This is a genomic window from Citrobacter sp. XT1-2-2, from assembly GCF_023516235.1.
Classification (GTDB): domain Bacteria; phylum Pseudomonadota; class Gammaproteobacteria; order Enterobacterales; family Enterobacteriaceae; genus Citrobacter; species Citrobacter werkmanii.
This window is the reverse complement of the sequence record NZ_CP097324.1, coordinates 3273946-3330167: the sequence shown is the minus strand read 5'-3', so window position 1 is coordinate 3330167 and position 56222 is coordinate 3273946. Positions and strand designations below refer to the sequence as shown.

Here is a 56222-nt window from a genome sequence, read left to right as displayed (position 1 = left end):
TTCCAGTTCGGGACTAACTGGTCTTACTATTCCCACTATGTAGGGGATATTTTCGGTGCGCCGCTGGCTATCGAAGGTTTGATGGCCTTCTTCCTCGAATCCACCTTTGTAGGTCTGTTCTTCTTCGGTTGGGACCGTTTGGGTAAAGTCCAGCATATGTGCGTCACCTGGCTGGTGGCACTGGGTTCTAACCTGTCCGCATTGTGGATTCTGGTAGCGAACGGCTGGATGCAAAACCCAATCGCCGCGGATTTCAACTTCGAAACCATGCGTATGGAGATGCTGAGCTTCTCCGAACTGGTGCTCAACCCGGTTGCCCAGGTGAAATTTGTTCACACGGTGGCATCAGGGTATGTCACTGGCGCGATGTTCATTCTTGGCATCAGTGCTTATTACATGCTGAAAGGCCGTGACTTTGCGTTCGCAAAACGCTCCTTCGCGATTGCTGCCAGCTTTGGTATGGCGGCTGTGCTGTCTGTTATCGTGCTGGGTGATGAATCCGGTTACGAAATGGGCGACGTACAGAAAACTAAACTCGCCGCTATTGAAGCTGAGTGGGAAACTCAACCTGCTCCTGCTGCGTTTACCTTGTTCGGTATTCCCGACCAGGATAAACAAGAAAACAAATTTGCGATTCAAATTCCTTATGCGCTGGGCATCATTGCCACCCGCTCTGTTGATACACCGGTCATTGGTCTGAAAGACCTCATGGCGCAGCATGAAGAGCGTATCCGTAACGGGATGAAGGCGTATCAGCTGCTGGAAGAATTGCGTGCGGGGTCAACCGATCAGGCTGTTCGTGACCAGTTCAACAGCATGAAGAAAGATTTGGGTTATGGTCTGCTGCTGAAACGCTATACGGACAACGTCACCGACGCAACCGAAGCGCAAATTCAACAGGCAACGAAAGATTCTATCCCTCGCGTTGCGCCGCTGTATTTCGCTTTCCGTATCATGGTGGCGTGTGGCTTCTTGCTGCTGGCCATTATTGCGCTTTCCTTCTGGAGCGTCATTCGTAACCGCATCGGTGAGAAAAAATGGCTGCTGCGTGCCGCGCTGTACGGTATTCCACTGCCGTGGATTGCTGTAGAAGCAGGTTGGTTTGTCGCCGAATATGGCCGACAACCATGGGCAATCGGCGAAGTATTACCAACGGCGGTGGCAAACTCATCGTTGACAGTAGGCGATCTGCTGTTCTCCATGATCCTGATTTGTGGCCTGTATACCCTGTTCCTGGTGGCAGAATTGTTCTTAATGTTCAAGTTTGCACGCCTCGGCCCAAGCAGCCTGAAAACCGGTCGCTATCACTTTGAGCAGTCCAATGTGACTTCTCAGCCGGCACGCTAAGACAGGAGTCGTCAAATGATCGATTATGAAGTATTGCGTTTTGTCTGGTGGCTGTTGGTCGGCATTCTGCTGATTGGTTTTGCGGTCACTGATGGCTTCGACATGGGGGTGGGCATGCTCACCCGTTTCCTCGGTCGTAATGATACCGAGCGTCGAATTATGATTAACTCCATCGCCCCGCACTGGGACGGTAACCAGGTTTGGCTCATCACCGCGGGTGGCGCTCTGTTCGCTGCCTGGCCGATGGTGTATGCCGCTGCGTTCTCTGGTTTCTATGTGGCGATGGTTCTGGTACTGGCGTCTTTATTCTTCCGTCCGGTCGGTTTTGATTACCGTTCCAAGATTGAAGACACTCGTTGGCGTAACATGTGGGACTGGGGCATTTTCATTGGTAGCTTTGTTCCGCCGCTGGTCATTGGCGTGGCGTTCGGTAACCTGTTGCAGGGTGTACCGTTCCATATCGATGAGTACCTGCGTCTGTACTACACCGGTAACTTCTTCCAGTTGCTGAATCCGTTTGGTCTGCTGGCAGGTATCGTGAGCGTTGGTATGATCATCACCCAGGGCGCGACCTACCTGCAGATGCGTACGGTTGGTGAACTGCACCTGCGTACGCGTACCACCGCGCAGGTAGCGGCGCTGGTGACTCTGGTCTGCTTCGCGCTGGCCGGCGTGTGGGTGATTTACGGTATTGACGGTTATGTTGTGACCTCTGCAGTGGATCATCATGCCGCCTCTAACCCGCTGACCAAAGAAGTGGCGCGTGTTGCTGGCGCATGGATGGTGAACTTTAATAATGCACCTGTCCTGTGGCTGGTTCCTGCACTGGGCGTGGTTCTGCCGCTGTTGACCATCCTGACTTCTCGTATGGAGAAAGGGGCATGGGCGTTCGTCTTCTCCTCACTGACGTTAGCCTGCATCATCCTGACTGCTGGTATCGCAATGTTCCCGTTTGTGATGCCATCCAGCACCATGATGAACGCGAGTCTGACCATGTGGGATGCGACTTCCAGTCAGCTGACTCTGAACGTGATGACTTATGTGGCACTGGTGTTTGTACCGATCATTCTCATCTACACCACCTGGTGTTACTGGAAAATGTTTGGTCGCATCACCAAAGAAGATATTGAACGTAACACCCATTCTCTGTACTAAGTAAGGAGCTAAATATGTGGTATTTCGCATGGATTCTGGGAACGCTTCTTGCCTGTGCATTTGGGATAATCACAGCCCTGGCGCTTGAGCACGTTGAATCAGGCAAAGCCGGACAAGAAGAAAGCTGATGATCAACCTTATCGCGATGGTTTATGCGGTAATGGACAAGCGCCCCTTGCGGGCGCTTTCCTTTGTGCTGGCAATCGTGTTGGCTGGCTGCATATTCTGGGACCCGTCACGTTTCGCGGCCAAAACCAGTGAGCTTGAAATCTGGCATGGTTTTCTGCTGATGTGGGCTGTCTGCGCTGGCATCATTCACGGCGTTGGCTTTCGTCCTCGCGCGGTGCACTGGCAGGGCATCTTCTGCCCGCTGATCGCGGATATCGTCCTCGTTGTTGGTCTGATTTTCTTCTTCTTTTGAATAAGAAACATCCTTAAATATTTATGGGCTTGCATAAGCCCATAATTTTTTACTCTCCGTTTACTTTCCCCCATTCCAAAGCACCATTCCCGCGCGTATAGTAGCGAAGTTTGAAAGCACTAACCTTTTGTTGCATTACCGGGATGTACAGTGAAGACAGCGCGATATACAACGACATTCTTGAAGCATCGCGGCGGCAAAAACGCGAGTCACCAGGCGCTTACCAGGGTAAGCAACGGGTGTGAGTGGACGAAGCCAACAAAGAGGCAGTAAGAATGAATAAGTATATGTTTCGATGGCCGGTTCGTGTCTACTATGAAGACACTGATGCCGGTGGGGTGGTTTACCACGCCAGCTACGTCGCTTTTTATGAAAGAGCACGCACAGAGATGCTGCGTCATCATCACTTCAGTCAGCAGGTGCTGCTGGCAGAGCGCGTAGCCTTTGTGGTGCGCAAGATGACTCTTGAGTATTTTGCGCCTGCGCGGCTCGACGATATGCTCGAAGTCCAAACCGAAATTACGTCAATGCGTGGCACCTCATTGGTTTTCACGCAACGCATTGTCAACGCAGAGAACACCGTGCTGAATGAAGCCGAAGTTCTGATTGTTTGCGTTGATCCACTCAAAATGAAGCCTCGTGCGCTTCCCAAGTCTATTGTCGCGGAGTTTAAGCAGTGACTGACATGAATATCCTTGATTTGTTCCTGAAGGCAAGCCTTCTGGTTAAACTTATCATGTTGATTTTGATTGGTTTCTCAATCGCATCCTGGGCCATTATTATCCAGCGGACCCGTATTCTGAATGCCGCTTCACGTGAAGCAGAAGCATTTGAAGACAAGTTCTGGTCTGGTATTGAGTTGTCACGCCTGTATCAGGAAAGTCAGGGGCGTCGTGATAATTTGGCGGGATCGGAACAAATTTTTTATAGCGGATTCAAAGAATTTGCGCGTTTGCACAGGGCCAATAGCCATGCGCCGGAAGCGGTCGTTGAGGGGGCATCCCGTGCGATGCGAATCTCGATGAACCGTGAACTGGAAACGCTGGAAACGCATATTCCATTCCTCGGCACCGTCGGCTCCATCAGTCCGTATATCGGTCTGTTCGGTACCGTTTGGGGGATCATGCACGCGTTTATCGCGCTGGGCGCGGTAAAACAGGCAACGCTGCAAATGGTCGCACCGGGTATCGCGGAAGCGTTGATTGCGACGGCTATCGGTCTGTTTGCGGCAATCCCGGCGGTTATGGCTTACAACCGACTGAATCAGCGCGTGAACAAGCTGGAACTGAATTACGACAACTTTATGGAAGAGTTTACCGCGATTCTGCACCGCCAGGCGTTTACCGTTAGCGAGAGCAACAAGGGGTAAGCCATGGCCAGAACGCGTGGACGAGGTCGTCGCGAACTTAAGTCCGAAATCAATATTGTACCGCTACTCGACGTACTGTTGGTGCTGCTGCTGATCTTTATGGCAACCGCGCCGATCATTACCCAGAGTGTGGAAGTCGATCTGCCGGATGCGACCGAATCGCAAGCCGTCAGCAGTAACGACGAACCTCCGGTCATTATTGAAGTTTCCGGTATTGGGCAATACAGCGTGGTGGTTGAAAAAGATCGTATGGATCAACTGCCGCCGGAGCAGGTTATTGCGGAAGCGAAAAGCCGCCTGCAGACCAATCCGAAAACGGTCTTTTTAATCGGTGGTGCGAAAGACGTGCCTTATGATGAAATAATTAAAGCGCTGAACTTGTTACACAGTGCAGGCGTGAAATCGGTTGGCTTGATGACGCAGCCAATCTGATGTCTGCGTATTGCTGGCTTGAAAGATAGCGCGTAACAGGCGAACAGTTTTTTGGGAACCGAGAGTGTCAAAGGCAACCGAACAAAACGACAAGCTCAAAAGGGCGATAATTATTTCAGCGGTGCTGCATGTCATTTTATTTGCAGCGCTGATCTGGAGTTCGTTCGATGAGCACATTGATGCTTCAGCCGGCGGCGGTGGCGGTTCGTCCATCGACGCCGTTATGGTTGATCCTGGCGCCGTTGTGCAACAGTACGACAGGCAGCAGCAACAGCAGGCAAGTGCGAAACGTGCAGAAGAGCAGCGTGAAAAACAGGCGCAGCAGCAGGCTGAAGAACTTCGCGAGAAACAGGCCGCTGAGCAAGAGCGCCTGAAGCAGCTGGAAAAAGAACGTTTAGCCGCGCAGGAAAAAGTGCGCGAACAAGCGGAACAGCAGAAACAGGCTGAAGCTGCCGCCGCGAAAGCGCAAGAGCAGCAGAAACAGGCTGAAGAAGCTGCGGCGAAGGCTGCTGCAGACGCGAAGGCCAAGGCGGATGCACAGGCGAAACAAGCGGCAGATGCCGCGAAGAAAGCCGCTGCGGACGCACAGAAAAAAGCTGAGGCTGAAGCCGCTAAAGCCGCCGCTGATGCGAAGAAAGTTGCCGAAGCACAAGCCGCTAAGGCTGCCGCAGACGCCGCGAAGAAAGCCCAGGCTGAAGCTGCTAAGCAAGCTGCAGCAGAAAAAGCTGCCGCCGAAAAAGCAGAAAAAGCCGCTGCCGCAAAAGCAGCAGCTGCTGAAAAAGCGGCGGCTGAAAAGAAAGCTGCTGCGGAAAAAGCCGCTGCAGACAAGAAAGCTGCCGCTGACAAAGCTGCTGCTGACAAGAAAGCTGCGGCAGATAAAGCCGCTGCTGCGAAAAAAGCGGCTGCTGAGAAGGCCGCTGCGGCCTCGGGCGTTGACGACCTGTTGGGTGACTTAAGCTCCGGTAAGAATGCGCCGAAATCAGGTGGTGGAGCGAAAGGAAACGGTCAGCCGGCGAAAGATAGTGGTACAAGTGGTGCAAATGGCGGCGCATCTGGCGCTGATATCAGTGCTTACGCCTCTCAAATTCGTAATGCGATCCAGAGCCGTCTGTATGGTGCTGATTTGTATGCGGGCAAATCTTGCGTACTACATATCAAGTTAGCACCCGATGGTCTGTTACTGGATGTGACCGAAGAGGGCGGCGATCCGGCATTGTGCCAGGCTGCGCTGACGGCTGCGAAAACAGCCAGAATTCCTAAACCGCCTAGCCAGGCTGTTTATGAAAAAGTAAAAGATGCCAAACTGGACTTTAAACTGTAATAACAACCCCTGAGAAATCGGGGGAAACAGTCTAAGGTTGAGACAGAGTTCTGGTAGTTTTGTGTATTTGAGTTTGTTAACATTCTGCTAAATTATCGTGGGCGTTCCGTCCAGATAAGGGAGATATGATGAAGCAGGCATTACGAGTAGCATTTGGTTTTCTGATGCTGTGGGCAGCAGTGCTGCATGCAGAAGTACGTATCGAGATCACCCAGGGGGTGGACTCGGCACGCCCGATTGGCGTTGTCCCATTCCAGTGGGCAGGGCCGGGTGCTGCACCTGAAGATATCGGTGGTATCGTAGGCGCTGACCTGCGTAACAGCGGTAAATTTAACCCATTAGACCGTTCTCGTCTGCCGCAGCAGCCGGGCACCGCGGCGGAAGTTCAACCTGCTGCATGGTCTGCGCTGGGTATTGATGCCGTCGTGGTCGGGCAGGTAACGCCGAATCCGGATGGCTCCTACAGCGTGGCTTATCAACTGGTTGATACCGGCGGCGCGCCGGGTACCGTACTGGCGCAGAACACCTATAAAGTGAACAAGCAATGGCTGCGTTACGCGGGCCATACAGCCAGTGACGAAGTATTTGAAAAACTGACCGGCATTAAGGGCGCATTCCGTACCCGTATCGCGTATGTTGTCCAGACCAACGGCGGTCAGTTCCCGTACGAATTACGCGTGTCCGACTACGATGGTTACAACCAGTTCGTGGTTCACCGTTCTCCGCAGCCGCTGATGTCTCCGGCGTGGTCTCCGGACGGTTCAAAACTGGCTTACGTGACCTTCGAAAGCGGTCGTTCTGCGCTGGTTATTCAGACGTTGTCTAATGGCGCTGTTCGTCAGGTCGCTTCTTTCCCGCGTCACAACGGCGCACCTGCGTTTTCTCCGGATGGCAGCAAACTGGCGTTTGCCCTGTCTAAAACCGGTAGCCTGAACCTGTATGTCATGGACATTGGTTCTGGTCAAATCCGTCAGGTGACGGATGGTCGCAGCAACAACACTGAACCTACCTGGTTCCCGGACAGCCAGAATCTGGCCTTTACTTCTGACCAGGCCGGTCGTCCGCAGGTATACAAAGTTAACGTCAACGGCGGTGCTCCGCAGCGTATTACCTGGGAAGGTTCGCAAAACCAGGATGCGGATGTGAGCAGCGACGGTAAATTTATGGTAATGGTAAGCTCGGCTAACGGTCAGCAACACATTGCCAAACAAGATCTGGTAGCGGGTGGCGTACAAGTTCTGTCGTCAACGTTCCTGGATGAAACGCCAAGTCTGGCACCTAACGGCACTATGGTAATCTACAGCTCTTCTCAGGGGATGGGATCCGTGCTGAATTTGGTTTCTACAGATGGGCGTTTCAAAGCGCGTCTTCCGGCAACTGATGGTCAGGTTAAATTCCCTGCCTGGTCGCCGTATCTGTGATAATAAATAATTGATTAATAAAGGAATCATTGAAATGCAACTGAACAAAGTGCTGAAAGGGCTGATGATTGCTCTGCCTGTTATGGCTATTGCGGCATGTTCTTCTAACAAGAACGCCAGCAATGACGGCAGCGAAGGCATGCTGGGTGCCGGCACTGGTATGGATGCAAACGGCAGCGGCAACATGTCTTCTGAAGAGCAAGCGCGTCTTCAGATGCAGCAGCTGCAGCAGAACAACATCGTTTACTTCGATCTGGACAAGTACGATATCCGTTCTGACTTCGCTGCAATGCTGGATGCGCACGCTAACTTCCTGCGTAGCAACCCGTCTTACAAAGTCACCGTAGAAGGTCATGCGGACGAACGTGGTACTCCTGAGTACAACATTTCCCTGGGTGAGCGTCGTGCAAACGCCGTTAAGATGTACCTGCAGGGTAAAGGCGTTTCTGCTGACCAGATCTCCATCGTTTCTTACGGTAAAGAAAAACCTGCAGTACTGGGTCATGACGAAGCGGCTTACTCCAAAAACCGTCGTGCCGTACTGGTTTACTAAGAGAATTGCATGAGCAGTAACTTCAGACATCATCTGTTGAGTCTGTCGTTACTGGTTGGCATAGCGGCCCCCTGGGCCGCTTTTGCACAGGCGCCAATCAGTAGTGTCGGCTCAGGCTCGGTCGAAGACCGTGTCACTCAACTCGAGCGCATTTCTAACGCTCACAGTCAGCTTTTAACCCAACTCCAGCAACAACTCTCCGATAATCAGTCCGATATTGACTCTCTGCGTGGTCAAATTCAGGAAAATCAGTATCAACTGAATCAGGTTGTTGAACGTCAGAAACAGATATTGCTGCAGATGAATAATCTTGGCAGCGGTAGCGCGCCTGCGGCGCAGTCTGCGGGTGGGGATCAGAGCGGGGCGGCGGCCTCTGCGCCTGATGCGGGGGCTGCGGCAACGTCAGGGGCTCCGGCACAAACTGGCGATGCGAATACCGATTACAATGCAGCAATCGCCCTGGTACAGGATAAATCCCGTCAGGATGACGCGATTGAAGCATTTCAGAACTTCATCAAAAAGTACCCGGACTCTACTTACCTGCCAAATGCCAATTATTGGCTGGGTCAGTTGAATTACAACAAGGGTAAAAAAGATGATGCCGCGTTCTATTTCGCTTCGGTAGTTAAAAACTTCCCAAAATCACCTAAGGCTGCAGACGCGATGTATAAAGTCGGCGTCATCATGCAGGACAAGGGCGACACAGCAAAAGCTAAAGCGGTTTATCAGCAGGTTATCACTAAATATCCTGGCACTGATGGCGCGAAACAAGCGCAAAAACGCCTTAACGCGATGTAATGACCACCATGCGACCAGAAATCGTGTTATTTCTGGTCGCGTCGTGTGATTCCTAAGCAGTTGAGTTATTTACCTCGAAATTTTTGTTGCGCTAAAATCTGAAATCAGTAATATATGCCGCCGTTGCCAAGGGATATCAAACAGCCTGAAAGCGGCGAAAAAAGTGGGTCGTTAGCTCAGTTGGTAGAGCAGTTGACTTTTAATCAATTGGTCGCAGGTTCGAATCCTGCACGACCCACCAATCGTTCTGGTGGAACGCGATAGTAAAACGTTAAGGATAACGTTGCGTAAGCAACGGCCCGTAGGGCGAGACGAAGTCGAGTCATCCTGCACGACCCACCACTAACTCAGTTAGTAAGTAGTATCCAGCGTAGTATCGGGTGATTAGCTCAGCTGGGAGAGCACCTCCCTTACAAGGAGGGGGTCGGCGGTTCGATCCCGTCATCACCCACCACTCGGGGCGTTAGCTCAGTTGGTAGAGCAGTTGACTTTTAATCAATTGGTCGCAGGTTCGAATCCTGCACGCCCCACCAACTTTAACATCGTACTCAGATGTTAAACGTGAAGGATAACGTTGCTTTAGCAACGGCCCGCCAGGGCGAGACGAAGTCGAGTCATCCTGCACGCCCCACCAATTCCTGGTGGTTCCGAGTAAAATTTTTTCAGGTGACATCCGAGCGGGTCGTTAGCTCAGTTGGTAGAGCAGTTGACTTTTAATCAATTGGTCGCAGGTTCGAATCCTGCACGACCCACCAATGTTTCTGGTGAAAGCGATAGTAAGCCGTGAAGGATAACGTTGCGTAAGCGACGGCCCGTAGGGCGAGGCGAAGCCGAGTCATCCTGCACGACCCACCATCCTGAAAGTATAAAGAAGTAAACCCTATAAGGGGGCGTTAGCTCAGTTGGTAGAGCAGTTGACTTTTAATCAATTGGTCGCAGGTTCGAATCCTGCACGCCCCACCAGTGTAAAAAGGCGCCCTAAAGGCGCCTTTTTGCTATCTGCAATATGAAAGATTCGAACCTGCAGCAGGTTCGGGTCGAACGTAGTGAGACAACGGAGCCGTTTACGGCGACGACCCGAAGGGCGAGCGAAGCGAGTCATCCTGCACGCCCCACCAGTGTAAAAAGGGCGCTGGCGGCGCCTTTTTGCTATCTGCAATATGAAAGATTCGAACCTGCTTGCCTGATGCGCTTCGCTTATCAGGCTTACGGGTGCCAAATGTAGGCCGGATAAGACGCCAGTCGCCATCCGGTACTCATCACACGCAATTATTGTGACTTTTCTGCACTAATCCGCTATCTTGTTTAGCATATAAAACAAACTAAACCGAATATGGCGTGTGTCACGCTTTTAATCGGTTATTTCGTTAAGCCAGTAAAACGAGAAAGCAAGATGAGCGTGATGTTTGATCCTGAAGCTGCAATTTATCCATTTCCGCCGAAGCCAGCACCGCTGAGTGCGGACGAAAAACAATTTTACCGTGAAAAAATCAAGCGCCTGCTGAAAGAGCGTGATGCCGTTATGGTCGCGCACTATTACACCGATCCTGAAATCCAACAGTTGGCCGAAGAGACCGGCGGCTGTATTTCTGATTCTCTGGAGATGGCGCGGTTCGGCTCAAAACATCCCGCTTCTACGCTGTTGGTTGCGGGCGTGAGATTTATGGGAGAAACCGCCAAAATTCTCAGCCCGGAAAAGACCATCCTGATGCCAACCCTGCAGGCAGAATGTTCATTAGATCTGGGTTGTCCGATTGATGCGTTCAGCGCGTTTTGCGACGCGCATCCGGATCGCACCGTAGTGGTTTACGCCAATACCTCAGCAGCAGTTAAAGCACGTGCCGACTGGGTCGTGACCTCCAGTATTGCGGTTGAACTTATTGAGCATCTTGATAGTTTGGGTGAAAAAATCATCTGGGCCCCGGACAGACATCTGGGCAACTACGTGCAAAAACAGACCGGTGCAGACGTTCTTTGTTGGCAGGGGGCGTGTATCGTCCACGACGAGTTTAAAACTCAGGCTTTAACACGCATGAAAGCGCTTTACCCCAATGCCGCCGTGCTGGTGCATCCTGAGTCCCCTCAGTCCATCGTTGATATGGCCGATGCGGTCGGGTCAACCAGCCAGTTAATCAACGCAGCAAAATCGTTACCGCACCAGCAACTGATAGTGGCGACAGACCGGGGTATTTTTTACAAAATGCAGCAAGCTGTTCCCGATAAAGAGTTGCTTGAAGCGCCAACGGCAGGCGAAGGGGCAACCTGTCGCAGTTGCGCACATTGTCCGTGGATGGCGATGAACGGCCTCAAGGCGATTGCTGAGGGTCTGGAGCAAGGGGGGACTGCTCACGAGATACATGTAGATGCAGCGCTGCGAGAAGGTGCATTGCTGCCGTTAAACCGCATGTTGGAATTTGCGGCTACACTTCGGGCTTAATTAATTTATTTGCTCTGGGGGAAAAGATGGACTTTTTTAGCACGCAGAACATTCTGGTACATATTCCGATCGGTGCGGGCGGTTACGATCTGTCGTGGATCGAAGCCGTGGGGACGATCGCCGGGTTATTGTGTATTGGCCTGGCGAGCCTTGAGAAAATCAGTAATTACGTCTTCGGACTGATAAACGTCACGCTGTTTGCGATTATCTTCTTTCAGATCCAGCTCTATGCCAGCCTGTTGCTGCAGGTTTTCTTTTTTGCCGCGAATATCTACGGCTGGTATGCCTGGTCCCGGCAAACCAACCAGCATGAGGCAGAGTTGAAAATACGCTGGTTGCCTTTACCGAAAGCGATCGGTTGGCTGGCTGCTTGCGTGGTGGCGATTGGCCTGATGTCGGTCTATATCGATCCGGTGTTTGCATTTTTGACACGTATTGCCGTGAACATTATGCAGGGGCTGGGATTACAGGTAGCGGCTCCAGAGTTGCAACCCGATGCATTCCCGTTCTGGGATTCCTGCATGATGGTGCTGTCGATTGTGGCGATGATCCTGATGACGCGCAAATACGTTGAAAACTGGCTGTTGTGGGTGATCATTAACGTCATTAGCGTAGTGATCTTTGCTCTGCAAGGCGTATATGCCATGTCACTGGAATATATGATCCTGACGGTTATCGCCCTGAACGGAAGCAGGTTGTGGATTAACAGCGCGCGTGAGCGGGGTTCCCACGCGCTGTCCCATTAATGGTGATGATGTGCATGGCCGGACACGCCCTGATACAGGTGGCAGTCCGGCCCATTGCACGGCTGATATTCCATCTGGATCGTGGCGTGTTCAATCTGGTAGTGATGAATCAGGAAATGTTGAATACGCTCCAGCAGCGCGTCGTGATCGTGCGGCGGGACCACCTGCACATGCAGCGTCATGACCGGTTTTTCACCTACCATCCAGACGTGTACATGATGCACATTGCGAACTTCGGGGATATCCCGGCTGAGATGGCGCTGCAAGGCGGCAATATCCAATGTAAGCGGAGCGCCTTCCAGTAATTCATTTACGCTATCTTTCAATAACCGCCAGGCGCTACGCAGTACCAGCACGGAAACCAGAATCGAGAGAATTGGGTCCGCTGGCGTCCAGCCCGTCCAGATAATAATCAGCGCAGCGATGATTGCTCCAACCGAGCCGAGCAAATCGCCCATTACGTGTAGCGCTGCGGCGCGGACGTTAAGGTTTTTCTCTTCACTGCCGCGATGTAAAACCCAAAAAGCGAGCACGTTCGCCAGTAAACCCGCGACAGCAATGATCATCATCATGCCGCCCGCTACGGGACGTGGCGTATGGAAGCGCTCAATCGCCTCCCAGACGATTAAAATGGTGATCACAACCAATGCGATGGCGTTAACAAACGCGGCTAATGTTGTGAGTCTCAACCAGCCGAAAGTGTGCCTTATAGTGGGCGGGCGTCTGGAGAACTGGACCGCCAGCAGGGCAAATAGAAGCGCGGCGGCATCTGTGAGCATATGTCCGGCATCAGCCAGTAACGCCAGCGAGCCTGAAATAATTCCACCCACCACTTCAACCAGCATAAATCCGGCTGTAATGCAGAATGCGAAAAGCAATCTGCGGGCATTATTGTCCTTAGTTTGCTCAGGGGAAGTATGAGTATGTGAGTGCGCCATTATGCCATCCCTTTGTTATTCTCACCTTTACTGTATGTCATGATACCGTTTTTGGGATGATAAAATTAAAAAGGAGAGCTATTGCTCTCCCGTTATTAGCTTTATTTTCAGCGTTACTGGGTAGTACCGTCAGTTTTGGTGTCGGCATCATTATTGATGCCGTTTCCGGTCTCAACTTTTTTATTCACATCCGGGCAGCGTCCGTCCTTACACATGGTGTTTTTATGCACCTCGTCTTTGGTCATTCCTTCATGGTTCATTGATGAACCGTCCGGATGCAGCATTGTGCCACCCGAATTCACGTTGTTGTTATCGACATTATTTGGCGCAACGTTTTCGCGCGCGTCTGGCGCGACTTGACCGGCATCTGCCGCGGAATTTGCCTGGCCGTTATTCGACTGCGTGTTGGTGTCAGCTGCGAGCGCCGCGCCGCTGGCGAGGCTGAGTGTGGCCGTCAAAAAGAGTGAAGTCAGCTTTGTCATATGCATATTATGCTCCTGTTATGATTGAGATGTCGGATAACGTCTTCCAACAGTGCATGTGCCAGTAAATCAGCAGGACATGGTTAATAGTTTTGCTATGCAAATTAAAACCAGCATAGAATCTTGAAATTTATGAGAATTTAAGCTGTTGCAGTTATAAATTGTAGTCTGGATCTCTTTTTTCGCTACTTTATTGCGTTTTTTGGGCCTATTCCAGGATTAATCCGTCCAAAGTGTAAAACCCCGTTTACACTTTATGACTGAAGATATAGATTGGAGGGATTGCATTCATTTATATAAGTATGGCAACGCTGGAATAATCATGAATTATCAGAACGACGATTTACGCATTAAAGAGATCAACGAATTATTACCCCCGGTCGCACTGCTGGAAAAATTCCCCGCTACTGAAAATGCCGCCAATACGGTGGCGCATGCCCGTAAGGCGATTCATAAAATTCTCAAAGGCAGTGACGATCGTCTGCTGGTGGTGATTGGGCCGTGTTCTATTCATGATCCGGCAGCGGCTAAAGAGTATGCCGCTCGCTTGCTGGCGCTACGTGAAGAGTTAAAAGGCGAACTTGAAATCGTCATGCGCGTCTATTTTGAAAAACCGCGTACAACCGTAGGCTGGAAAGGACTTATCAACGATCCGCACATGGATAACAGCTTCCAGATCAACGACGGTCTGCGCATTGCCCGTAAACTGCTGCTGGATATCAACGACAGTGGTTTGCCGGCCGCAGGCGAGTTCCTGGATATGATCACCCCACAATATCTTGCCGATCTTATGAGCTGGGGCGCGATTGGCGCACGTACTACAGAATCTCAGGTACACCGTGAATTGGCGTCAGGTTTGTCCTGCCCGGTTGGTTTTAAAAACGGTACTGATGGCACCATCAAAGTCGCCATTGATGCAATCAATGCTGCCGGGGCGCCGCATTGCTTCCTGTCTGTAACCAAATGGGGCCATTCGGCGATTGTGAATACCAGCGGTAATGGCGATTGCCATATCATTCTGCGCGGCGGCAAAGAGCCGAACTACAGCGCTCAGCACGTTGCCGACGTGAAAGAAGGTTTGGTCAAAGCGGGGCTTTCTCCGCAGGTGATGATCGACTTTAGCCATGCCAACTCCAGCAAGCAGTTCAAAAAGCAGATGGATGTTGCGAAAGACGTTTGCGGGCAGGTTGCCGGTGGCGAGAAAGCAATTATTGGCGTGATGATTGAAAGCCATCTGGTTGAAGGTAATCAGAACCCGGATAGCGGTGAACCCCTGACCTACGGCAAGAGCATCACCGATGCCTGCATTGGCTGGGAAGATACCGATGCGGTGTTACGCCAGTTGGCGGAAGCGGTAAAAGCGCGCCGCGGGTAAAAAACTCATCCGGGTTAGCCTCGGTAGGCCGGATAAGGCAACGCCGCCATCCGGCAATAAAAAAAGCGTGGAGCATTCCACGCTTTTTTATTGGGAGCGAAAAAATTACTTCGCTTTACCCTGGTTAGCAACGGCTGCGGCTTTTGCCGCGATCTCGTCAGCGTTACCCAGATAGTAGTGTTTAATCGGCTTAAAGTTTTCGTCAAACTCATACACCAGCGGTACGCCGGTCGGGATGTTCAGTTCGAGGATTTCATCTTCGCTCATGTTATCCAGGTACTTCACCAGCGCGCGCAGGGAGTTACCGTGAGCAGCGATAATTACGCGCTCACCGCTTTTCATACGCGGCAGAATGGTTTCGTTCCAGTAAGGAATCACGCGATCGATGGTCAGCGCCAGGCTTTCGGTGAGCGGTAGTTCTTTGTCAGTCAGTTTGGCATAACGCGGGTCGTGACCCGGATAACGCTCGTCATCTTTGGTCAGTTCCGGCGGGGTGACCGCAAAGCCGCGACGCCATTGCTTAACCTGCTCGTCACCGTATTTTTCAGCGGTTTCTGCTTTGTTCAGACCCTGTAGCGCGCCGTAATGACGCTCGTTCAGTTTCCAGGATTTCTCAACCGGCAGCCAGGCCTGATCCAGTTCGTCCAGTACGTTCCATAGGGTATGGATGGCACGTTTCAGCACAGAGGTATAGGCAAAATCGAAGCTATAGCCTTCCTCTTTCAACAGTTTACCGGCCGCTTTTGCTTCACCTACGCCTTTCTCGGACAGATCAACGTCATACCAACCGGTAAAACGGTTTTCGTTGTTCCACTGACTTTCACCGTGTCGTACCAGAACCAGCTTAGTTACAGCCATACACTCACTCCTATCAATCATATTTAATGATAATAATTCTCATTATATTGCCGTAATGAGTCAGCGGCAATGCTTACGCATAACCATAGCGAAAATAGCGCCACAGTGTAAGGTTCTTGTGAACTCAAGGTTGCGATTTTGTCTTTGGATGGTGGGGGGGGGAGCGGGTTTGCTGCGGAAAACAAACAACAGGCCCGATAAATTTATGCTATCGGGCCTGTCAGGATGAACTGTCAGGCAGGAATAAACTGATATTCCGTCACGCTGGCATACTCTTCACCCGGATGCAGGAAGCAGTCCGGCTGTGGCCATTCCGGATGGTTCGGGCTGTCTGGCAGAAACTCACTTTCCAGCGCCAGACCTTGCCAGTCTTCATAGGCCTCCGGCCCACGTGAAGGCGTACCGCCAAGGAAGTTTCCTGAGTAAAACTGCAATGCCGGGGCTGAGGTGTAAACCACCATCTGCAGTTTTTCATCCTGAGACCAAACCTGAGCCGCCGGAGTACGCGCATTGCCTTGTGCCTGGAGCAGGAAGGCGTGATCGTAACCTTTTACCTTGCGCTGATCGTCATCGGCCAGAAATTCGCTGGCGATGATTTTCGGGGAACGGAAATCAAAAGTGCTTCCGGCGACGGATTTCAGCCCGTCATGCGGGATGCCCATTTCGTCTACGGGTAAATACTCATCCGCCAGAATTTGCAGCTTGTGCTGGCGCACATCCGTTTTGTCACCGTCGAGATTAAAATAGACATGATTCGTCAGATTTACCGGGCAGGGCTTATCAACCGTGGCACGGTAGGTTATCGAAATCCGATTATCGTCAGTCAGGCGATACTGCGCGGTGGCGCAAAGATTCCCAGGGAAACCCTGGTCGCCATCGTCAGACGTTAAGGCAAACAGCACCTGACGGTCATTCTGATTCACTATCTGCCAGCGACGTTTGTCGAAACCGTTCGGTCCGCCGTGCAGTTGGTTATCACCCTGGCTTGGCAGCAATTCAATGGTTTCGCCGTCAAAGGTATAGCGGCTGTTGGCGATACGGTTAGCGTAGCGGCCAATGGAAGCCCCCAGAAACGCGGCCTGTTCCGGGTATTGCTCCGGACTGGCGCAACCGAGCAGGGCTTCGCGCACGCTACCATCGCTAAGTGGAATACGCGCAGAGAGCAGCGTTGCGCCCCAGTCCATGAGCGTGACCACCATCCCTGCGTCGTTACGCAGGGTAAGCAGGCGGAACGGCTGACCGTCGGGCGCCATTACGGGAATTTCGTTTAACATTGTCCGGCTCCTTGTGAAGGTTTACAGACGTAAAATGTTTCTTTAATACCGGTTTTAGCTTCGTACTGTTCGGCGACGGCCTGCTGCACGGCAGGCACCAGATCTTGCGGGATCAGCGCCACAATACAGCCCCCGAAGCCGCCGCCTGTCATACGAACACCACCTTTATCGCCGATGGTTGCTTTGACAATCTCAACCAGCGTATCAATTTGCGGCACGGTAATTTCAAAGTCATCGCGCATTGAAGCGTGAGATTCCGCCATCAGCTGACCCATGCGTAACAGGTCGCCTTTTTCCAGCGCATTCGCAGCTTCCACGGTACGCGCGTTTTCCGTGATCACGTGACGAACGCGTTTGGCGACAATCGGATCCAGTTCGTGAGCAACTGCGCTAAAGGTTTCAAAGCTGACATCACGCAGGGCAGGTTGCTGGAAGAAACGCGCCCCGGTTTCACACTGTTCGCGACGGGTGTTGTACTCGCTACCCACCAACGTACGTTTAAAATTGCTGTTGATGATTACCACCGCCACGCCTTCAGGCATGGAAACGGCTTTGGTGCCCAGCGTACGGCAGTCGATCAGCAGCGCATGATCTTTCTTGCCAAGCGCGGAGATCAACTGATCCATAATGCCGCAGTTGCAGCCGACAAACTGGTTTTCAGCTTCCTGGCCGTTCAGAGCAATCTGCGCCCCGTCGAGCGGCAGATGATAAAGCTGCTGGAACACGGTACCTACCGCCACTTCCAGCGAAGCCGAAGAGCTTAAGCCTGCGCCCTGAGGCACATTACCGCTGATCACCAGATCCGCGCCGCCAAAGGCGTTATTACGCTTTTGCAGATGCTTCACCACGCCACGCACGTAGTTTGACCACTGCTGGCTGTCATGAGCGATAATTGGCGCGTCCAGAGAGAACTCGTCCATTTGATTATCGTAGTCAGCCGCGATAACGCGAACTTTTCTGTCATCGCGTGTCGCACAGCTAATCACGGTTTGATAGTCGATAGCGCAGGGCAGAACGAATCCGTCGTTATAATCGGTATGTTCGCCAATCAGGTTTACACGGCCCGGTGCCTGAATAGTATGGGTGGCAGGGTAGCCAAATGTTTCAGCAAACAGAGATTGTGTTTTTTCTTTCAGACTCATTATTTAAACTCCGGATTCGCGAAAATGGATGTCGCTGACCGCACGCAGTCGTTCAGCCGCTTGTTCTGCTGTCAGGTCGCGCTGGGTTTCCGCCAGCATTTCGTAACCGACCATAAATTTGCGCACGGTTGCCGAACGCAGCAGCGGCGGATAAAAGTGTGCGTGCAACTGCCAGTGTTGGTTTTCTTCACCGTTAAACGGTGCGCCGTGCCAGCCCATGGAGTAGGGGAATGAGCACTGGAACAGGTTGTCGTAACGACTGGTCAGTTTTTTCAACGCCAGCGCCAGATCAGCGCGCTGTTCGTCGGTCAAATCGGTGATACGCAGGACATGCGCTTTTGGCAGCAGCAGCGTTTCGAACGGCCATGCCGCCCAATAGGGCACGACTGCCAGCCAGTGTTCTGTTTCAACGACCGTACGGCTACCATCAGCCAGTTCACGCTGGACGTAATCAAGGAGCATCGGCGCGCCCTGTTCGGCGAAGTACGCTTTTTGCAGGCGATCTTCACGTTCAGCTTCGTTGGGCAGAAAGCTATTGGCCCAAATCTGTCCGTGGGGATGGGGGTTCGAACACCCCATTGCCGCGCCTTTATTCTCAAAGACCTGCACCCAGGGATAGGTTTTACCTAAATCTGCCGTCTGTTCCTGCCACGTTTTCACGATTTCTGTTAGCGCAGGCACGCTGAGTTCCGGCAGCGTTTTGCTGTGATCGGGCGAAAAGCAAATCACGCGGCTGGTACCGCGCGCGCTCTGACAGCGCATTAACGGATCGTGGCTGTCCGGCGCGTCCGGGGTATCGGACATCAGCGCGGCAAAGTCGTTAGTAAAAACATAGGTCCCGGTGTAATCCGGGTTTTTATCGCCGGTAACACGTGTATTGCCTGCACACAGGAAGCAGTCCGGGTCATGTGCGGGTAGAACCTGCTTAGATGGTGTTTCCTGCGCCCCTTGCCAGGGGCGTTTTGCACGATGCGGTGAGACGAGGATCCACTGCCCGGTGAGCGGGTTAAAACGGCGGTGTGGATGATCGACAGGATTGAATTGCGTCATGATTGATCCTTAATCCGTATATCCCTGCGGATGGCGTGATTGCCAGTGCCAGGTGTCTTGCGCCATTTCATCCAGGGTGCGAGTTACGCGCCAGTTGAGCTCGCGATCGGCTTTACTGGCATCTGCCCAGTAGGCCGGAAGATCGCCATCACGACGCGGGGCAAAATGGTAATTCACCGGTTTACCGCAGGCTTTACTGAAGGCGTTGACCACATCCAGCACGCTGCTGCCGATGCCCGCCCCGAGGTTGTAAATATGCACGCCCTGTTTGCCCGCCAGTTTTTCCATCGCGGCGACGTGGCCATCTGCGAGATCCATGACGTGGATATAGTCGCGAACGCCGGTGCCATCTTCGGTAGGGTAGTCGTTGCCAAATATGGCAAGGGACTCGCGGCGGCCAACGGCAACCTGTGCTATGTAAGGCATCAGGTTGTTTGGAATACCTTGCGGGTCTTCACCCATATCGCCTGACGGATGCGCGCCAACCGGGTTGAAGTAGCGCAGTAAGGCGATACTCCAGTCGGGCTGTGCTTTTTGCAGATCGGTCAGGATCTGTTCAACCATCAGCTTACTTTTGCCATACGGGCTTTGTGGTGTGCCGGTGGGGAAACTTTCAACGTAAGGAATTTGCGGTTGATCGCCATAGACGGTCGCGGAGGAGCTGAAAATGAAGTTTTTCACGTTGGCGGCGCGCATGGCATTTACCAGACGCAGCGTCCCGTTGACGTTGTTGTCATAGTATTCCAGCGGCTTGGCAACGGACTCGCCAACGGCTTTTAAACCGGCAAAATGGATGACCGTGTCAATGGCATGATCGTGCAGAATTTCGGTTATCAGCGCTTCGTTACGAATATCCCCTTCCACGAAAGTCGGGTGCTTGCCGCCTAAGCGCTCGATGACGGGCAGAACGCTGCGCTTGCTGTTGCAGAGGTTATCCAGGATCACCACCTCGTGACCGTTTTTAAGCAACTGCACGCAAGTGTGGCTTCCTATGTAACCGCTACCACCTGTAACCAATACTCTCATAATTCGCTCCGTTAAGCCTATGGTATGCAATAAACATAGCATACCAAAGATGCGAAAAGTGTGACATGGAATAAATTAGTGGAATCGTTTACACGGTGATGTTTTCACTCGTTTGCATTGGTTATTTTATTTTAAATCATCAGGTTAAGTTGTTATCTCGGAGTTTATCTGAAAAAAATGCAGAAAAAAGGGCGTGTTAAACGCCCTCAAATGAAAATTAACGCAGAGAGGTTTGTTGATAGGCGTAGACATCGCCCTCGGGCACAAACTCCAGTCGATGGGTAATGCAGGCCGGGGCGTCTTCTGCATGGTGGGAGACAAACAGCAGTTGGGTTTCGCCTTCACCGATCAGTACATCCACAAACCGACGAATCAGTTGGCGATTGAGCGGGTCCAGGCCTTGCAAAGGCTCGTCGAGGATTAACAAAGTCGGGTGTTTAACCAGCGCACGCACAATCAACGCCAGCCGTTGCTGTCCCCAGGAAAGACTGTGGAACGGCGCATCCGCGGTACGTTTATCCATGCCCAGAATATCCAGCCACTGCTGGACCAGTTTGTGCTGTCTGTCAGAGACGGCCTGATAGATGCCGATTGAGTCAAAGTAGCCGGAGAGAATCACGTTGCGTACCGTCGTACTGACCCGGTAATCGAGATGCAGGCTACTGCTGACGTAGCCGATGTGTTTTTTAATATCCCAGATAGTTTCACCACTACCCCGACGGCGGCCAAACAGCGTTAAATCGTTGCTGTAACCCTGGGGGTGATCGCCGGTGATTAAACTCAGTAGGGTTGATTTTCCCGCCCCGTTGGGGCCGACGATCTGCCAGTGTTCCCCCGGATTTACCTGCCAGCTCAGATGATGCAGGATAGGGCGATCGTTATACGAGACAGTGCCATCGTTAAGCACAATACGCGGCTCGTTATCGGACAGCGTGCGACGGACCGAAGGCTCGTCCGGCTCGGGTAATTGGATGCCTTCCAGGCGTTCACTATGGGCAAGTTGAGCGATTAATGCCTGTTGCAGAAGGTCTGCTTTTGCGCCGGTTTCAGTCAACGTGCAATCGGCAAGTACGCCGGCAAATTGCACGAACTCGGGAATCTCATCAAAGCGGTTAAGCACCAGTACCAGCGTAAAACCGGTCTGGTGCAGTTCAGCGAGCAGTTCTGCTAACTGGCGACGGGACGCCACGTCCAGCCCGTCAAAAGGCTCATCAAGGATCAGTAAATCCGGTGCGGACATTAACGCCTGACAGAGCAGGGTTTTGCGTGTTTCACCGGTGGAAAGGTATTTGAAACGCCTGTTGAGCAGGGAAGAAATACCAAACTGCTGCGCCAGCGCAGCGCAGCGAGTGGGGTCGTTGACCTCATCCTGAATGATTTCTGCGGTGGTACGCCCGGTGTCATCTTCACCGGGGCTGAGAAGATCGGTGTTGTTTCGCTGCCACTCGTCGCTGACCAGCTTTTGTAGCTGCTCGAAGGAGAGTCGGGTAATACGTGTAAACTGACAGTGACGCTCACCTTTCAGTAGCGGCAATTCTCCTGCCAGCGCACGGGCCAGCGCGGATTTCCCGCTGCCGTTAGAGCCCACAAACGCCCAGCTATCACCCGCGTGTAATGTCAACGCATCTAACTGGAGCGTTTTTGTGTCGCTAAGACGAAACGTGCCTTGCGAAATTTGCAATGATGACATTTTGTATCCCATTATTTGCAGCAATTAATGACAGGGATACGTGTTCTTCAGGCTAATGTCAATTAACTCAGCACAGCGTCGCAATAATCACTTTGTCAGCATTAAAATATGCTGTTGCGTTAGCACCTTCCGCTAAAGCGTGAGTCTGCTCCACTGGCAGCGTCGCACACAGCGTCTGGCCGTCTGGCAACGTCATTAACACCTCACATTGTTCTGCGCCGCGTTCGATATGACTAATCGTTCCATGCAACTGATTATCAGCGGCCTGAGCGATAGCCTCGTCCTGGGTAATGCCTACCCACGGTGCTTTCAACAGAATTAATACTTCTTTGCCTTCCTCAAGACCCAAACGCTCACCGCTTTGCGCAGTAATCGCGACTTTCAGACGCGTTTCGCCATCGGCCAACAGGACATCGACATGCTGCTGAACCTGGTCGTGGTCGCGAGCGGTAATCGTGCCAAACCATTGGTTACGGGCGCTGGTTTGCAGTGAAAAGCGGGAAATGGCTGCCAGCAGGCTATTGAGCGGCAGCGCATCGTCATCGCTCAACACATCAAACGCTTTTTGTTGAATTTGTGCGAGCAAATCATACAGTTGGATCAGACGCTGGCCGTAACGCGTCAACACCGCGCCGCCGCCGCCTTTACCGCCGGTGGCCCGCTCAACCAGCGTTTGCTCACTGAGCTGGTTCATTTCGTTAATCGCGTCCCAGGCGCTTTTATAACTGATACCCGCATCCTTCGCGCCCTGACTGATGGAGCCGGAAAGCGCAATGTGCTTAAGCAGAGAAATGCGACGGGGATCGGCAAACAGTTTTTGCTGAAGTTTCAGCGTAAGAAGGATTTCGGCCTGCATCACAAGCTCCTGGCAAAAAAGGGTATTGTGACGGAAAACCGCGTGCGCGCAAAGCCAACCGCACAAAAGGGGAGTGCTTTTCTGCGTGATGTGGTTAGAATACAACTAAGGACTATATCTGGAGTTGACCATGTTAGAGTTATTGAAAAGTCTGGTATTCGCCGTAATCATGGTACCTGTGGTGATGGCCATCATTCTGGGTCTGATTTACGGACTGGGTGAAGTGTTCAACATTTTTTCCGGTATCGGTCAGAAAGACCAGTCCAAACAGAATCATTGATTCCCCAAACGCCCGCTCAGTCGGGCGTTTATATTTTTGCCTTTCAGCCCGTTTTCTCTGGCAACAGTTTCTCAAGATCCTGCTTCTCGTGCCGATATTTTCATGGCGTAACCTCTAATTGGTATCAATAACCGCTGGGAAAATTCTGGCTTAACCGTTATATTTGCGCGTACATAACGAAACTCAAAGGAGCTACAGATGGCACGCACATGGTTACGCTTGTTTGCAGGGGCGACGCTTTCTCTTTCTGTCGCAGGACATGCATTGGCGGATGAAGGGAAAATCACGGTATTCGCAGCGGCTTCGCTCACCAACGCGATGCAGGATATTGCGACGCAATACAAAAAAGAGAAGAACGTTGACGTCGTCTCCTCTTTTGCCTCTTCTTCTACGCTGGCGCGTCAGATAGAAGCAGGCGCGCCTGCTGACCTGTTTATTTCTGCCGATCAGAAATGGATGGATTATGCGGTCGATAAAAAATCGATGGATACCGCCACGCGTGCAACGCTGTTAGGCAACAGTCTGGTGGTGGTGGCGCCGAAAGCCAGCGCCCAGCAAGACTTTACTATCGACAGTAAAACCAACTGGACCCGTCTGCTGAATGGTGGACGCCTGGCTGTCGGCGATCCGGAACATGTTCCGGCAGGCATTTATGCCAAGGAAGCACTGCAAAAATTGGGCGCATGGGATACTCTGGCGCCGAAACTGGCACCTGCGGAAGACGTTCGCGGTGCGCTGGCGCTGGTAGAACGTAACGAAGCGCCGCTGGGGATCGTCTATGGTTCCGATGCTGTCGCCAGCAAAGGCGTCAAGGTTGTCGCGACCTTCCCGGAAGATTCACACAAAAAAGTGGAATACCCTATCGCGATTGTTGATGGGCACAAAAACGCAACGGTCAGCGCGTTCTATGATTACCTGAAAGGACCGCAGGCTGCTGAAATTTTTAAACGTTATGGATTTACGACCAAGTAATGATACTGACCGATCCTGAATGGCAGGCCGTCATACTGAGCCTGAAAGTTTCTTCCCTGGCCGTGTTGTTTAGTCTGCCGTTTGGGATCTTCTTTGCCTGGCTGCTTGTGCGATGCACCTTCCCGGGTAAAGCGCTGCTCGACAGCGTTCTGCATTTGCCGTTGGTGCTGCCGCCGGTGGTGGTGGGGTATCTGCTGTTAGTCGCCATGGGGCGGCGCGGATTTATCGGTGAGCGGCTGTATGACTGGTTTGGCATCACCTTTGCCTTTAGCTGGCGCGGTGCGGTGCTGGCTGCGGCGGTGATGTCTTTCCCTCTTATGGTACGGGCAATTCGTCTGGCACTGGAAGGCGTCGACGTCAAGCTGGAGCAGGCGGCCCGAACGCTCGGGGCCGGACGCTGGCGCGTATTCATGACCATTACCTTACCGCTGATGTTGCCCGGCATTATTGTCGGGACGGTGCTGGCTTTCGCGCGTTCCCTCGGGGAATTCGGCGCAACGATTACCTTTGTCTCCAATATTCCTGGCGAAACCCGCACTATCCCCTCGGCGATGTATACCCTGATCCAAACGCCTGGCGGCGAAAGCGCAGCGGCAAGGTTATGCATTATTTCTATTGTGTTGGCGCTGATTTCACTGCTGATTTCTGAATGGTTGGCGCGTATTAGCCGTGAGCGGACGGGGCGATAATCATGCTGGAACTTAACTTCTCCCAGACGCTGGGAACCCATTGCCTGACGCTCAACGAAACGCTGCCTGCCAGTGGGATTACCGCTATTTTTGGTGTCTCCGGCGCGGGAAAAACGTCGCTGATTAACGCTATCAGCGGTCTGACGCAGCCGCAGTCCGGACGTATTGTGCTTAACGGTCGGGTGTTAAACGATGTTGAAAACGGAATCTGCTTAACGCCTGAAAAGCGTCGGGTGGGCTATGTATTCCAGGATGCGCGTCTGTTTCCCCATTATAAGGTGCGCGGTAACCTGCGTTACGGTATGGCGAAAAGCATGGCCGGGCAGTTTGATAAGCTGGTGGCGCTGCTGGGCATTGAACCGCTGCTCGATCGCCTACCGGGAAGTCTTTCCGGCGGCGAAAAACAGCGCGTTGCTATTGGTCGGGCGCTGCTTACCGCGCCAGAGTTATTGCTGCTTGATGAACCGTTAGCCTCACTGGATATTCCGCGCAAACGCGAACTGCTACCTTATCTGCAACGTCTGGCGCGTGAAATTAATATTCCGATGCTGTATGTCAGCCACTCGCTTGATGAAATTTTGCACCTGGCAGACAAAGTGATGGTGCTGGAAAACGGGCAGGTCAAAGCATTTGGTTCGCTGGAGGACGTCTGGGGGAGTAGCGTAATGCATCCCTGGCTGCCGAAAGAACAGCAGAGCAGCATTCTGAAAGTCAGCGTGCTGGAGCATCATCCTCACTATGCGATGACCGCGCTGGCGCTGGGCGATCAGCATCTGTGGGTCAACAAGCTTGAGCAGCCGCTGCAATCCGTGCTGCGCATTCGCATTCAGGCGTCTGATGTTTCGCTGGTACTCCAGCCGCCGCAGCAGACCAGTATTCGTAACATACTGCGTGCGAAGGTCGCCCAGTGCTATGACGATAACGGTCAGGTGGAAGTGCAGCTTGAGGTGGGCGGGAAAACGCTGTGGGCGAGGATCAGCCCATGGGCCAGGGATGAGCTTGGCATCAAACCTGGCCTGTGGCTGTACGCGCAAATTAAGAGCGTGTCGATCACCGCCTGATTACAGCAGGTGGGTGTAGATAAACTTCGCAATGCTGTCGGTGGTATTGTCACCAATCACGATGTTGGCGCGGGCTTTGACCGCGTCATCAGCGTTACCCATCGCCACGCCGGTGCCTGCGGCTTCCAGCATGCTGATATCGTTAAAGTTGTCGCCAAAGGCGATCACATTTTCCATTGACCCACCCTGCGCTTCGATCCACTGAGTAAGACGTCGCCCTTTGCTGTTACCTTTACGGGCAATGTCGACTTGATCATGCCAGGACCATTCACACTCCAGCCCCAGTTGTTGTTCAACGTCTTTACCAAACTGCTGCAGTTTTGGAATATCTTCGTCGGTCAGGGCAAATTTCCACACGGCGTTGACATCATGCGCGGCCTGCGCCAGCGAAGGAACCTGGGTGAAGGTTGGGCGCTGTTCCGGCGGTAGCGTTTGCGCCCAGTTAGCGGTACGCACCACATGCCCGGTCGGACGCTCATACAGCATGGCCTCGTCAACATACATCAGTCCATGAATTTGATGTTCATCCAGCATTTCGATCAGCAGCAATGCCTGGTCAACCGGGAGAGGATCGGATTCCAGTACCTTTTTTGCATGATAATCATACAAGTAAGTGCCGTTGCAGCAAATTGCAGGTGTATCCAGCGCCAGTGCCTGATAAAAAGGATGAATAGCAACGTGATGGCGACCTGTGACAATGATAAGTTGGTAGCCTGCTTCTCTGGCGCGTGAGAGCGCTTCAAGAGAGGATGGCAACAAGGTCTTTTTCGGGGTCAGTAAGGTACCGTCTAAATCCAGGGCAATCACGCGTGCGGTCATAGGTTTTTCCAGATTAAGGTTGAGAATTGTGTCTGCTGGAATGGTACACCGAGACGGGAGCCGGACAAAATTCTGAGTCTTGATTAAGCATTCACCGTTAAAAGCGTCTACCTTAGGCGTGTGTCGGGCAATTGCAGCCACCTGCCAACAAGCAAAGGAGTATTCATGAAACAAACCGTTTATACCGCCAGTCCTGAGAGTCAGCAAATTCATGTCTGGAGCCTGAATCACGATGGGTCTTTGACGCTGACCCAGGTGGTTGATGTACCGGGTCAGGTACAGCCGATGGTCGTCAGCCCGGATAAGCGCTATCTCTATGTCGGTGTGCGTCCGGAGTTTCGTGTTCTGGCATATCGTATTGCGCCTGATGATGGTGCGCTGACCTTTGTTGCGGAGTCTGCGCTGCCGGGTAGTCCGACGCATATTTCTACCGATCATCAGGGGCGCTTCGTGTTTGTCGGTTCCTATAATGCGGGCAGCGTCAGCGTCACGCGTCTGGAAAATGGTCTGCCGGTGGAGCTCCTGGATGTGGTTGACGGTCTGGATGGTTGCCACTCGGCCAACATCTCTCCGGATAACCGTACTCTGTGGGTTCCGGCATTGAAACAGGATCGTATCTGTCTGTTTGACGTCAGTGATGATGGTCATCTGGTCGCGCAGGAGCCGGCAGAAGTGACCACCGTGGAAGGCGCGGGTCCGCGTCATATGGTGTTCCATCCGAATAAGCAATACGCCTATTGCGTGAATGAGCTGAACAGCTCTGTTGACGTCTGGGAACTGAAAGATCCGCACGGCAAAATTGAATGCGTACAGACGCTGGATATGATGCCTGCTGATTTCTCCGATACCCGATGGGCGGCAGATATTCATATTACGCCGGATGGTCGTCATTTGTATGCCTGCGATCGTACCGCCAGTCTGATTACGGTGTTTAGCGTCTCAGAAGACGGAAGCGTGCTGACTAAAGAAGGCTTCCAGCCGACCGAAACGCAACCACGCGGTTTTAATATCGACCACAGCGGTAAATACCTGATTGCCGCCGGGCAAAAATCTCATCACATCGCGGTATACGAGATTGCTGGCGAACAAGGGTTGCTGACGGAGAAAGGTCGTTACGCGGTAGGACAAGGCCCGATGTGGGTGGTGGTTAACGCGTACTAATATTGCGTCTAATGCCGGATGAGTATCCGGCACATTGCCCGGCAGAGCATGAGTCTGCCGGGTTTACATCAGAAAATGGCAATTACTGCTTAGGCTCTGCAACCACTTTGCTACCAATACCGCGGTTGTTGTATTCCCACATGCGGTTGAAGTTAGTGTCGTTCAGGTTACGCTGGATTTCGCCTTTATCATCTTCCGCGCCGGTATTACCGGTAAAGGGATGTTTTGAGATAACGCTGTCAGCCCACGGTTTCGCCATGTTAAAGCCTTCGTTAATCACGCTGTCGCGAATAACCACCTGTCCATTGGTGTTAGAATCAACATCCAGCGAGCGGCCCAACTGCGCCACGCCATCACCACTTGCCGTGAAGCGGCTATTGATAGCCAGGAAACCGTAGTAGATGTTTGACAGGGTAGCCGGTGCAAACACGTACGCTTCCTGCTGGGTTCGGGAGTTCACAACGCGGAAATCGGTGTTATCGAATACCACCGCGCCACGACCAGACACGATATCCACATCGCCTTCAATGTAGCTGTTCGTCACCAGCGTACGCGGCTGACGATCGTTTTCCAGACGGTTTTGTACGCCGCTATTGGTCACGAAGAAGGTGTTCTGGCGACCCAGAATGTTGACGTTGTTGATCTGTACTTTATCGCCATCGGTACGCAGTGCGACTGCCGGATGGTTCCCTGCATCAACGCTATCACCGAGGTTGTTTTCAATGGTCAGGTTCTGCAATTGCAGACCGTTATTTTGCGACCAAACGACCGCAGAACACATCACGCCAATATTGGTGCCGCGCTTGCTCTGGCAATTATCAAACATATACCACGCTGGTTTGCCCGGCATATATTTACCGCCCGGGTTCACCGTACGACGCCAGTCAGTGGTGCTCATATCACCGTCAATGGCCTGGCCAATTTTCACATCCAGCGGTTTTTCGCCAGTACCGTAAAGCGTCAGGCTACCTGTCGCTGCCGGGATATAGACCGTGCCCTGATATTCGCCCGGCATGATCGCGATGTACTGACGTTTGTTGGTACGTTTGATGATTGCCGCATCAACCGCGGCCTGAATGCTGGTATGCGTCACGCCCTGGGTACCTGCCGGGCCAACGACAAAGTCAGGCTGCGCGGGCAAAGTAATAGCAGAAGGGCTCCACGGCGCGGTGTTTGGCGTCAGCGCGGAAAAATAGTGCGCGGCGACGAAGTTTTTCGCTTCATTGGCCGACAGAATCGGGCGCGAAGCGGTGCCAGGCGCGGTCTGATCGGAAGGAATTTGATCGGGCGGTGTAGAGCTACAGGCGGTCAGCGTCACGCCAAAAGCCATTGCCAGCGCCAGACGGGAAACTGATGATATGTTCACAGGTTGCTCCGGGCTTTGAAAGTTATCCATTGAAGCCTGCTTTTTTATACTAAGTTGAGCGAAACGGGAAGGTTAAAAGGTAAAAAGTTCTTTTTTATCGCCGTAATGCCCGGCGCGGAGAGACCTTATATCACAAATAGATAACAATTATGCTCATCCAGGTTGACAACATCCGCTGAATCAAAAATAAATGTCTATACAACCTATGACAAGTGGTGAGTCAAATGCAGCAATTCTTCCCTGATGATGTTATCTGGCGCAATGTTCGCCTGGCGACCATGGATCCTGAACGTGATAACCCGTATGGGCTGGTGGATGGACATGCGTTGATCGTCCGCCAGGGTAAGATTCGCGCTATTGTGCCGGAGTCTTCGTTATACCTCACACATGACAATACCTTTGATTTGCAGGGCCGGCTGGTGACGCCTGGCCTGATCGACTGCCATACGCACCTGGTTTTTGGCGGAAATCGCGCAGGTGAATGGGAGCAGCGGCTTAACGGTGTTTCCTACCAGCAGATAAGCGCCCAGGGGGGCGGTATTAATGCCACCGTGTCGGCGACCCGTAGCGCCACTGATGAACAACTTCTTCATATAGCGCATCAGAGAATGGAGAGGTTAATCAAAGAAGGCGTTACGCTACTGGAAATAAAGTCTGGTTATGGTCTGGATTTGCAGACAGAAGAGAAAATATTACGTGTGGTGGCAGCGCTGGCGGCGGAAGATGTGATTGAAATAAGCCCGACGCTGTTGGCTGCCCATGCTACCCCGGCGGAATACCGGGGCGATCCTGACGGCTATATTACGCTGGTATGCGAGACTATTTTGCCGCAGTTGTGGGAGCAAGGGCTGTTCGAGACCGTCGATCTGTTCTGCGAAAGCGTCGGTTTTACGCTGGCGCAGAGTGAGCGGGTGTTCCAGGCAGCACAGGCGCTGGGCGTCCCGATCAAAGCGCATGTTGAACAACTGTCACTGCTCGGCGGCGCCCAACTGGTGAGCCGCTACCACGGTTTATCCGCTGACCATATTGAATATCTTGATGAAGCGGGCGTGGCGGCGATGAGCCAAAGCGGTACGGTTGGGGTGTTGTTGCCCGGCGCTTTCTATTTCCTCAAAGAGCAACAGCGTCCGCCGGTAGAGCTGTTACGGCAATATCAGGTGCCGATGGCGGTGGCGACCGACTTCAACCCTGGCACCAGTCCGTTTATCAGTCTGCACTGGGCGATGAATATGGCTTGCGTCCAGTTTGGCCTAACGCCGGAAGAAGCGTGGGCAGGCGTCACCCGTCATGCGGCCCGGGCGCTGGGACGTCATGCCTCTCACGGTCAATTGAAGGCCGGGTTTGTGGCTGATTTTGTGGTGTGGGATGCCGAACTCCCGGTCGAGATCCTCTATGAGCCTGGGCGTAACCCGCTCTACCAACGTGTATTCAAAGGACAACCTGCATGATTAACTGGCAACCTGCTTCTCCTGCGCTATGGCAGGGGCGAGATGACCGCGTCGAGTCGCCGACTGCGCTGCGCCTGTTTCAGACGATTACGCTGAGTCCGGCGTTTTCACCGGAAATGTACTCTGAGCAGATAGCGCTACTTGGTTTTGCCTGTGATGAAGGCGTTAAACGTAATCAGGGGCGTACAGGAGCCGCCGGAGCGCCAGATGCGCTACGTAAAGCGCTGGCGAATTTAGCCAGTCACGACGGGCATCAGCGGCTGGTGGATCTGGGGAATATTGTGGCGCAGGCCCCCGATCTTGAGGGCGCGCAGCAAGCGCTACGCAAGGCGGTACAGCGCTGTCAGCAGGCGAAAATGCGTACCCTGGTGCTGGGGGGAGGACACGAAACCGCGTTTGCCCATGGCGCTGGCGTGCTGGATGCGTTCCCACAGGCAAAAGTGGGCATCATCAATCTCGACGCGCATCTCGATTTGCGTCATGCCGAACAGGCCACATCTGGTACGCCGTTTCGCCAGCTGGCGCACCTTTGCGATGAACAGCAACGCGGATTTCACTATGCCTGTATCGGCGTCAGTCGGGCGGCAAATACCCAGGCGCTGTGGGATGAAGCGCAGCGGCTTGGTGTCACCGTGGTGGAAGATTTGCACTGTGATTCGGCACAGGCCCAACTGGCGCAGTTTGCCTCTGGCGTGGATGTCATCTATCTGACTATCGACCTTGACGTACTGCCGGTTTGGGAAATGCCCGCGGTGTCAGCGCCCGCCGCGCTGGGTGTACCGTTGGCGACGCTGTTGGGGCTGATTGACCCCCTTTGTCGTAGCGGTAAACTGCAGGCGGTGGATATGGTTGAATTTAATCCACGCTTTGACGATGATGGCAGAGCGGCACGCGTTGCGGCGCGATTAGGCTGGCAAATCGCGCACTGGTGGCGCTGACATGCCTGAGGGCGTTACGCTTATCAGGTTCGGGTAATGTCTGTAAACTATACCCATTCACATTTCAGCTTAAGGAAGGCACACGCATGCTCCCATCCCGTTCTGCTCCAGCTCCTTTTTACGAAAAGGTAAAACAGGAGATCAGCGAAAAGATTGCCAGCGGTATCTGGCAAGCTCACGATCGTATCCCGTCTGAAGCAGAGCTGGTGGCACAGTATGGTTTTAGCCGAATGACCATCAATCGGGCGCTGCGTGAGTTAACGGATGAGGGGTTGCTGGTGCGTTTGCAGGGGGTGGGGACGTTTGTCGCCGAGCCAAAAGGCCAGTCTGCGCTGTTTGAAATTCGCAGTATTGCGGATGAAATCAACGCGCGTCAGCATCAGCACCGCTGTGAGGTTCTGACGCTGGAAAGAACCCAGGCAAATGCTCAGCAGGCTTTAGTGTTAAACGTTAAAGAAGGCACCCCCATTTTTCACTCCATCATGGTGCACTACGAGAACGATTTGCCGGTACAAATTGAAGATCGCTGTGTGAATGCGGAGATTGTGCCGGAGTATCTGGCGCAGGATTACAGCCAGACCACGCCTCACGCTTACCTGTCGCTGATCGCCCCCTTAACGGAAGGTGAGCACATTGTCGAAGCGGTACGCGCCAGTGCGGAAGAGTGCGCGTTGCTGAAAATCAAAGAACATGATCCCTGCTTGCTGATCCGCCGCAAAACCTGGTCCGCATCATCCATTGTCTCTCATGCCCGTTTGCTGTTTCCGGGTTCCCGCTATCGCCTGCAAGGACGGTTTATGTCCTGATGTCGGGATACCAAAACCGTGATTGCTGACGCAATATAATAAAAATGTATCTTAATTGTTAAAATCACCCTTGCGGCAACTTGTATAGACAAGTATATGTTACTTATCTATCCGACGTTCGCGAGGAGTTTTCTGTCATGTCCCATAGCAAATATCGTCAGCAGGATATTCGTGCCCCGCGTGGCACTACCTTAACGGCCAAAAGCTGGCTGACCGAAGCGCCGCTGCGCATGTTAATGAACAACCTGGATCCCGACGTGGCGGAAAATCCGCATGAGCTGGTGGTATACGGCGGGATTGGTCGCGCCGCGCGTGACTGGGCGTGTTACGACGCCATCGTTAATGCGCTGACACAACTGGAGAGCGATGAGACCCTGCTGGTCCAGTCGGGTAAACCGGTCGGTGTGTTCAAAACCCATGACAATGCCCCGCGCGTACTGATTGCTAACTCCAACCTGGTTCCGCACTGGGCAACCTGGGAACACTTTAACGAGCTGGATGCCAAAGGGCTGGCGATGTACGGTCAGATGACCGCCGGGAGTTGGATCTACATCGGCAGCCAGGGCATCGTGCAGGGGACGTATGAAACCTTCGTTGAGGCCGGACGTCAGCATTATCAGGGTAACCTGAGTGGACGCTGGGTGTTAACCGCCGGGCTGGGCGGCATGGGCGGGGCGCAGCCGTTAGCCGCGACGCTGGCGGGCGCATGCTCGCTGAATATTGAATGTCAGCAAAGCCGCATTGATTTCCGTCTGCGTACCCGTTACGTGGACGAGCAGGCGACATCGCTGGACGATGCGCTGGCGCGTATCGATAAGTACACCCGCGAAGGGAAAGCGGTTTCCATTGCGCTGTGCGCGAACGCCGCCGACGTTGTGCCGGAGCTGGTGAAGCGTGGTGTGCGCCCGGATATGGTGACCGACCAGACCAGCGCCCACGATCCGCTGCATGGTTATCTGCCGTCCGGCTGGAGCTGGGAAGAGTATCAGGCGAAAGCGGTGTCCGATCCGCAGGGTACGGTGCAGGCGGCGAAACGCTCAATGGCAACGCATGTCGAAGCGATGCTGGCGTTTAGCAAAATGGGCGTACCGACGTTTGATTACGGCAATAACATTCGCCAGATGGCCAAAGAGATGGGCGTGGAAAACGCCTTTGATTTCCCCGGTTTTGTGCCAGCGTATATTCGACCGCTGTTCTGTCGTGGCATTGGCCCGTTCCGCTGGGTGGCGCTTTCCGGCGATCCGCAGGATATTTATAAAACCGATGCCAAAGTGAAAGAGATCGTGGCTGACGATAAACACCTGCATCACTGGCTGGATATGGCGCGTGAGCGGATTAACTTCCAGGGATTACCGGCGCGTATCTGCTGGGTCGGCCTGGAATGGCGACAGAAGCTGGGGCTGGCGTTTAATGAAATGGTGCGCAGCGGCGAAGTGTCCGCGCCAATTGTTATTGGCCGTGACCATCTGGACTCCGGCTCCGTTGCCAGTCCGAACCGCGAAACCGAAGCCATGCGCGACGGGTCTGACGCCGTATCTGACTGGCCGCTGCTGAATGCGCTGCTTAACACCGCCAGCGGCGCGACGTGGGTGTCACTGCATCACGGTGGCGGAGTGGGAATGGGTTTCTCCCAGCATGCCGGGATGGTCATTGTTTGTGATGGCACCGATGAAGCCGCTGCGCGTATTGCCCGGGTATTGCATAACGATCCGGCTACCGGGGTGATGCGCCACGCTGATGCCGGATATGATATTGCGATGGAATGCGCCGTCGAAGAAGGGCTGAATTTGCCGATGGTCGCTGCGACGCAGGGGAAACGCTGAGATGAATACCATGACATTAACGCCGGGCCAACTGACTTTTGCACAACTTCGTGACATCTGGCAGCAGCCGGTCCAACTAAGCCTTGATGCCAGCGCAATTGACGCCATTAATGCAAGCGTCGCCTGCGTCAATAACATTGTCGCTGAAGGCCGTACGGCATACGGCATTAATACCGGTTTTGGCCTGCTGGCGCAGACCCGTATCGCCACAGAAGATTTGCAGAATTTACAGCGCTCGTTGGTGCTTTCTCATGCGGCTGGCGTCGGCGAGGCGCTGGACGACGCGATGGTGCGCCTGATTATGGTGCTGAAAATCAACAGCCTGGCGCGCGGTTTTTCCGGTATTCGCCTGAGCGTGATTGAAGCGCTGATTGCGCTGGTGAATACAGAGGTGTATCCGCTGATCCCGGCGAAAGGCTCAGTGGGGGCATCGGGTGACCTGGCGCCGTTGGCGCATATGTCTCTGACATTGCTGGGTGAAGGGAAGGCGCGCTGGCAGGGGGAATGGCTCCCGGCGACCGAAGCACTGAAAAAGGCCGGGCTGGAGCCGATAACGCTGGAGGCGAAAGAAGGGCTGGCGCTGCTTAACGGGACTCAGGCTTCGACGGCTTTTGCGCTGCGTGGGCTAATTGAAGCTCAGGAACTGTTTGCGTCCGCGACGGTGTGCGGGGCGCTGACCACCGAAGCTGTTTTGGGCTCCCGTCGTCCGTTTGACGCGCGGATTCATGCCGCGCGAGGACAACGCGGGCAGATTGACGCCGCGGCGCTGTACCGCCATGTGTTGACGGATTCCAGCGCGCTTTCGCAGTCGCATCATAACTGTGAAAAAGTACAGGATCCATATTCTCTGCGCTGTCAGCCGCAGGTGATGGGGGCATGTCTGACGCAAATGCGCCAGGTGATGGATGTTCTGCTGGTGGAAGCCAACGCGGTTTCCGACAACCCGCTGGTGTTTGCCGAAGAAGGCGATGTGATTTCAGGCGGCAACTTCCATGCTGAACCCGTGGCGATGGCGGCGGATAACCTGGCGCTGGCGATTGCGGAAATCGGGGCCTTATCGGAGCGTCGCATTGCGTTAATGATGGATAAACACATGTCGCAACTGCCGCCTTTCCTGGTGAAAAATGGTGGAGTTAACTCCGGCTTTATGATTGCGCAAGTCACGGCTGCCGCGCTGGCGAGCGAGAACAAAGCGCTGGCGCATCCGCACAGCGTAGACAGCTTACCGACCTCCGCCAACCAGGAGGATCATGTGTCTATGGCGCCGGCGGCGGGTCGCAGGCTGTGGGAGATGGCGGCGAATACGCGCGGCGTGATTGCCGTCGAGTGGCTGGCGGCGTGTCAGGGAATCGATCTACGTGAAGGGTTAACCTCAAGTCCATTGCTGGAGCAGGCGCGCCAGGCGCTACGCGAGCAGGTTGCCCACTATACGCAGGATCGCTTTTTCGCCCCGGATATTGAGTCCGCGACCGAACTGTTAGCGCAAGGAACGTTGCTGAAATTGCTGCCCGAATTTCTGTAGAAAATTGCCTGATGGCGACGCTGAGGCGTCTTATCAGGCCTACGATCTGCTTTGTAGGCCGGATGAGGCGAAGCCGACATCCGGCCCAACAGAGATTAACTAAACATCGCCGTAATCGAGGCGCTGGCGAGCGAGTGGAAGTGAACATTAAATCCAACCATCGCGCCGCTGGCGTCCTCATCGACATCAATACGCTCTACATCCAGCGCGTGAACCGTAAAGATATAGCGATGAGTTTCCCCCTTCGGCGGCGCTGCGCCACCATAACCGGCTTTACCAAAATCCGTACGGGTCTGAATCACCCCGTCCGGCAGTGCAACCAGACCGGAACCGAAGCCTTGCGTGAGAACGCGGGTATCGGCGGGCAGATTTACAACTACCCAGTGCCACCAGCCGGAGCCGGTGGGCGCATCAGGATCGTAACAGGTCACGACAAAGCTCTTAGTCCCGGCGGGCACATCATCCCATGCCAGATGCGGGGAAATATTATCCCCGTCATATCCCATGCCGTTAAAGACGTGACGATGCCCAAGCTTCTCCCCATCGCGCAGATCGTTACTGATTAGTTTCATACTGACTCCTCTCGTTAGCCAAAAAGTGTAGCCAGAAACCGTATAGCTTACCGCTGTTTAATCGCTAAAAAATGTTGCATGGCGCACAGCCTCATTGACGGCTTGCGTAAGGCGGCGCAACTGCTCGGGCTGGATAATGTACGGCGGCATCAGATAGATCAGCTTACCAAACGGTCGTACCCACACGCCCTGTTCGACAAAGAACTTCTGTAGTGCCGCCATATTTACCGGCTGGGTGGTTTCTATCACGCCGATGGCGCCGAGCACGCGCACGTCGGCGACCCGGCTGGAGTCTGCTGCCGGGGCGAGTTCTGTACGCAACTGCGCTTCAATGGCCGCGACCTGCGAGCGCCACTCGCCGGTGTTGAGTAGCGACAGGCTGGCGGAGGCGACGGCACAAGCCAGCGGATTGCCCATAAAGGTCGGACCGTGCATGAAGCAGCCCGCTTCGCCGTTGCTGATGGTTTCTGCGACCAGACGGGTGGTCAGGGTCGCGGAAAGGGTCATCGTTCCGCCGGTTAATGCTTTGCCGAGGCACAAAATATCCGGCGTAATATCGGCGTGTTCACAGGCAAACAGCCTGCCGGTGCGGCCAAATCCGGTGGCGATCTCATCGGCAATCAGCAGGATGCCTTCCCGGTCGCACATCTTACGGATACGCTTTAACCACTCAGGATGGTATATGCGCATACCGCCAGCGCCCTGCACAATTGGCTCGAGGATCACCGCCGCAATCTCGTGACGATGCGCGGCCATCAGGCGGGCAAAAGGCACCATGTCCAGTTCGTCCCACTCGCCGCCCATGCGGCTTTGCGGCGCAGGCGCGAACAGGTTTTCCGGCAGATACCCTTTCCACAGACTGTGCATTGAGTTGTCGGGATCGCAGACCGACATCGCGCCGAAGGTATCGCCGTGATAGCCGTTACGAAATGTCAGGAAACGCTGACGAGATTCCCCTTTGGCCTGCCAGTATTGCAGCGCCATTTTCATCGCCACTTCCACCGCGACCGAACCTGAATCCGCGAGAAAAACGCACTCCAGCGCTTCTGGCGTCATGTCCACCAGTTGGCGACACAGCGCGATGGCCGGGGCATGGGTAATGCCGCCAAACATCACGTGCGACATGGCGTCAATCTGCGTTTTCATTGCGGTGTTCAACTGCGGATGATTGTAACCGTGGATCGCCGCCCACCAGGATGACATACCGTCAATGAGCCGCTCACCGCTGGCTAAAATTAGTTCACAACCTTCGGCCCGCGCCACCGGATACACCGGCAATGGGGAGGTCATGGAAGTGTAAGGGTGCCAGATATGGCGTTGGTCAAACGCAAGATCATCCGTTGTCATAATCGACTTGTAAACCAAATTAAAAAGATTTAGGTTTACGAGTCTACACCAAACTGACAACGAAACGTATACCAATATGGCTCATTCTTCTCGCTGGACAATGTCGCAAGTCACCGAATTATTTGAAAAACCACTGCTTGATCTCCTGTTTGAAGCGCAACAGATTCATCGTCAGCACTTCGATCCGCGGCAGGTACAGGTCAGTACGCTGTTGTCGATTAAGACTGGCGCCTGCCCGGAAGACTGCAAATACTGCCCGCAAAGTTCTCGCTATAAAACGGGTCTGGAAACTGAACGCTTGATGGAAGTGGAACAGGTACTGGACTCGGCGCGTAAGGCGAAGCAGGCCGGTTCAACGCGGTTTTGCATGGGGGCGGCGTGGAAGAACCCGCACGAGCGCGATATGCCTTACCTGGAACAGATGGTTCAGGGCGTGAAAGCGTTGGGGCTGGAAGCTTGCATGACGCTGGGAACGCTCAACGAAACCCAGGCTCAGCGCCTGGCCAACGCGGGACTGGATTACTACAACCATAACCTCGACACCTCGCCGGAGTTTTACGGCAATATCATTACTACCCGGTCTTATCAGGAACGTCTGGATACGCTGGATAAAGTGCGTGAAGCCGGGATTAAAGTCTGCTCAGGCGGTATTGTCGGATTAGGCGAAACGGTCACCGATCGCGCCGGTCTGCTGCTGCAATTAGCCAATCTGCCGACGCCGCCGGAAAGCGTGCCGATCAACATGCTGGTGAAGGTGAAGGGCACGCCGCTTGCCGATAACGACGACGTCGACGCGTTTGATTTCATCCGAACCATCGCCGTGGCGCGCATCATGATGCCAACCTCTTACGTGCGTCTTTCCGCCGGGCGCGAGCAGATGAACGAGCAAACCCAGGCGATGTGCTTTATGGCCGGCGCTAACTCGATTTTCTACGGCTGCAAACTGCTGACTACGCCGAATCCGAACGAAGATAAAGATTTGCTGTTATTCCGCAAGCTGGGTCTCAACCCGCAGCAAACGGCGGTGCTGGCGGGGGATAACGAACAGCAACAACGTCTCGAGCAGGCGCTGCGTACCCCGGATACCGATGATTACTACAACGCGGCAACCGTATGACCTGGCAGCAAAAAATTGGCGATGCGCTCACGGCGCGTCGTTGCGCTGATGCGTGGCGGCAGCGCTATGCGGTGACCCAGGGCGCCGGTCGCTGGCTGCAGGCCGACGGCCGCCAGTATCTGAATTTCTCCAGCAATGATTACCTTGGCCTGAGCCACCATCCGCAGATTATCTGCGCCTGGCAGCAGGGAGCTGAACGTTTTGGCGTCGGCAGCGGCGGCTCGGGTCATGTCAGCGGGTATTCCGTGGCTCACCAGGCGCTGGAAGAAGAGCTGGCGCAGTGGCTGGGCTATTCGCGGGCGCTGTTATTTATCTCCGGTTTTGCCGCTAATCAGGCGGTGATAGCCGCATTGATGGAAAAAGACGATCGTATTGTCGCCGACAGGCTTAGCCATGCCTCGCTGTTGGAGGCCGCCAGCCTTAGCCCGGCTGTTCTACGTCGCTTTACCCATAACGATCCGCATCATCTGGAGCGTCTGCTGACTGCCCCCTGTCCGGGGCAGCAGCTCGTGGTCACTGAAGGCGTATTCAGCATGGATGGCGACAGCGCGCCGCTCGCTGAAATCCACGCGGTGGCGGAACGACACGGTGCGTGGCTACTGGTGGATGATGCGCACGGCGTTGGCGTAACCGGTGCAGAAGGACGCGGCTCCTGCTGGCGACAGCAGGTCAAACCCGAACTGTTAGTGGTGACGTTTGGCAAAGGATTTGGCGTCAGCGGCGCGGCAATCCTGTGTTCTGACAGCGTGGCCGACTATCTGTTGCAGTTTGCCCGTCATCTGATCTACAGCACCAGTATGCCTCCGGCGCAGGCTCAGGCCCTGCGCGCCGCGCTGGCGGTGATCCGCAGCCGTGAAGGTGATGAACGCCGGGAAAAGTTAGCGATGCTGATCCAGCGTTTTCGCGCTGGGGTGAATACGCCGGGTTTAACGCTGGCGAATTCAACCAGTGCTATTCAGCCGCTGATTGTTGGCGATAACCATAAAGCTTTGCAACTGGCGGACACACTACGGCAACAGGGATGTTGGGTGACGGCAATTCGCCCGCCGACGGTGCCCGCCGGTACGGCCAGATTACGGCTGACGCTGACCCAGGCGCATGAGGTGCAGGATATCGATCGTCTACTGGAGGTGTTGCATGGCGCAGGTCAATAAACGGGCGATTGCCGCCGCGTTTGGCCGCGCGGCCACCCACTATGAGCAACACGCAGAGCTACAGCGTCAAAGTGCCGATGCGTTACTGGCGTTACTGGATGGCGGCACGTTCTCGCAGGTATTGGATGCGGGCTGTGGGCCTGGACGTATGAGTCGCTACTGGCGTGAGCAGGGGAGTGAGGTCTGCGCGCTGGATCTGTCGTCGCAAATGCTGGCTGAAGCGCAGCGTCACGATGTCGCCCACCACTATCTGCTGGCGGATATCGAAGCCATCCCGCAGGCAACCGCGAGCTTTGACCTGGCCTGGAGTAATCTGGCCGTACAGTGGTGTGGCGACCTGCGCGGCGCGTTAAGCGAGCTTTACCGGGTGGTGCGTCCTGGCGGGACGGTGGCGTTTAGTACCCTGGCGCAGGGGTCGATGCCGGAACTTCGTCAGGCCTGGCAGGCGGTTGACGATCGGGAGCACGCCAACCGTTTTTTGCCCGTGGCGCAACTGGAAAACGCCCTGTATGGCTGGGATGTTGAATACCAGTTTCATGCCGTCACGCTGTGGTTTGATGATGCGCTGAGCGCCATGCGTTCGCTAAAAGGCATTGGCGCGACGCATTTGCATGATGGGCGCGAGCAACGTGTGCTGACGCGCGCTCAGCTGCGCCAGCTACAGTTAGCCTGGCCCTGTCAGCAGGGGAAATATCCGCTGACCTACCATCTTTTTTTAGGAGTAATTCAACGTGGCTAAAACGTATTTTGTCACCGGGACAGATACCGAAGTCGGTAAAACTGTCGCCAGCTGCGCGCTGCTCCAGGCGGCGGGACAACTGGGGTTGCGCGCCGTTGGCTATAAGCCGGTGGCGTCAGGCAGTGAAATGACGGCTGATGGCCTGCGAAACAGCGATGCGTTGGAATTACAGCGCAATAGCGCTGTGACGGCGGACTATGCGGCGATTAATCCCTACTGCTTCGCTGAACCTACCTCGCCGCATATCATCAGCGCCGACGAAGGTCGCCCCATTTTGGCCTCCGTGATGTCATCGGGTTTACGCACGCTTGAAGCGCAGGCTGACTGGGTACTGGTGGAGGGGGCTGGTGGATGGTTTACGCCGCTTTCGCCAACGCTGAGTTTTTCCGACTGGGTCAAAACAGAACAGTTGCCAGTGATTCTGGTGGTTGGCGTTAAGCTCGGCTGCATCAATCACGCCATTCTGACCGCCCAGGCGGTGCAGCAGGCCGGACTGACGCTTGCCGGATGGGTAGCCAATGATGTGACGCCGCCCGGCAAACGTCATGCTGAATACATGGCGACGCTAAAGCGCGTGATCCCGGCACCTTTGCTGGGGGAAATTCCCTGGCTGGCAGAAGATCCTGAGCAGGCATCGACCGGACGTTATCTCGATCTCAGCATTTTGTCTTTGACGGCATCAGCAGGTTGAATCGAGAGGGGAAATAACACTGGTCGCTATTGCAGTACGCGGACAAGAAAATGGTGAAAATGCGAGCAAGATCTCGGCTCTCCCTGGCCGCCTCGTTAGCTGATAAATATCAAAAAATAGCGATAATTTTTTTTTAGCCCAGCGGAAAAGAGAGTCAGGGTGTTTTTGCCAGGCTACAGTCCACACGGGCTGGAAGCAGTTATCCACTATTCCTGTGGATAACCTTGTGTATTAGGGTTAGAAAACACAATGTAAGCGAGAGAAGACGCGGCCTGCGACTAAATTGATGCGAAAGACGGCTTGAGAAAATAATCTTTAAATTACAGATAGTTAGATAAAAGCAATGGCTGTCGCAGAAGTGTCATGTGTTGCCATAAAACTTTCATCGGCTGGCTTGACAAATGTTAAAAAAGGCATTGGTTTGGGGATAACACATTTTTGCTGGTGTTTTATCTTGTCTGGGGGCAAATTTTGGCCTGCAGTCACGGCTATTTTGCGGGTGTAACAGAAATATTCTGGCGCGTTACTGTTTTTTCATCCAGTATATTTTACTGGCAAAATATACGACTGCGAGTAAAATTACACACCTGCCCGCCCATTGCTTCAGGTAGCTGCTCATGAGTAAACCGTTCAAACTAAATTCCGCTTTTAAACCCTCTGGCGATCAGCCTGAGGCGATACGTCGCCTGGAAGAAGGTCTGGAGGACGGTCTGGCGCATCAGACGCTGCTGGGGGTGACGGGATCGGGGAAAACATTCACCATCGCGAATGTGATTGCGGACCTACAGCGTCCTACCATGGTGCTGGCGCCTAACAAGACGCTTGCCGCGCAGCTATATGGCGAGATGAAAGAGTTCTTTCCGGAAAACGCGGTGGAATATTTTGTCTCCTACTACGACTATTATCAGCCGGAAGCTTACGTACCGAGTTCTGATACCTTCATCGAGAAGGATGCCTCGGTCAACGAACACATTGAGCAGATGCGTCTGTCGGCGACCAAAGCGCTGCTCGAACGTCGGGATGTCGTTGTGGTGGCGTCGGTTTCCGCCATTTATGGTTTGGGCGACCCGGACCTGTATCTGAAAATGATGCTGCATCTGACGGTGGGGATGATCATTGACCAGCGCGCGATCCTGCGTCGTCTGGCGGAGCTGCAATATACCCGTAACGATCAGGCATTCCAGCGCGGGACCTTCCGCGTGCGCGGTGAAGTTATCGACATTTTCCCGGCTGAATCCGACGACATTGCGTTGCGCGTGGAACTGTTCGATGAGGAAGTCGAGCGTTTGTCGCTGTTTGACCCGCTTACCGGGCAGGTTGAATCGACCATTTCCCGCTATACCATCTACCCGAAAACGCACTACGTCACGCCGCGCGAACGTATCGTGCAGGCGATGGAAGAAATTAAAGTCGAGCTGGCAGACCGCCGTAAAAACATGCTGGCGAATAACAAGTTGCTGGAAGAGCAGCGCTTAAGCCAGCGTACACAGTTCGATCTGGAAATGATGAACGAGCTGGGTTATTGCTCGGGGATTGAAAACTATTCCCGCTATCTGTCCGGACGCGGTCCAGGCGAGCCGCCGCCGACGTTGTTTGATTACCTGCCGGCTGATGGTCTGCTGGTAGTGGATGAATCCCACGTCACTATCCCGCAAATTGGCGGTATGTACCGTGGCGACCGGGCGCGTAAAGAGACCCTGGTCGAATACGGATTCCGTTTGCCCTCGGCGCTGGATAACCGTCCGCTTAAATTTGAAGAGTTCGAGGCACTGGCTCCGCAGACCATCTACGTCTCGGCGACGCCGGGGAACTATGAGCTGGAGAAATCCGGTGATGACGTGGTTGATCAGGTAGTACGACCGACCGGCCTGCTGGATCCGGTGATAGAAGTGCGTCCGGTGGCGACGCAGGTTGACGATCTGCTGTCGGAGATCCGCACGCGTGCGGCGATTAACGAACGTGTGCTGGTCACCACGCTTACCAAACGCATGGCGGAAGACCTCACCGAATACCTCGAAGAGCACGGCGAGCGGGTGCGTTATCTGCACTCAGACATCGATACCGTGGAACGTATGGAAATCATTCGTGACCTGCGCCTGGGCGAGTTTGACGTGCTGGTGGGTATCAACCTGTTACGTGAGGGGCTGGACATGCCTGAGGTCTCGCTGGTGGCGATTCTGGACGCAGACAAAGAAGGGTTCCTGCGCTCTGAACGCTCACTTATCCAGACCATCGGTCGCGCGGCGCGTAACATCAACGGCAAGGCTATACTCTACGGCGATAAAATTACCGCCTCGATGGCCAGGGCGATTGGTGAAACTGAACGTCGTCGCGAGAAGCAGCAGCGCTATAACGAAGAGCACGGTATTACGCCGCAGGGGCTGAACAAGAAAGTGGTCGATATTCTGGCGCTGGGTCAGAATATTGCGAAGACCAAGGCGAAGGGCAAAGGGAAGTCACGTGCGGGTGCGAAGTCTGACGTTGTTGAACTGGATATGACGCCAAAAGCCCTGCAGCAAAAGATTCACGAGTTGGAAGGGCAGATGATGCAGCATGCGCAGAATCTCGAATTTGAAGAGGCTGCGACGATCCGCGATCAGTTGCATCAGCTGCGTGAGTTATTTATTGCGGCATCGTAATCCTGTGCCGGATGCGGGGTAACCCCCTTATCCGGCTTACGGGGTGCTTGCGTTTGTCGGCCTGACAAGCGCAGCGCATCAGGCAAATCCACTCAGCCTAATGCCTGTACCGCTTTCTCCAGCGCGCTGTGCAGCAACTGACGGTCATGACGGTACGGAATATCGCTGGCTTCCAGCACTTCCTGAATCACAATGCGGTCGGTAACGGCCGAAACATCTACTTTCGGGCCGACAACCACCGCGTCAATCACTTTTTTGCCAACGTACTGTTCGATGATTGCCAGCTTATCGTTAAGCGTCAGGCTGGCTGCTGGCAGGCTTAATTCGCGACCCAGATTGCCAATGTAGACCATCCTGGCGGGTGTACGCCGTAATGCCTGCGCCAGTTCGTCGAGCAGCAGGATCGGCATCAGGCTGGTATAAAAACTGCCTGGTCCTATCAGAATCAAATCTGCTTCGGCGATTGCCTCAACCGCTTCTCGCGTGGTAGGGACTTTTGGCGACAGCATCAGTTCCTGAGGTGGGATAGTGAGCTGATCGATATTCACTTCGCCATAGACTTCATGCCCCTGATCATCAATAGCCATCAGATCCACCGGCAGCTCTGACATCGGAATTAAATGCGCATCCACCTTCAGCAGGTTGCGAATTAAATTTATGGCTTCCAGAGGCCGCACGCTGAGGTGATCGAGCGCCTTTAACATTAAATTTCCGAGGTTATGTCCGGAAAGCTCGCCATTACCGCCAAAACGGTATTCAAACATAGCGGATGCAACGCTGGGTTGGGTAATTAACTGGTTCAGACAGTTACGCATGTCACCCCAGGCGATGCCGCCTTCAGAACGACGAATACGCCCCGTGGAGCCGCCATTATCGGTGGTGGTGACGATACCCGTCAGTCGTGAACCTAAAGGGGAAAGTGAGGAGAGAACGCGTCCTAATCCATGCCCTCCGCCGAGAGCGACAACGCGATCTAAATCTGCCAGCGTGCGAGTGCGCATAGAGTTTCCTGATATCAATTGATCGGCGCTACAGTACCGTAAATAGCGTGTTTTCAGCAATTATCCAGTTGGCATTTGCCGAAATTAATTTTCGGCGATCTACCCCTTTCTGACGACATGCACCTGACAGCAAGATGATGTATATCAATGCAAAACTGTGGTTTTTGCTTATTCTGTAGCGAAATTGCACGATCATGTCGCTATATACGTATTTATACAGCGTAAGTGTGCTTGGCATTATCGCCATTTACACGCTAGTATCGGCATAACCACTACGTACTCAAAGTATGATGAGTATAAACACTCTAGCCTCTGCACCTGGGTCAAATGATACGGTGCTTTGGCCGTGGCAATGCTCGAACGAGATTGTCACCAGGGCGCAGGAAGAAATGACTGCGTCTCCCGTATTTGGAAAGGTGTACATGGGCTCTCAACTTACCGATGCTTTCGCGCGTAAGTTTTACTACTTACGTTTGTCGATTACCGATGTGTGTAACTTTCGTTGCACCTACTGCCTGCCGGATGGCTATAAGCCCGGCGGGGTCACCAATAACGGCTTTTTGACCGTTGATGAAATTCGCCGCGTCACCCGTGCGTTCGCCAGTCTGGGGACGGAAAAAGTGCGCCTGACAGGGGGCGAACCCTCATTACGTCGCGATTTTACCGACATTATTGCCGCTGTGCGTGAAAACGACGCCATCCGTCAGATTGCGGTAACGACCAATGGTTATCGTCTGGCGCGCGATGCTGCGGCCTGGCGCGATGCCGGATTGACGGCACTCAACGTCAGCGTCGACAGTCTCGATGCCCGTCAGTTTCACGCCATTACCGGGCAGGACAAATTTCAGCAGGTGATGGCGGGCATTGACGCCGCCTTTGCAGCCGGTTTTGAAAAAGTCAAAGTCAACACTGTGTTGATGCGCGATGTAAACCATCATCAACTGGACACCTTCCTGGCGTGGATCCAACCTCGTCCTATTCAACTGCGTTTTATTGAACTGATGGAAACGGGGGAGGGCAGTGCACTTTTCCGTAAGCATCATATCTCAGGGCAAGTACTGCGCGATGAGCTTCTGCGTCGCGGCTGGATCCACCAGCTTCGCCTGCGCAGCGACGGTCCGGCTCAGGTTTTCTGCCATCCTGATTATGCTGGCGAAATTGGTCTGATCATGCCTTATGAGAAAGACTTTTGCGCCACCTGTAATCGTCTGCGCGTTTCCTCTGTCGGCAAGCTTCATCTGTGTTTATTTGGTGAAGGCGGCGTAAGCCTGCGTGACTTGCTGGAAGATGACGCTCAGCAATCCGCGCTGGAAGAACGCATTTCAACCGCGCTGCTGGAGAAAAAGCAGACCCATTTCCTGCATCAGAACAATACCGGTATTACGCAAAACTTATCTTACATTGGCGGCTGATCGCTAAAAGGAGTTTTCATGAGTCAGGTAAGCGCTGAATTTATCCCGACACGCATTGCTATTCTTACTGTTTCCAACCGTCGCGGCGAAGAGGACGACACCTCTGGTCACTACCTGCGTGACTCGGCGCAGGAAGCGGGCCATCAGATTGTTGACAAGGCGATTGTCAAAGAGAACCGTTATGCCATCCGCGCCCAGGTTTCCGCCTGGATTGCCAGTGACGATGTGCAGGTTGTGCTCATTACCGGCGGCACCGGACTGACCGAAGGTGACCAGGCGCCGGAAGCGTTGCAACCGCTGTTCGACAGAGAAGTTGAAGGTTTTGGCGAAGTATTCCGTATGCTCTCGTTTGAAGAGATCGGTACCGCGACGCTGCAATCCCGGGCAATTGCCGGGGTTGCGAATAAAACGCTGATTTTCGCCATGCCGGGGTCGACCAAAGCGTGCCGTACCGCCTGGGAAAATATCATTGCGCCGCAGCTTGATGCCCGTACGCGTCCGTGTAATTTCCACCCACATTTGAAGAAATAAGTATGTCGCAACTGACTCATATTAACGCCGCTGGCGAAGCCCACATGGTGGATGTCTCTGGCAAAGCAGAAACGGTACGCGAGGCGCGTGCTGAAGCCTTCGTGACGATGCGCAGCGAAACGCTGGCGATGATTATCGATGGTAGCCACCATAAAGGCGACGTTTTCGCCACGGCGCGCATTGCCGGTATTCAGGCGGCCAAACGAACCTGGGATCTTATCCCGCTGTGTCATCCGCTGATGCTGAGCAAGGTCGAAGTCAACCTGCATGCCGAACCGGAACACGATCGTGTACGCATTGAGACGCTGTGTCGCCTGAGCGGGAAAACCGGTGTGGAAATGGAAGCGTTAACGGCGGCCTCCGTGGCGGCGTTGACCATCTACGACATGTGCAAAGCGGTGCAAAAGGACATGGTGATTGGTCCGGTGCGCCTGCTGGCAAAAAGCGGCGGCAAGTCGGGAGATTTTAAGGTGGATGCGCATGATTAAGGTTCTTTTCTTTGCCCAGGTCCGTGAACTGGTCAATACGGACGCTTTAGAGGTCACCGCTGAATTTCCAACGGTCGAAGCGCTGCGCCAGCATCTGGCGGCGCAAGGCGATCGTTGGGCGCTGGCGCTGGAAGACGGCAAGCTGCTGGCGGCGGTGAACCAGACGCTGGTCAGTTTTGACCATCCCCTTAATGCAGGTGATGAAGTGGCTTTCTTCCCACCGGTAACCGGAGGTTAAGATGGCTGAGACGCGAATTGTTGTTGGGCATGCGCCGTTCAGCGTAGGGGAAGAGTATCCCTGGCTTGCCGAGCGTGATGAAGACGGCGCCGTAGTGACCTTCACCGGTAAAGTGCGTAACCACAACCTCGGCGACAGTGTGCAGGCATTAACGCTGGAACACTATCCCGGCATGACCGAAAAAGCGCTGGCGGAGATTGTCGACGAGGCGCGTACGCGCTGGCCGCTGGGACGGGTGACGGTGATCCATCGCATTGGCGCGCTGTGGCCCGGCGATGAAATCGTTTTTGTTGGCGTGACCAGCGCGCATCGTAGTAGCGCGTTTGATGCCGGGCAGTTCATTATGGATTATCTGAAAACCCGCGCACCGTTCTGGAAGCGCGAGGCCACGCCGGAAGGTGAACGTTGGGTGGATGCTCGTGACAGCGATAAGCTAGCAGCAAAACGCTGGTAGAGTACAATTGTTGTAGGCTCATACTGATTCAGGAGATTGTCATGGACCGATTCCCACGATCCGATTCTATTGTGCAGGCGCGTTCCGGCCTGCAAACGTATATGGCGCAGGTTTATGGCTGGATGACCTGCGGGTTGTTGCTGACGGCGTTTATCGCCTGGTATGCGGCAAATACGCCCGCGGTGATGATGTTTGTCTTCTCCAGTAAAATCACCTTCTTTGGCCTGATTATCGCCCAACTGGCGCTGGTGTTCGTTTTGTCCGGCATGGTGCAAAAGCTGAGCGCCGGTGTGGCAACCACGCTGTTTATGCTCTATTCGGCGTTAACCGGGTTAACGCTGTCGAGCATCTTCATCGTCTATACCTACTCGTCTATCGCCAGTACCTTTGTGGTCACCGGCGGGATGTTTGGCATCATGAGCTTGTACGGTTATACCACTAAGCGCGATCTCAGCGGTTTCGGCAATATGCTGTTTATGGCGCTAATCGGTATTGTGCTGGCTTCACTGGTTAACTTCTGGCTGAAGAGCGAAGCGTTGATGTGGGCGGTAACCTACATTGGGGTGATTGTGTTTGTCGGTCTGACCGCCTATGACACGCAGAAGCTGAAAAACATCGGTGAGCAGATCGATCTGCGTGACAGTTCTAATCTGCGCAAATACGCGATTCTTGGCGCACTAACGCTGTATCTGGACTTTATCAACTTGTTCCTGATGCTGCTGCGTATCTTCGGCAATCGTCGTTAATTCTCTGTTGCCGGATAAGGCATTACGCCGCATCCGGCAAATCATTTCGCCATTGCCTTCTCGTTTTTCGCCCGCAGCTTTTTCGCCCGACTTTCCAGCAACAGGTAGCAAATAAGCGCCAGCAGCAGCGGAATAAAATAATAGAGGACGCGATACGCAAGCAGGGCGGCGATAATCTTGCCTTGAGAAGTATCTTCTCCCGCCAGCAACGCCATAAAAACCGCCTCCAGCACGCCGATCCCCGCCGGAATATGTACGATAACCCCGGCAATACTGCTCACCAGTAGCACGCCCAGCACGAAGAAATAGTTGATATCCTGACCCAGCAACAGCCAGATAATGGCTCCCATCACCATCCAGTTGGTACTGGATATCACCATTTGCGCGATGGCAAATTTCCAGGAAGGCAGCACCAGCTTTTGGCCCCTGATGGTGATGTGGCGATGTTTCGCGAAGGCGCAAAACCACAGATAAACGACAATAATCAGTAGCAGCGCAATGCCTAAAATGCGCAGCGTACCTTCATCGATATACCAATGCGCGGGCAGCTCGACCACGCCAAAGGTAAAAATAAAGCCGCCCAGCAGAATATAGCCCAACCAGTTGGTGGTAATACTCAGTGAAAAAATCCGCGTAATAGTGCTCCCCGGCAACCCGAGGCGCGAGTAGAGCCGATAACGCATCCCAATACCGCCCACCCAGGTGCTTAACGTCAGGTTGAAGGCGTAACAGATAAACGACACCAGCATGACCTGACGTTTTGCCAGCTTGTGCCCACAGTAATGTCGGCCGAGCAGGTCATAGCAGCCGTAGAGTAAATAACTGACGATTACCAACCCCACGGCGCTGAGCAGGGCAGTCCGATTGTAATCCCGGATTACCGTCCAGACCTCTTCCCAATTGACCTTGCTGGCATAAATGACCAGCAACACGATGACGGCAATGAAAAATAGCCACGTGAGTATTTTTTTCGCTAACCGCCAGCGCGGATGTGCTTTGGCCATCAGGATTTTCCTCCGACATCCTCAGTTTGAATGCGATCCTGCGTTTCCATGGCAGGCTGTGCGGGCGGTTCTACCTCGGTCAGATGTGGTGTATGTGCGGGAAGCCAGCCGACCAGCGCCGGGAAATGGCGTAAAAAGTGGAACGCCAGCACGCTTTTGGTCAGGTTCCACCAGGTGCGTTTGGGCAGCATGGATTCATCAACCCGCTTGCAGTCCTGCGCAATAATCGGGTTCAGGTTATCGCGCAGAGTCTGGTTAAACGCACGGTCATGAATAATGAGATTCGCTTCCAGATTCAGCGACAGGCTGAGCGGGTCAAGATTGCTGGAGCCTACCGTCGCCCAATGATCGTCCATCAGCGCTACCTTGCCATGCAGAGGTTTACGGCGATATTCATAGACATGGACGCCGCCTTTTACCAGATAGTTGTACAAGAGGCGGGCGCCCACTTTCACAATCGGCATATCCGGTTCACCCTGCACAATGAGTTTTACCCGAACGCCGCGTCGGGCCGCTTTACGCAGGGCATGCAGAAAGCGATAGCCGGGAAAGAAGTAGGCATTGGCAATGATCACTTCCCGTCTGGCCTGGGTAAGCATTTTCAAATAATGACGTTCAATATCATCGCGATGCTCTTCGTTGTCGCGCCAGACAAACAGCACCTGCGCTTCGCCAGGCCGATGATTTTCGACTGCGCGATGATGACGTCGCCACCAGCGGCGTACGGCGCTCTGACCCGGCAAGTTTTCTAGCACGAATGTCAGGATGTCGGCCACGATGGGACCTTCAACGCGCACGGCGTAATCCTGCTTGGCCTCAGGGCCGTAATCAGACATATGTTCAGCGGAATAATTGATGCCGCCGACGAAAGCAACGCGGTCATCAATGACCACAATTTTGCGATGCATACGGCGAAAGAGATTGGTGCGCATGCCGAACAGACGCGGGCGCGGATCGTAATAGCGGAAAACAATGCCGGCTGCGGTTAGCTCATTAACGAAACTGTCGCTGAGGTCCGGCGAACCATAGCCATCCAGCAGCACTTCCGCTTTAACACCGCGACGTGCTGCACTCAGCAGCGCGGCATGCAGCTGTTTTCCGACCGCATCTTCAAACCAGATGAAGGTCTCGAGGATAATTTTTTGTTGTGCCTGTTCAATGGCGTCAAACACGGCGGGGTAGTACTGATCGCCGTTTTCCAGCAGTTGAATTTGATTGCCTTCACGCCAGCCAAATTTCATAAATGAATCTCCGCACTCAGAGGGGCATGATCGGACAAATGTCGCCAGTGACGCAGCGCCAGCGTCGTTGGGGTACTGGCATTCGCGTTTTTCACATAGATCCTGTCGAGACGCAGCAGGGGAAACTGCACCGGAAACGTCCGCGCCGGGCGACCGTGGGCGCGGGTAAAGATCTCGTCAAGATCGGCATTGGCTTTCAACGGATGATTAGCTTTTTGTCGCCAATCGTTGAAATCACCGGCGACCACGACGGGCTCACCCTCAGGTAAGGCATTCACCCACTCTGCCAGCATAGCGAGTTGGGCCTGACGGTGGGCTTCACGCAAACCGAGATGGACACACATCACGTGAACCGGGTGGGAGAGCATCGGCGGCACGATGCGGCAGTACAGGACCCCGCGTTTTTCACTCGCGCCGACCGACACATCGCGATTTTCATAATGTTCAATAGGATAGCGCGACAGCACAGCGTTACCGTGATGCCCCTGCGGATACACGGCGTTACGTCCATAAGCGAAGTCGCTCCACATGGTATCCGCCAGAAATTCGTAGTGCGTGGTGTCCGGCCAGTTTTCCACATGCAGAGGATGCACCTCGTGCGCGCCCATGACCTCTTGCAGGCACACAATATCCGCACCGACCGTTCTGACGGCCTCTCGCAGCTCAGGCAAAATAAAACGCCGATTGAAGGCGGTAAATCCTTTATGAGTATTAATGGTGAGCACATTGAATGAAAACCGTTCTGTTTGTCTGGCCATGATTCTCCCGTTGGCATCACTTTCCTGATTAAAATAGTGTAGTCGTCGTCACAAAAAGATGCGGTGTTGCGGAATTTTCCGTAAAGTCCGGTACTCTGAACAATTAGTCGAAAATCCTTCAGGAGAAAAGCCATGAGGTGGCAACAACGTGTTCGTGTCGCAACGGGTCTAAGTTGCTGGCAGATTGTGTTGCATTTACTGGTAGTGGCATTGCTGGTAATGGGCTGGATGAGCGGCACGCTGGTGCACGTCGGCCTGGGATTATGCGTCGTTTACGGCGTAACGGTTTTATTAATGCTGGCCTTACAACGTCACCATGAACAGCGCTGGCGCGACGTGGCGGATGTGCTGGAAGAACTCACTACGACGTGGTATTTCGGTGCCGCGATGATTGTACTGTGGCTGCTGTCGCGCGTGCTGCAAAACAACGTCTTGCTGGCTCTGGCGGGGCTGGTGATCCTTGCCGGACCCGCCGTGGTGTCGCTGCTGGCGAAAGATAAAAAGCTACATCACCTTGCGTCGAAACATCGCATACGCCGCTGAGCCGGTTGTGGCCGCGATCACCAACAGCGGCCACAAACTTCCCCAGACAATCTTCAGACTCGCATCCTTCAGGTAAATCTGTTTCGTGATGTCCGTAAAATGGCGGATCGGGTTTATCCACGTCAGATTCTGCAACCATACCGGCATGTTTTCGACCGGCGAGACGTAGCCTGAGAGCAATATCGCCGGCATCATGAAGACAAATACGCCGATAAACGCCTGCTGCTGGGTGGCGCACAGCGATGAAATCAGCAGACCAAAACCGACCAGCGACAGCCCATAAATCACCATCGTGAAATAGAACAGCCCCAGTGAACCGGCAAACGGAATGTGATAAGCCCAGATGCCGATCGCCAGCACAATGGTGGCCTGAAAAGTGGCCACAATCAGCGCGGGCACTGCCTTGCCGATGAAAATCTGCCAGGTGGTGAGCGGGGAGACCAGCAGTTGATCGAGCGTGCCCTGTTCGCGCTCGCGCGCCACCGACAGCGAGGTGACGATCATCACGCCGATGGTGGTGATCATGGCGATCAGCGACGGAACCACGAACCATTTGTAGTCCAGATTCGGGTTATACCAGTTACGCACCACCAGTTCGCTGTTGTTCGGTTTTGGCTTGCCGTCCATCAGCTCCTGCTGGTACTCCTTCACGATCTGCTGCAGGTAATTGGCGGCAATTTGCGCGCTGTTCGAGTTACGTCCATCGAGGATAATTTGCATGGGCGCTTGCTGGAAGGTATCCAGATTCCGCGAGAAGTTGGCCGGGAAGCGCACCAGCAGCAGCGCTTTTTGCGTGTCGATGGTGGGCTGGATCTCCTGTGGGCTTTTCAGTAACAGAACATGCGTAAAGGCGCTGGCGCGGGCGAAGCGCTGGGTAAGCTCCACCGAGTGTTTGCCATTGTCTTCGTTATAGATAGCGATAGTGGCGTTGGTCACTTCCAGCGTCGCGGCGAACGGGAACAGAATGACCTGAATCAGCACCGGTAGAATCAGAATGGCTCGCGTCTGCGGCTCGCGTAATAGCGATTGCAGCTCTTTACGAATTAATGTCCATAAGCGATGAAACATGCCCGTCCCCTTAATCCAGCCGACGTTTGGTTTTAAGCCACGTCAGGCCAATAAACATTACCGCCGAAGCGATTAAAAACAGCACGTTGATAATCAGCACCACCGGAATGTTGCCCGCCAAAAAAAGGCTTTGCAGGGTGCTGACGAAATAGCGCGCCGGAATAATGTAAGTCACCGCGCGGATAATCGCCGGCATGCTGTCTATCTGGAAGATAAACCCCGACAACATAATCGAGGGCAGGAAAGCGGCGTTCAGCGCAACCTGCGCGGCGTTAAATTGATTACGGGTGATGGTGGAGATAAGCAGGCCCATGCCGAGCGTACTGAGCAGGAACAGGCTGGTGATAAAAAACAGGATTAACAACGAGCCGCGATAGGGCACGCCAAGAATAAACACCGACACCAGCATACACAGCAGCATCGCCAGCATGCCTAAAAAGTAATAGGGGATCAGTTTGCACAGCAGCAGCTCGACGCGGGTAACTTCGGTAGACAACAGCGCTTCCATGGTGCCGCGCTCCCATTCACGCGCCACCACTAACGAGGTGAGGATCGCGCCAATCACCGTCATGATGATGGTTACCGCTCCGGGAATTATAAAGTGCTGGCTGATAGCCGCCGGGTTAAACCAGTAGCGGGTCTGCACATCGATTAACGGCTTAAATGATTCCCCGCGATCCTCAGCCCGCTGTTGCTGCCAAATCTGCCAGATGCCTTCGACATAACCCTGCACAAAGTTGGCGGTATTCGGTTCGCTGCCGTCAGTGATCACCTGAATTGGGGCTGTGTCGCCAGGTCGCGCCATTTGTTGGGCAAAATCTACCGGGATCACCACCAGCCCGCGAATGCGTCCGGCCTGCATTTTCTCAATCAATTCCTGACGGTTATCGCTGATGGTGGCGTCAATGTACGGCGAACCGGTCATGGTGTGGGTGAAATCCAGCGCCTCTTCGCTCTGCTGTTCGAGCAAAATTCCCACTCGCAGCTTGCTGGAGTCGAGGTTGATCCCGTAGCCGAAGATAAACAGCAGCAACAACGGGATCACCACCGCAATCAGCCAACTGCTGGGATCGCGGACGATCTGGCGCGTCTCTTTTACGCACAGCGCGCGTACGCGTCGCCATGAGAGCGCGGAGTTACTCATGCGTATGCTCCTTATCCCAGTCATTGATGAGCGTAATAAACGCCTGCTCCATGGTGGGGTCCGGCGTGTCGTTATCGGCAGCCTTTGCTTTCAGGTCGTCCGGCGTGCCGCTGGCGATCAGTTTGCCGCGATACACCAGTCCGATGCGATCGCAATATTCCGCCTCATCCATAAAGTGGGTCGTCACCATTACCGTGACGCCTTTTTCCACCATGCTGTTGATATGCAACCAGAATTCTCGACGAGTAAGGGGATCAACCCCGGAAGTGGGTTCATCGAGAAACAGGATATCTGGCTCATGCATCAGCGAGCAGGCCAGCGCCAGACGTTGTTTAAAGCCCAGCGGTAGCTCGTCGGTAGCGTGGGAGGCGATGCTTTTCAGGCCAAATGCCTCACTCATGCGATCGATCTTCTCTTTCTGCGTTCGACCGCGCAGGCCGTAGACGCCGGAGAAAAAACGCAGATTCTGTTCAACCGTCAGGTTGCCGTACAGGGAGAATTTCTGCGCCATATAGCCCAGATGCTGACGCGCTTTGCCGGAGCTAACCTTGAGATCCATATCCAGCACCAGCGCTTTGCCGGAGGTAGGAACCAGCAGACCGCACATCATTTTAAAGGTGGTGGATTTCCCGGCGCCGTTGGGGCCTAACAGGCCAAAAATCTCGCCGCGCTGTACGGCAAAGTCTACATGGTCGGTAGCGGCAAAATCGCCAAACTTTTTGGTCAACGCTTTGGCTTCGATCACGGTTTCGCCAGGCGTGCCTTCCACGGTATGCAGGATGGCGCCCAGCGGTGACTCTGATGTTCCGGCCCCGCCGAGTAGATCGATAAAAGCATCCTCGAAACGGGGAGCGGTTTCGTTGATGGTTATCTCCGGCATACCGTTCGCGTCTTGAATCTGCTGGGCCGTGGCCTCTTTTTTCAGGATCAAACGGACGGATTTCCCCTGAATCATCCCGTCGCTGACCTGCGGCAGTTTTAACACGCGTTGCAACAGTCGGCGGTTATTTTCCTGCGGGCTGCTCATTAAAAAACTGCGTCCGGCCATTGTCTGCGTAAGCTGGGTCGGATCGCCCTGATACAGCAATTCGCCTTCGTTCATCAGCAGCACATCACGACACTGTTCGGCTTCATCCAGATAGGAGGTACTCCAGAGGATCAGCATCCCGTCGCCCGCCAGTTCATGGACCATTTGCCACAACTCGCGGCGGGATATCGGGTCGACGCCCACGCCGGGCTCATCCAGCAGCAACACTTTGGGCTCGCCCACCAGCGTACAGGCAAGCCCGAGCTTCTGTTTCATGCCTCCGGAAAGCTTGCCTGCCAGTCGTCCGGTAAACGGACCCAGCGAGGTAAATTCCAGTAACCGGGCAAAGGTTTTTTCTCGCACGTCGCCGGTGACGCTGCGCAAATCGGCATAGAGATTGAGGTTCTCCATGACCGTCAAATCTTCGTACAGGCCAAATTTCTGCGGCATATAACCCAGCACGGCGTGCAGGGCGCTGTCGTCTTTGATGGGATCAAAGCCAATTACCGCAGCACTTCCGGCGTCGGGTTTTAACAAACCCGCCAGCATCCGCATCAGCGTGGTTTTGCCCGCGCCGTCCGGCCCGACAAGCCCGGTCACGTAGCCGGCATGAACGGTACAGTCGAGCGGGGCGACGGCCGGTTTTTCCATTCCGGCAAAGTTTTTCGTCAACCCATTCAGCGTAATGACGGCGTCAGTCATGCCGTGCCTCATCGCCAAACTTTATTGTTA

57 protein-coding genes, 5 tRNA genes, 1 other RNA gene and 1 riboswitch (2 of these 64 only partly in view) are annotated in these 56222 nt (G+C 53.9%); of the genes, 42 read left to right on the top strand and 21 right to left on the bottom strand.

The window, feature by feature from the left end; genetic code table 11:
- The 19 genes from cydA to pnuC form a co-directional block, all read left to right on the top strand.
- On the top strand, nt 1–1347 hold the 3' portion of the coding sequence (cydA, locus tag M4I31_RS15950) for a cytochrome ubiquinol oxidase subunit I (protein WP_038638936.1). The gene continues 222 nt to the left of window position 1, outside the view; the window shows 1347 of its 1569 coding nt (coding positions 223–1569); the start codon falls outside the window, past its left edge; its stop codon occupies nt 1345–1347.
- A gap of 15 nt (nt 1348–1362) precedes the next feature.
- Nucleotides 1363–2502, top strand: coding sequence for a cytochrome d ubiquinol oxidase subunit II (gene cydB / locus M4I31_RS15945; protein ID WP_042309685.1), 1140 nt, complete (start codon nt 1363–1365; stop codon nt 2500–2502).
- A gap of 14 nt (nt 2503–2516) precedes the next feature.
- The gene (gene cydX / locus M4I31_RS15940) at nt 2517–2630 is read left to right on the top strand and encodes a cytochrome bd-I oxidase subunit CydX (protein WP_061381940.1); all 114 of its coding nucleotides are present in this window, start codon (nt 2517–2519) and stop codon (nt 2628–2630) included.
- Nucleotides 2630–2923, top strand: coding sequence for a cyd operon protein YbgE (ybgE, locus tag M4I31_RS15935; RefSeq protein WP_038638940.1), 294 nt, complete (start codon nt 2630–2632; stop codon nt 2921–2923). The genes cydX and ybgE overlap by 1 nt, the downstream gene beginning before the upstream one ends.
- Nucleotides 2924–3198: 275 nt before the next feature.
- Nucleotides 3199–3603 carry a tol-pal system-associated acyl-CoA thioesterase gene (gene ybgC, locus M4I31_RS15930; protein ID WP_003831439.1) on the top strand — a complete coding sequence of 135 codons (405 nt, stop codon included), beginning with the start codon at nt 3199–3201 and terminating at the stop codon, nt 3601–3603.
- Nucleotides 3600–4292, top strand: coding sequence for a Tol-Pal system protein TolQ (tolQ, locus tag M4I31_RS15925; protein ID WP_003022976.1), 693 nt, complete (start codon nt 3600–3602; stop codon nt 4290–4292). Before ybgC ends, tolQ begins: the two co-directional genes overlap by 4 nt.
- A 3-nt stretch (nt 4293–4295) precedes the next feature.
- A complete protein-coding gene (tolR, locus tag M4I31_RS15920) occupies nt 4296–4724 on the top strand; it encodes a colicin uptake protein TolR (RefSeq protein ID WP_003022978.1) in 429 nt (142 codons plus the stop codon).
- 64 nt (nt 4725–4788) lie between these two features.
- A complete protein-coding gene (gene tolA / locus M4I31_RS15915) occupies nt 4789–6045 on the top strand; it encodes a cell envelope integrity protein TolA (RefSeq protein ID WP_038638946.1) in 1257 nt (418 codons plus the stop codon).
- Between the two features lie 128 nt (nt 6046–6173).
- On the top strand, nt 6174–7466 hold the full coding sequence (gene tolB, locus M4I31_RS15910) for a Tol-Pal system beta propeller repeat protein TolB (protein ID WP_038638949.1): 1293 nt from the start codon (nt 6174–6176) through the stop codon (nt 7464–7466).
- A gap of 34 nt (nt 7467–7500) precedes the next feature.
- Nucleotides 7501–8019: a peptidoglycan-associated lipoprotein Pal gene (gene pal / locus M4I31_RS15905; RefSeq protein ID WP_006685431.1), complete on the top strand. Its 519-nt coding sequence runs from the start codon at nt 7501–7503 to the stop codon at nt 8017–8019.
- Nucleotides 8020–8028: 9 nt separating this feature from the next.
- The gene (cpoB, locus tag M4I31_RS15900) at nt 8029–8817 is read left to right on the top strand and encodes a cell division protein CpoB (protein ID WP_085047487.1); all 789 of its coding nucleotides are present in this window, start codon (nt 8029–8031) and stop codon (nt 8815–8817) included.
- Nucleotides 8818–8982: 165 nt separating this feature from the next.
- Nucleotides 8983–9058, top strand: a tRNA-Lys gene (locus M4I31_RS15895).
- Between the two features lie 137 nt (nt 9059–9195).
- Nucleotides 9196–9271: transfer RNA gene (locus M4I31_RS15890), tRNA-Val, on the top strand.
- 3 nt (nt 9272–9274) lie between these two features.
- Nucleotides 9275–9350 (top strand) — tRNA-Lys (locus tag M4I31_RS15885).
- 146 nt (nt 9351–9496) lie between these two features.
- Nucleotides 9497–9572, top strand: a tRNA-Lys gene (locus M4I31_RS15880).
- 132 nt (nt 9573–9704) lie between these two features.
- Nucleotides 9705–9780: transfer RNA gene (locus M4I31_RS15875), tRNA-Lys, on the top strand.
- 29 nt (nt 9781–9809) lie between these two features.
- A non-coding RNA gene (locus M4I31_RS15870) (RtT sRNA) lies at nt 9810–9935 on the top strand.
- A gap of 275 nt (nt 9936–10210) precedes the next feature.
- Entirely contained in the window at nt 10211–11254 is a 1044-nt protein-coding gene (gene nadA / locus M4I31_RS15865) for a quinolinate synthase NadA (RefSeq protein WP_085047486.1), read from the top strand.
- A 26-nt stretch (nt 11255–11280) separates the two neighbouring features.
- A complete protein-coding gene (pnuC, locus tag M4I31_RS15860; RefSeq protein ID WP_038638959.1) occupies nt 11281–12000 on the top strand; it encodes a nicotinamide riboside transporter PnuC in 720 nt (239 codons plus the stop codon).
- Here the strand turns inward: pnuC and zitB are convergent.
- Nucleotides 11997–12938 carry a CDF family zinc transporter ZitB gene (zitB, locus tag M4I31_RS15855; RefSeq protein ID WP_085047485.1) on the bottom strand — a complete coding sequence of 314 codons (942 nt, stop codon included), beginning with the start codon at nt 12936–12938 and terminating at the stop codon, nt 11997–11999. The genes pnuC and zitB overlap by 4 nt on opposite strands.
- A 113-nt stretch (nt 12939–13051) precedes the next feature.
- The gene (locus tag M4I31_RS15850; protein ID WP_038638965.1) at nt 13052–13426 is read right to left on the bottom strand and encodes a YbgS-like family protein; all 375 of its coding nucleotides are present in this window, start codon (nt 13424–13426) and stop codon (nt 13052–13054) included.
- Between the two features lie 316 nt (nt 13427–13742).
- On the opposite strand from M4I31_RS15850, the gene aroG reads away from it, so the two are divergent.
- Nucleotides 13743–14795: a 3-deoxy-7-phosphoheptulonate synthase AroG gene (gene aroG / locus M4I31_RS15845; RefSeq protein WP_038638968.1), complete on the top strand. Its 1053-nt coding sequence runs from the start codon at nt 13743–13745 to the stop codon at nt 14793–14795.
- A gap of 105 nt (nt 14796–14900) precedes the next feature.
- Here the strand turns inward: aroG and gpmA are convergent, their stop codons facing one another.
- The 7 genes from gpmA to modE form a co-directional block, all read right to left on the bottom strand.
- Nucleotides 14901–15653, bottom strand: coding sequence for a 2,3-diphosphoglycerate-dependent phosphoglycerate mutase (gpmA, locus tag M4I31_RS15840; protein ID WP_038638971.1), 753 nt, complete (start codon nt 15651–15653; stop codon nt 14901–14903).
- A 233-nt stretch (nt 15654–15886) separates the two neighbouring features.
- Nucleotides 15887–16927, bottom strand: a complete 1041-nt coding sequence (galM, locus tag M4I31_RS15835; RefSeq protein ID WP_069323186.1) for a galactose-1-epimerase — start codon at nt 16925–16927, stop codon at nt 15887–15889.
- Complete coding sequence (gene galK / locus M4I31_RS15830; RefSeq protein ID WP_038638977.1) at nt 16921–18069, bottom strand: galactokinase; 1149 nt, start codon at nt 18067–18069, stop codon at nt 16921–16923. The genes galM and galK overlap by 7 nt, the downstream gene beginning before the upstream one ends.
- Before the next feature lie 3 nt (nt 18070–18072).
- Entirely contained in the window at nt 18073–19119 is a 1047-nt protein-coding gene (gene galT, locus M4I31_RS15825; RefSeq protein ID WP_038638980.1) for a galactose-1-phosphate uridylyltransferase, read from the bottom strand.
- Between the two features lie 9 nt (nt 19120–19128).
- Nucleotides 19129–20145, bottom strand: a complete 1017-nt coding sequence (galE, locus tag M4I31_RS15820; RefSeq protein WP_038638984.1) for a UDP-glucose 4-epimerase GalE — start codon at nt 20143–20145, stop codon at nt 19129–19131.
- A gap of 217 nt (nt 20146–20362) precedes the next feature.
- On the bottom strand, nt 20363–21835 hold the full coding sequence (modF, locus tag M4I31_RS15815) for a molybdate ABC transporter ATP-binding protein ModF (RefSeq protein ID WP_085047484.1): 1473 nt from the start codon (nt 21833–21835) through the stop codon (nt 20363–20365).
- A 67-nt stretch (nt 21836–21902) separates the two neighbouring features.
- Nucleotides 21903–22691: a molybdenum-dependent transcriptional regulator gene (gene modE, locus M4I31_RS15810; RefSeq protein ID WP_085047483.1), complete on the bottom strand. Its 789-nt coding sequence runs from the start codon at nt 22689–22691 to the stop codon at nt 21903–21905.
- Between the two features lie 130 nt (nt 22692–22821).
- Between modE and M4I31_RS15805 the strand changes: the two genes are divergently transcribed.
- The 4 genes from M4I31_RS15805 to modC all read left to right on the top strand — a co-directional run bounded on the left by M4I31_RS15805 (nt 22822) and on the right by modC (nt 25693).
- Nucleotides 22822–22971 (top strand): AcrZ family multidrug efflux pump-associated protein, encoded by a 150-nt coding sequence (locus M4I31_RS15805; protein ID WP_085047482.1) that lies wholly within the window; start codon nt 22822–22824, stop codon nt 22969–22971.
- 198 nt (nt 22972–23169) lie between these two features.
- Complete coding sequence (gene modA / locus M4I31_RS15800; protein WP_085047481.1) at nt 23170–23943, top strand: molybdate ABC transporter substrate-binding protein; 774 nt, start codon at nt 23170–23172, stop codon at nt 23941–23943.
- On the top strand, nt 23943–24632 hold the full coding sequence (gene modB / locus M4I31_RS15795) for a molybdate ABC transporter permease subunit (protein WP_038638996.1): 690 nt from the start codon (nt 23943–23945) through the stop codon (nt 24630–24632). The genes modA and modB overlap by 1 nt, the downstream gene beginning before the upstream one ends.
- Nucleotides 24633–24634: 2 nt before the next feature.
- On the top strand, nt 24635–25693 hold the full coding sequence (gene modC, locus M4I31_RS15790) for a molybdenum ABC transporter ATP-binding protein ModC (RefSeq protein ID WP_038638999.1): 1059 nt from the start codon (nt 24635–24637) through the stop codon (nt 25691–25693).
- On the opposite strand, the gene M4I31_RS15785 is transcribed toward modC, so the two are convergent.
- Nucleotides 25694–26512 (bottom strand): pyridoxal phosphatase, encoded by an 819-nt coding sequence (locus M4I31_RS15785; protein WP_085047480.1) that lies wholly within the window; start codon nt 26510–26512, stop codon nt 25694–25696.
- A gap of 165 nt (nt 26513–26677) precedes the next feature.
- Here M4I31_RS15785 and pgl point away from each other — a divergent pair, with 165 nt between their 5' ends.
- Entirely contained in the window at nt 26678–27673 is a 996-nt protein-coding gene (gene pgl / locus M4I31_RS15780) for a 6-phosphogluconolactonase (RefSeq protein ID WP_038639009.1), read from the top strand.
- Between the two features lie 82 nt (nt 27674–27755).
- On the opposite strand, the gene M4I31_RS15775 is transcribed toward pgl, so the two are convergent.
- Nucleotides 27756–29039 (bottom strand): putative acyl-CoA thioester hydrolase, encoded by a 1284-nt coding sequence (locus tag M4I31_RS15775; RefSeq protein WP_085047761.1) that lies wholly within the window; start codon nt 29037–29039, stop codon nt 27756–27758.
- Between the two features lie 224 nt (nt 29040–29263).
- On the opposite strand from M4I31_RS15775, the gene hutI reads away from it, so the two are divergent.
- The 5 genes from hutI to hutH all read left to right on the top strand — a co-directional run bounded on the left by hutI (nt 29264) and on the right by hutH (nt 35576).
- On the top strand, nt 29264–30487 hold the full coding sequence (gene hutI / locus M4I31_RS15770; RefSeq protein WP_085047479.1) for an imidazolonepropionase: 1224 nt from the start codon (nt 29264–29266) through the stop codon (nt 30485–30487).
- Nucleotides 30484–31425: a formimidoylglutamase gene (hutG, locus tag M4I31_RS15765; RefSeq protein WP_085047478.1), complete on the top strand. Its 942-nt coding sequence runs from the start codon at nt 30484–30486 to the stop codon at nt 31423–31425. Before hutI ends, hutG begins: the two co-directional genes overlap by 4 nt.
- Before the next feature lie 86 nt (nt 31426–31511).
- Nucleotides 31512–32231 (top strand): histidine utilization repressor, encoded by a 720-nt coding sequence (locus M4I31_RS15760; protein WP_038639017.1) that lies wholly within the window; start codon nt 31512–31514, stop codon nt 32229–32231.
- Nucleotides 32232–32368: 137 nt separating this feature from the next.
- The gene (gene hutU / locus M4I31_RS15755) at nt 32369–34054 is read left to right on the top strand and encodes a urocanate hydratase (protein WP_085047477.1); all 1686 of its coding nucleotides are present in this window, start codon (nt 32369–32371) and stop codon (nt 34052–34054) included.
- Between the two features lies 1 nt (nt 34055).
- Entirely contained in the window at nt 34056–35576 is a 1521-nt protein-coding gene (gene hutH, locus M4I31_RS15750) for a histidine ammonia-lyase (RefSeq protein ID WP_085047476.1), read from the top strand.
- Nucleotides 35577–35671: 95 nt separating this feature from the next.
- Here hutH and M4I31_RS15745 read toward each other — a convergent pair whose 3' ends face one another.
- Together M4I31_RS15745 and bioA are read right to left on the bottom strand one after the other, a co-directional pair.
- Entirely contained in the window at nt 35672–36148 is a 477-nt protein-coding gene (locus M4I31_RS15745; protein WP_038639028.1) for a kinase inhibitor, read from the bottom strand.
- A 57-nt stretch (nt 36149–36205) separates the two neighbouring features.
- Entirely contained in the window at nt 36206–37495 is a 1290-nt protein-coding gene (gene bioA / locus M4I31_RS15740) for an adenosylmethionine--8-amino-7-oxononanoate transaminase (RefSeq protein ID WP_085047475.1), read from the bottom strand.
- Nucleotides 37496–37571: 76 nt separating this feature from the next.
- On the opposite strand from bioA, the gene bioB reads away from it, so the two are divergent.
- The 5 genes from bioB (at nt 37572) to uvrB (ending at nt 43835) form a co-directional block, all read left to right on the top strand.
- Nucleotides 37572–38612 (top strand): biotin synthase BioB, encoded by a 1041-nt coding sequence (gene bioB, locus M4I31_RS15735; RefSeq protein WP_038639034.1) that lies wholly within the window; start codon nt 37572–37574, stop codon nt 38610–38612.
- On the top strand, nt 38609–39766 hold the full coding sequence (gene bioF / locus M4I31_RS15730) for an 8-amino-7-oxononanoate synthase (protein WP_038639037.1): 1158 nt from the start codon (nt 38609–38611) through the stop codon (nt 39764–39766). The genes bioB and bioF overlap by 4 nt, the downstream gene beginning before the upstream one ends.
- Nucleotides 39750–40505, top strand: a complete 756-nt coding sequence (gene bioC, locus M4I31_RS15725; RefSeq protein WP_085047474.1) for a malonyl-ACP O-methyltransferase BioC — start codon at nt 39750–39752, stop codon at nt 40503–40505. The genes bioF and bioC overlap by 17 nt, the downstream gene beginning before the upstream one ends.
- Complete coding sequence (bioD, locus tag M4I31_RS15720) at nt 40498–41196, top strand: dethiobiotin synthase (RefSeq protein ID WP_085047473.1); 699 nt, start codon at nt 40498–40500, stop codon at nt 41194–41196. The genes bioC and bioD overlap by 8 nt, the downstream gene beginning before the upstream one ends.
- Before the next feature lie 617 nt (nt 41197–41813).
- A complete protein-coding gene (gene uvrB, locus M4I31_RS15715) occupies nt 41814–43835 on the top strand; it encodes an excinuclease ABC subunit UvrB (protein WP_085047472.1) in 2022 nt (673 codons plus the stop codon).
- Nucleotides 43836–43927: 92 nt separating this feature from the next.
- On the opposite strand, the gene yvcK is transcribed toward uvrB, so the two are convergent.
- Nucleotides 43928–44836 carry a uridine diphosphate-N-acetylglucosamine-binding protein YvcK gene (gene yvcK / locus M4I31_RS15710; protein WP_038639050.1) on the bottom strand — a complete coding sequence of 303 codons (909 nt, stop codon included), beginning with the start codon at nt 44834–44836 and terminating at the stop codon, nt 43928–43930.
- A 289-nt stretch (nt 44837–45125) separates the two neighbouring features.
- A riboswitch (molybdenum cofactor riboswitch) is annotated at nt 45126–45271 on the top strand.
- On the opposite strand from yvcK, the gene moaA reads away from it, so the two are divergent.
- The 6 genes from moaA (at nt 45259) to M4I31_RS15680 (ending at nt 48705) form a co-directional block, all read left to right on the top strand.
- The gene (moaA, locus tag M4I31_RS15705; protein ID WP_069323202.1) at nt 45259–46248 is read left to right on the top strand and encodes a GTP 3',8-cyclase MoaA; all 990 of its coding nucleotides are present in this window, start codon (nt 45259–45261) and stop codon (nt 46246–46248) included. It overlaps the preceding riboswitch by 13 nt.
- A gap of 18 nt (nt 46249–46266) precedes the next feature.
- A complete protein-coding gene (gene moaB, locus M4I31_RS15700; protein ID WP_003035187.1) occupies nt 46267–46779 on the top strand; it encodes a molybdenum cofactor biosynthesis protein B in 513 nt (170 codons plus the stop codon).
- A gap of 2 nt (nt 46780–46781) precedes the next feature.
- Complete coding sequence (moaC, locus tag M4I31_RS15695; protein ID WP_061381915.1) at nt 46782–47267, top strand: cyclic pyranopterin monophosphate synthase MoaC; 486 nt, start codon at nt 46782–46784, stop codon at nt 47265–47267.
- Nucleotides 47260–47505 carry a molybdopterin synthase sulfur carrier subunit gene (gene moaD, locus M4I31_RS15690; RefSeq protein ID WP_038639062.1) on the top strand — a complete coding sequence of 82 codons (246 nt, stop codon included), beginning with the start codon at nt 47260–47262 and terminating at the stop codon, nt 47503–47505. The genes moaC and moaD overlap by 8 nt, the downstream gene beginning before the upstream one ends.
- Before the next feature lies 1 nt (nt 47506).
- The gene (gene moaE / locus M4I31_RS15685) at nt 47507–47959 is read left to right on the top strand and encodes a molybdopterin synthase catalytic subunit MoaE (RefSeq protein WP_038639065.1); all 453 of its coding nucleotides are present in this window, start codon (nt 47507–47509) and stop codon (nt 47957–47959) included.
- Nucleotides 47960–48000: 41 nt separating this feature from the next.
- Nucleotides 48001–48705 carry a Bax inhibitor-1/YccA family protein gene (locus M4I31_RS15680; RefSeq protein WP_038639068.1) on the top strand — a complete coding sequence of 235 codons (705 nt, stop codon included), beginning with the start codon at nt 48001–48003 and terminating at the stop codon, nt 48703–48705.
- A gap of 41 nt (nt 48706–48746) precedes the next feature.
- Here M4I31_RS15680 and M4I31_RS15675 read toward each other — a convergent pair whose 3' ends face one another.
- Genes M4I31_RS15675 through M4I31_RS15665 form a run of 3 tightly spaced genes read right to left on the bottom strand, consistent with a single transcriptional unit; the run spans nt 48747 to nt 51708 of the window.
- A complete protein-coding gene (locus tag M4I31_RS15675; RefSeq protein ID WP_038639070.1) occupies nt 48747–49709 on the bottom strand; it encodes a YbhN family protein in 963 nt (320 codons plus the stop codon).
- Nucleotides 49709–50950 (bottom strand): cardiolipin synthase ClsB, encoded by a 1242-nt coding sequence (gene clsB / locus M4I31_RS15670; RefSeq protein ID WP_038639075.1) that lies wholly within the window; start codon nt 50948–50950, stop codon nt 49709–49711. The genes M4I31_RS15675 and clsB overlap by 1 nt, the downstream gene beginning before the upstream one ends.
- The gene (locus tag M4I31_RS15665; RefSeq protein WP_069323204.1) at nt 50947–51708 is read right to left on the bottom strand and encodes an endonuclease/exonuclease/phosphatase family protein; all 762 of its coding nucleotides are present in this window, start codon (nt 51706–51708) and stop codon (nt 50947–50949) included. The genes clsB and M4I31_RS15665 overlap by 4 nt, the downstream gene beginning before the upstream one ends.
- A gap of 132 nt (nt 51709–51840) precedes the next feature.
- Here M4I31_RS15665 and M4I31_RS15660 point away from each other — a divergent pair, with 132 nt between their 5' ends.
- The gene (locus tag M4I31_RS15660; protein WP_006685384.1) at nt 51841–52251 is read left to right on the top strand and encodes a YbhQ family protein; all 411 of its coding nucleotides are present in this window, start codon (nt 51841–51843) and stop codon (nt 52249–52251) included.
- On the opposite strand, the gene M4I31_RS15655 is transcribed toward M4I31_RS15660, so the two are convergent.
- The 4 genes in view from M4I31_RS15655 to hlyD are tightly spaced (at most 10 nt apart) and all read right to left on the bottom strand, a layout consistent with a single transcriptional unit that may run on beyond the window.
- Nucleotides 52213–53319 (bottom strand): ABC transporter permease, encoded by a 1107-nt coding sequence (locus M4I31_RS15655; RefSeq protein ID WP_003831543.1) that lies wholly within the window; start codon nt 53317–53319, stop codon nt 52213–52215. The genes M4I31_RS15660 and M4I31_RS15655 overlap by 39 nt on opposite strands.
- A gap of 10 nt (nt 53320–53329) precedes the next feature.
- Nucleotides 53330–54463 carry an ABC transporter permease gene (locus M4I31_RS15650; RefSeq protein ID WP_038639081.1) on the bottom strand — a complete coding sequence of 378 codons (1134 nt, stop codon included), beginning with the start codon at nt 54461–54463 and terminating at the stop codon, nt 53330–53332.
- Entirely contained in the window at nt 54456–56192 is a 1737-nt protein-coding gene (locus tag M4I31_RS15645) for an ATP-binding cassette domain-containing protein (RefSeq protein WP_085047471.1), read from the bottom strand. Before M4I31_RS15645 ends, M4I31_RS15650 begins: the two co-directional genes overlap by 8 nt.
- Nucleotides 56185–56222, bottom strand: the 3' portion of a protein-coding gene (hlyD, locus tag M4I31_RS15640) for a secretion protein HlyD (RefSeq protein WP_069323206.1). Its footprint extends 958 nt past the window's final position; only the last 38 of its 996 coding nucleotides appear in the window; the start codon falls outside the window, past its right edge; the stop codon is at nt 56185–56187. Before hlyD ends, M4I31_RS15645 begins: the two co-directional genes overlap by 8 nt.

What these genes read in the sequence shown, in the direction of transcription:
- M4I31_RS15665 (WP_069323204.1), bottom strand. Translation starts at nt 51,708, where the DNA reads ATGGCCAGACAAACAGAACGGTTTTCATTCAATGTGCTCACCATTAAT.
- M4I31_RS15655 (WP_003831543.1), bottom strand. Translation starts at nt 53,319, where the DNA reads ATGTTTCATCGCTTATGGACATTAATTCGTAAAGAGCTGCAATCGCTA.
- gpmA (WP_038638971.1), bottom strand. Translation starts at nt 15,653, where the DNA reads ATGGCTGTAACTAAGCTGGTTCTGGTACGACACGGTGAAAGTCAGTGG.
- galE (WP_038638984.1), bottom strand. Translation starts at nt 20,145, where the DNA reads ATGAGAGTATTGGTTACAGGTGGTAGCGGTTACATAGGAAGCCACACT.
- moaB (WP_003035187.1), top strand. Translation starts at nt 46,267, where the DNA reads ATGAGTCAGGTAAGCGCTGAATTTATCCCGACACGCATTGCTATTCTT.
- galM (WP_069323186.1), bottom strand. Translation starts at nt 16,927, where the DNA reads ATGTTAAACGAAATTCCCGTAATGGCGCCCGACGGTCAGCCGTTCCGC.
- cydB (WP_042309685.1), top strand. Translation starts at nt 1,363, where the DNA reads ATGATCGATTATGAAGTATTGCGTTTTGTCTGGTGGCTGTTGGTCGGC.
- bioF (WP_038639037.1), top strand. Translation starts at nt 38,609, where the DNA reads ATGACCTGGCAGCAAAAAATTGGCGATGCGCTCACGGCGCGTCGTTGC.
- uvrB (WP_085047472.1), top strand. Translation starts at nt 41,814, where the DNA reads ATGAGTAAACCGTTCAAACTAAATTCCGCTTTTAAACCCTCTGGCGAT.
- moaC (WP_061381915.1), top strand. Translation starts at nt 46,782, where the DNA reads ATGTCGCAACTGACTCATATTAACGCCGCTGGCGAAGCCCACATGGTG.
- M4I31_RS15850 (WP_038638965.1), bottom strand. Translation starts at nt 13,426, where the DNA reads ATGCATATGACAAAGCTGACTTCACTCTTTTTGACGGCCACACTCAGC.
- moaD (WP_038639062.1), top strand. Translation starts at nt 47,260, where the DNA reads ATGATTAAGGTTCTTTTCTTTGCCCAGGTCCGTGAACTGGTCAATACG.
- bioA (WP_085047475.1), bottom strand. Translation starts at nt 37,495, where the DNA reads ATGACAACGGATGATCTTGCGTTTGACCAACGCCATATCTGGCACCCT.
- zitB (WP_085047485.1), bottom strand. Translation starts at nt 12,938, where the DNA reads ATGGCGCACTCACATACTCATACTTCCCCTGAGCAAACTAAGGACAAT.
- pal (WP_006685431.1), top strand. Translation starts at nt 7,501, where the DNA reads ATGCAACTGAACAAAGTGCTGAAAGGGCTGATGATTGCTCTGCCTGTT.
- pgl (WP_038639009.1), top strand. Translation starts at nt 26,678, where the DNA reads ATGAAACAAACCGTTTATACCGCCAGTCCTGAGAGTCAGCAAATTCAT.
- bioC (WP_085047474.1), top strand. Translation starts at nt 39,750, where the DNA reads ATGGCGCAGGTCAATAAACGGGCGATTGCCGCCGCGTTTGGCCGCGCG.
- moaA (WP_069323202.1), top strand. Translation starts at nt 45,259, where the DNA reads ATGGGCTCTCAACTTACCGATGCTTTCGCGCGTAAGTTTTACTACTTA.
- hutG (WP_085047478.1), top strand. Translation starts at nt 30,484, where the DNA reads ATGATTAACTGGCAACCTGCTTCTCCTGCGCTATGGCAGGGGCGAGAT.
- ybgE (WP_038638940.1), top strand. Translation starts at nt 2,630, where the DNA reads ATGATCAACCTTATCGCGATGGTTTATGCGGTAATGGACAAGCGCCCC.
- hutH (WP_085047476.1), top strand. Translation starts at nt 34,056, where the DNA reads ATGAATACCATGACATTAACGCCGGGCCAACTGACTTTTGCACAACTT.
- modB (WP_038638996.1), top strand. Translation starts at nt 23,943, where the DNA reads ATGATACTGACCGATCCTGAATGGCAGGCCGTCATACTGAGCCTGAAA.
- hutU (WP_085047477.1), top strand. Translation starts at nt 32,369, where the DNA reads ATGTCCCATAGCAAATATCGTCAGCAGGATATTCGTGCCCCGCGTGGC.
- nadA (WP_085047486.1), top strand. Translation starts at nt 10,211, where the DNA reads ATGAGCGTGATGTTTGATCCTGAAGCTGCAATTTATCCATTTCCGCCG.
- M4I31_RS15650 (WP_038639081.1), bottom strand. Translation starts at nt 54,463, where the DNA reads ATGAGTAACTCCGCGCTCTCATGGCGACGCGTACGCGCGCTGTGCGTA.
- cydX (WP_061381940.1), top strand. Translation starts at nt 2,517, where the DNA reads ATGTGGTATTTCGCATGGATTCTGGGAACGCTTCTTGCCTGTGCATTT.
- modF (WP_085047484.1), bottom strand. Translation starts at nt 21,835, where the DNA reads ATGTCATCATTGCAAATTTCGCAAGGCACGTTTCGTCTTAGCGACACA.
- M4I31_RS15645 (WP_085047471.1), bottom strand. Translation starts at nt 56,192, where the DNA reads ATGACTGACGCCGTCATTACGCTGAATGGGTTGACGAAAAACTTTGCC.
- M4I31_RS15745 (WP_038639028.1), bottom strand. Translation starts at nt 36,148, where the DNA reads ATGAAACTAATCAGTAACGATCTGCGCGATGGGGAGAAGCTTGGGCAT.
- tolR (WP_003022978.1), top strand. Translation starts at nt 4,296, where the DNA reads ATGGCCAGAACGCGTGGACGAGGTCGTCGCGAACTTAAGTCCGAAATC.
- M4I31_RS15680 (WP_038639068.1), top strand. Translation starts at nt 48,001, where the DNA reads ATGGACCGATTCCCACGATCCGATTCTATTGTGCAGGCGCGTTCCGGC.
- cpoB (WP_085047487.1), top strand. Translation starts at nt 8,029, where the DNA reads ATGAGCAGTAACTTCAGACATCATCTGTTGAGTCTGTCGTTACTGGTT.
- modE (WP_085047483.1), bottom strand. Translation starts at nt 22,691, where the DNA reads ATGCAGGCCGAAATCCTTCTTACGCTGAAACTTCAGCAAAAACTGTTT.
- galT (WP_038638980.1), bottom strand. Translation starts at nt 19,119, where the DNA reads ATGACGCAATTCAATCCTGTCGATCATCCACACCGCCGTTTTAACCCG.
- M4I31_RS15785 (WP_085047480.1), bottom strand. Translation starts at nt 26,512, where the DNA reads ATGACCGCACGCGTGATTGCCCTGGATTTAGACGGTACCTTACTGACC.
- yvcK (WP_038639050.1), bottom strand. Translation starts at nt 44,836, where the DNA reads ATGCGCACTCGCACGCTGGCAGATTTAGATCGCGTTGTCGCTCTCGGC.
- bioB (WP_038639034.1), top strand. Translation starts at nt 37,572, where the DNA reads ATGGCTCATTCTTCTCGCTGGACAATGTCGCAAGTCACCGAATTATTT.
- galK (WP_038638977.1), bottom strand. Translation starts at nt 18,069, where the DNA reads ATGAGTCTGAAAGAAAAAACACAATCTCTGTTTGCTGAAACATTTGGC.
- hutI (WP_085047479.1), top strand. Translation starts at nt 29,264, where the DNA reads ATGCAGCAATTCTTCCCTGATGATGTTATCTGGCGCAATGTTCGCCTG.
- pnuC (WP_038638959.1), top strand. Translation starts at nt 11,281, where the DNA reads ATGGACTTTTTTAGCACGCAGAACATTCTGGTACATATTCCGATCGGT.
- tolB (WP_038638949.1), top strand. Translation starts at nt 6,174, where the DNA reads ATGAAGCAGGCATTACGAGTAGCATTTGGTTTTCTGATGCTGTGGGCA.
- modC (WP_038638999.1), top strand. Translation starts at nt 24,635, where the DNA reads ATGCTGGAACTTAACTTCTCCCAGACGCTGGGAACCCATTGCCTGACG.
- ybgC (WP_003831439.1), top strand. Translation starts at nt 3,199, where the DNA reads ATGAATAAGTATATGTTTCGATGGCCGGTTCGTGTCTACTATGAAGAC.
- M4I31_RS15660 (WP_006685384.1), top strand. Translation starts at nt 51,841, where the DNA reads ATGAGGTGGCAACAACGTGTTCGTGTCGCAACGGGTCTAAGTTGCTGG.
- aroG (WP_038638968.1), top strand. Translation starts at nt 13,743, where the DNA reads ATGAATTATCAGAACGACGATTTACGCATTAAAGAGATCAACGAATTA.
- M4I31_RS15675 (WP_038639070.1), bottom strand. Translation starts at nt 49,709, where the DNA reads ATGGCCAAAGCACATCCGCGCTGGCGGTTAGCGAAAAAAATACTCACG.
- moaE (WP_038639065.1), top strand. Translation starts at nt 47,507, where the DNA reads ATGGCTGAGACGCGAATTGTTGTTGGGCATGCGCCGTTCAGCGTAGGG.
- clsB (WP_038639075.1), bottom strand. Translation starts at nt 50,950, where the DNA reads ATGAAATTTGGCTGGCGTGAAGGCAATCAAATTCAACTGCTGGAAAAC.
- modA (WP_085047481.1), top strand. Translation starts at nt 23,170, where the DNA reads ATGGCACGCACATGGTTACGCTTGTTTGCAGGGGCGACGCTTTCTCTT.
- M4I31_RS15760 (WP_038639017.1), top strand. Translation starts at nt 31,512, where the DNA reads ATGCTCCCATCCCGTTCTGCTCCAGCTCCTTTTTACGAAAAGGTAAAA.
- M4I31_RS15805 (WP_085047482.1), top strand. Translation starts at nt 22,822, where the DNA reads ATGTTAGAGTTATTGAAAAGTCTGGTATTCGCCGTAATCATGGTACCT.